Here is a 57,671-nt window from a genome sequence, read left to right as displayed (position 1 = left end):
ACGTGTGCGGCTTCCCGGCGCCAGTTTCATTCCGTTCGTGTTCAGCATTTCCCTGTCGTCATCCGCCAGCACACCATCCTCCGAGAACTTGGCAGGAAGTACTCCTTCATTCAGCCCAATGACAAAGGCAGCTTTAATATCGGTTAGCCTTGATCTTTCCAAATCGGCAGCCATGACCTGATCAATGGCAGGCGGAACAAGCGTAAATCGAAGCGACTCCAGTCCGGCATCAAGAATGGATGCAAAACGCTTAAGGCTTACTTCTTCTTCACCAAGCATTTCCACATATTGATCCAGAAGCTCCATTATGGCATTCCATGCTTGTCCATGTTCCCTTGACTTAACAAGGTTCCCTTTATCCTCCTGAGCAGTTTTCCACTTCTCAATCTTCAGAGGAACATCCAATTCTTCCATGTATAAAAATAAAGCTTCACACAAGCTGCGGCCATCAGCAGCCTTTCTTAAGCGCCTGTGCAGCCTTAATATTGGGCCTGTAATCATTTCGCGCAGATCATTTAACTCATCTTCTACTTTTTTCTCGGCATCAGTCTGGGCAACTGCTTCAAACTCCAGCCCCCTGATTCTTCTGTATGTCCATCTCTTCTTTTTCGTCCATTTGTCTCCTTGAATGCCATAAGCTAGAACATAGTTCTCAAGTCTGTCCATTTGCTCACGAAGCTTTCCGGGGTTTAACCTGGACGGAAAAATCAGCTCTGTTTTTATAGCTCTGAAAATCGGTTCATAGCGCCAATTCCCATTGATTATCTCAAGTGTTGACCGGATTAACTCAACGAGCGGGTGATTCAGCATGGTTCTTTTCTGATCAATAAAAAATGGGATATCATAGTCACGGAACACTGTTTCAATCATGTCATGATAATCCTTGCCGTTTCTTGCCAGTACGGCAATATCACGGTAGCGATAGCCATCTGTGCGAACAAGCTTATTAATTTCCCTGGCAACGCCTTCAATTTCAGCCCTCCTGCTGACAGCCTGTCCAATGTGAATGTCCGCTTCACCTGTAAATGCCTCTGCAGGCCTGCTGTCAAAATGAGCCTCAAGATGCTTAAGTGAAGGCTTGAGCCACCTTTTTTGCTCGGAAAGGAGCATCTCTTCCACATCCAGCCTGTTGCGGGAAGCCATTTCTTTGATTGTCTGATAGCTTTCTCCCGGCATTCTGAATAAATGAAGCTCATCAGAAGCACTGTTCTTTAACGGCTGGTCAAGCGTTAATGTGATTGTGACGTTTTTACACTGCTTCATCAGCTGTTCAACAATTGCATATTCCTGTGGTGTAAAGCTGTAAAAGCCATCTATATAAACCTCAGCATTTTTTAGATACTCTGAATGGGAGGCTTTTTCCGCAAGCAGGCGGAAATAATCCTCTGAATCTGTATATTTGCCAGAAAGGGATTCCTCGAAATTTTTATAGATTATTTCAAGATCATGCAGCTTATCCTGAAGTGCCTTATTTGACTTCCCGCTTGCCGAGAGCTGATTTTGCTTTTCCGCCAGTTCGTCGGGAGCTACACAATATCGTTTGAATTCGGTCATGATTTGTTCTACTTGCTGAATAAAGCCATTTTTGTCTGCAGCCCTTTGAAACAGCTTAAGATCATCCTTTTTATCTTCAATGATTTTGCGGATCAGCATGCTGATGCCTACACTATTAAGATGGTATCTGCTCATGCCTCCCGTTTCCTGAAGAATTCTCCAGGCAAGACGCGTGAAAGAGTATACCTGGCTGCGGATCATTCCGCCAAGGCCAGGTGTTGTTATTAATTTATATTCTGAAAGGAACGTCATTTGTTCCGGCACTAAATAAATGATTGGATCTCCATCCGGATTAAACCGCAGTTCATCACGGATTTGGTTAAGGCAGTATTCCGTTTTACCACTCCCGGAACGGCCTATCAATAAACGTACGGTCATAATTTTCCTCCTTAAAAAAGCTCTCTCTCTCTATCATTATTTTATCATATAAGCTGTTCAATTTTTTGTATGGGGTTCTTCAAAATTGTGGAAATGACAACTTTCCTATTCGGGGTTTCTTGCATAAAGTATATCGGCAGGTGATAAGGATGATTTCAAAACAGGTCTTGATTGCAACTTCAGTCATTTTGACAATTACAGGAATTTTCGTGGCCAGCAACATTTATACACTAATCCCTATTTACGGGGATATTGCTGACTCATTTAAAATAAATGAAAATTATATTGTTGGCGGAGGAAGCCTGTTTGCATTTTTTTATGCAGCCGGCCTGCTGTTCTTTGGTCCTGCCTCTGATACATTTGGCAGGCGCAGAATTATTATTACAGGTTTGTTTGCTTCTGCTTTGTCCACTTGTGCCGTCGGGCTCTCTCCTAATTTAGAGGCTCTCTATATAACTAGGTCGATTCAGGGGCTGACTCTTGGGAGCTTTGCTCCTGTTGCCTTCGCTTATTCCTTTGATCTTTTACAGCCGAGGAGCCGCACCCTGCTGCTTGTTTTTATCAATACAGGATTCCTTGTCGCCGGCATCCTTGGACAGTTGATCAGTTCGACAATTACTTTTTATTTTAAATGGAACTATGCTTTTTATTTCTTTGCGTCTTGTTATTTAATTCTTTTCCTAGCATCGTATAAAATACTTCCAGGCACTTCTCCTCCTTCCAAATCAGAGGTTTCCGTTATTTCTATTATGAAAAAACTATTAATGAACGGAAGCCTGCTCCAAAGCTATGCTATTACCTTTACTTTGCTGTTTACCTTTGTAGCTTTTTACGATGCAATAGGAAGGAATTTCGAGGGAACCATGGAGGAGCTGTTCACATTAAGAGCTGTGGGACTAATCGGGGCGCTGCTGTCGCTCTTTACGGGAAAATTAATTGAGCGGATTGGTGCCCATTTGACTTTAAAGCTTGGTTTACTTTTAGGAATCTTCAGCATCATTAATATGTTTTTCTTCAGCAGCACTATTGCATTAATGGCTATTTCAATAATGTTCGTGGCCTCTATATCTATTCTTGTTCCCACAGTTATCACACTGATTGGCATGATAGCAGGAGCTGATCGGGCAAAAGCGCTTTCTCTCTATTCTTTTTTTCTATTAACCGGGGCAAGCCTTGCGCCGCCGGCGGTTATGATTCTGGAATATCATGATGTACTGTTTCTGCTTCTTGCCTTTTTTCTTACGAATATCGTTCTTAGCTATTTCTTGTCAAAAGAAATTACTTTTGTCAGTCAACCAGAATAAATCTTGTAAAGCGCGGTATCATTCCGCGCTTCTTCACTCTTTCCACTCCTTTCTCAGCAGCCCGTATAAATACATATCATGCCGTTTTCCATCGCGCTCAAGAAACTCTCTATAGCAGCCTTCTTTCTTGAATCCAAGACTTTCATAAAGAGTCTTTGCTCTAGTATTATAGGAAAATACAGTAAGCTGAAGCCTATACAAATTGAGCTCCATAAAAGCATAGCGAATCAGGCATTGCATGGCGTCCTTTCCATACCCTTTTCCCCATTCGGTTTTATCTGCTATGGCAATGGTAATCCAGCCTGTTCTGTGTGGCCATAAAATGCCGTTTAACTCCGCAAAGCCTATCAGTTCATTTGCTTCTTTTAACCTGAGCGAAAATCTGAAGGTGTCTTGCGGACATTCATCAAGCCATTTCTTAATTTCCGTTTCCTGTTTGGGTTTTACCGGCAGAGCATCCAGGTTTCGCATAATTTTCTCGTCTGCACGCCACTGGATTATCTTTTGAATATCATCCTCAAGAAACGCCCCCAGAATGATCTTTCTTCCAGACAATATCGTACTGCTTATCACTTTTCTCCCTCCTGAAAAAATAATTCTGCAAGAGATGGGATTCGCTAATTGGATAAATAAAGAGCTCCCGAAGGAACTCTTTATTCGTACGTTTCCACAAATACTGCGGCTCCCATTCCGCCACCGACACATAAAGAAGCGATTCCTTTATGGTCTCCTCTTCTCTTCAACTCATGAACAAGACTTACGACAAGACGAGCACCTGTACATCCAATTGGGTGTCCCAGGCTGATTCCGCTTCCATTTACATTTACTTTCTCCCGGTTTAAGCCAAGTTCTCTCTCAACCGCCAAATATTGGGCCGCAAAGGCCTCATTAACTTCAATCAAATCAGCTTCTTCAAGCGACCAATTGACACTGGCAAGACCATTATTAACTGCCGGAACAGGTCCTCTTCCCATTACTTTCGGATCTACTCCCGCAACAGAGAAGCCAGCAATCTTTGCCAGCGGCTTCAGTCCTCTTTCGAGAGCCAGCTCTTCCGGCATGAGGACCAGTGCTGCTCCGCCGTCATTCAGGCTGGATGAGTTTCCTGCTGTTACCGTTCCGCCCTTTCTAAAGACCGGCTTCAATCTGCTCAGCTTTTCCGCTGTTAAGTCCGCACGCGGGTTTTCATCTTTTGCAACGGTTACTTCTCCTTTCCGGGTCTTCACAGTAATTGGAACGATCTGCGAATCAAAGTAACCGTTTTCAATTGCGTGCAAGGCTCTCTTATGGCTAAGCAATGCCGCTTCATCTTGCTCTTCCCTTGTGATGGAATGAATTTCTGCCAGGTTTTCTGCTGTTTCCCCCATCATGATATGTTGGATTGGATCTTTGAGAATCTCCCATACTGTGTCGGTTACCTGTCCATGCTGCATGCGGGCGCCCCAGCGATGCTGTTTTAATACATAAGGACTGGAGCTCATGGCTTCTACTCCTCCGGCAATAACGATATCTGACATACCTGATGCAATCTGCAGGGCAGCGGAGATAATGGCCTGCATACCGGATGCACACTGTCTCTGGACTGTGAACCCTGTTGTCGTATCGTCAAAGCCTGCAAGCAATGCTGCTGTCCTCGCTGTGTTCGGTTCATCTGTACGCTGAATGCAGTGTCCCAAAATTACTTCATTCACGTCACTGCTCTGCAAGCCGCTTCTTTCGGCAGCCTCTTTTAATACTGGAACAATCAAATCTGTCGGCAAAAGATCCTTAAAGGCTCCTCCAAAAGTCCCGACCGGTGTTCTTACTGCTGATGTTATTACAACATTTCTCATACTTTTCCACCCCTTTTATTATCAGATTAACGAGCAATCGCTCAGAGTCAGGTTATTACATCATAATACCGCCATCTACATGCAGGACCGTGCCATTCACATAATCAGATTCATCCGAAGCCAGAAACAGATATGCATTCGCAATATCTTCCGGTTTTCCAAGTCTGCCCAGCGGAACCATGCCCTGCATTTGGCCAATCACCTTTTCCGGCACTTTTGCTGTCATGCCTGTAGAGATAAATCCTGGGGCCACGGCATTAACGTTAATTCCTTTTCGGCCGAGTTCTTTTGCCCATGTTTTGGTCATTCCCACCACACCCGCTTTGGCTGCAGCGTAGTTTGTCTGTCCGACATTCCCATAAATTCCGGAAACAGAAGATGTATTGATAATTTTTCCCCTTCCCTGCTCCAGCATGAATGGAAGCACTGCTTGTGTACAATGGAAAACACCTGACAGATTCACATCCATAACCGCCTGAAAATCATCCGGGGATAACTTTGATAGCATCCCGTCCCTGGTTATTCCTGCATTATTGATAAGGATGTCAATTTTCCCAAATGCCGCTTTTACAGCTTCCGCCATACTGTCTATGCTTTGCCTGTCAGCCACATTAACCTGAAAGAACTGTGCATTTATTCCTTTTTCCTTGAGCTCTTGAGCCCTGGTTATTCCCATGTCCGCGTCATAATCTGCCATGGCTACTGCGGCTCCTTCACCTGCAAACCTTTCTGCTGCAGCGAGACCAATCCCATTGGCTGCACCTGTAATAATGGCGACTTTATCCTTAAGCCTCATTAATTGCACCTCCACTATATATACAAATATTCCGACATCAAAAACTAAAACTAATCCGGTAACGTGTACACCAGCTTTTATTCGACAAAGCCCGCAGATTCTCCTGTATCCCATGCAATTATTCTTAAACAACGATCCCAGTCTTTCAAGGAAACTGTTGGGAATTTTTTGAATCGGTTTAACCGCAGCCAAAAAAGGCTAAGAAATATAAAACAATAGACAGCAAATTGGAAAGGGGCATTTATCATGAAAGTTGTTTATGGATTGATGGCACAAAACGGAGACGCCCAGGAGCTGTTATGGGACTTGGGATTTTGGGAAAGTGAAGAATCCGCAAAGGAATACTTAAATGCCGAAATGGCCAATTCACGCGGAATTACCGTAGAGCCTATTAATATTAATGATGCTATTCCCATTCACCCGGAAGAAATAGAGGAAGAAAAAATGGTTGCCTGTTCTCTATGTGGAATTGAATACAATCGTGAAGATGTGAATATGACTGATTATGATGAAAACGTGTGTGTAAACTGCGAACCTGAATATAGGGAAAATCCTAATTTGCATGTTATCTAAGATTAACCTTTTCTGCAAAAATAAGAGACTCGAATATTCGAGTCCCTTTTACTATAAGATCTGTTAGAATGACGCATCCATTTCATCAAGCGGCCAATAGCGCAGGTTTACTTTCCCTACAACCTGGCCGGCTGAAATAAATCCAAAATGCCGGCTGTCCCAGCTCCCGAGACGATTATCTCCCATAACAAAAAGTTTACCCTCCGGGACAGTTTCTGTGCCCGTCATCTCCAGCAGTGTAAAGTCACCTGTCAGTTTGCCTCCTGAGATTTCTTTTCGGTACTTATCCAAATAAGGTTCATCCACTTTCCTGCCATTAATAAATAATTCATCATTACGGTATGCAATTTCATCCCCCGGCATTCCAATTATTCTTTTTACAAAATCCTCTTCATCATTATGATGGAAAACAATTACGTCAAAGCGTTCTAAATCGCTGACCTGATAGCCGATTTTATTGACAATCAGCTTATTTCCATCCTGAAGGGTAGGCATCATGGATTCACCTTCGACAATGTAATTGGAGAAGAAAAAAGTCCGTATAAAAGCAAAGATGATAATGCCTATTGCAAAAGCCTTCAGCCATTCCGCTCCTTCTTTTCTCAATCCTTCCTTCACCATTCATCTCCCCTAGTACTTATGCATTCAATGCTTTTTATTCCCGCGATCTTTTTCTACGCTCATATTCATCTTTATTTCAATAATTTTGCCGACATACCAAAGAATGAAAATGACCAGTGCCACAATAGCAGTCCGAATTGGCTGTGTTATTAATGATCTGATATCATATCCGACAAAGCTTATTGTAAAAATCATCACTATTTTCCCCGTCAGGACTGCCAGCATATATTGAGCAATACTGATATTTGAAAGCCCGGCTACAATATTGACAACCGCTGAAGGAGTAAACGGAAAACAAAGCAGGATGAACAATGGCCCGAATCCATGCTTTTCAACCCATTTCATAAGCTTCTGTACCTGCTTATTTTTTTTCAAAAAACGGAGTATTCGTTTCTGGCCATATTTTCTGACCAGCAGGAAAACAATCAGCGCTCCTGCGACCGCTCCGACCCAGGAGTATAAAAATCCCAGCCAGAGACCAAATGCACTCGCATTTGCCATAACAAACAAAAACAGAGGCAGAAAGGGCAAAAATGCTTCTAGCATTGGAAGCAGAATACCCGGGAGAGGTCCAAATGAACGATACTCCCGGATTAAATCCATAATATTCTCTAATGTAAACCAATCTTTGAGCAGTTCAAAATCCATTAGTATCTCCTTGTCCAATATGCAGCAATACCTTAGTCGAATCGTTTTGATAAAGTGAAACTTCAATCAGTGGGGGGGGCATTTTCCCCCACTGATTGTTAGTCGCGTTCTAGTGTCGCTAAGATCTCCGCTAGCGCTTCGATCAATCGGCACTACGAATCCGATTGGTTCAACTAAGCCTCTGCATGCGCGACGGCAAGTTTCACTGTATCTCACCAATCGGGCCTTTACATTATAAAGCGAGGCGACTTGCCCAGGGGTGACAAGCATAAGACGAGCAGATGGTGGGAAGTGCTTTTCTTCCCATCAGCTGATTGGCTTATGACCTCGAGCCCCTAGGAGCCGCAGCTAGATTGGGCTGTTTGACCCCCACTTACCCTCCTTTGATTCCTCTGAGTCTTGAAGTGGGGGTCTTACTGCCCGTTAGAATGCGATAAAAAATAAGTTTCCCCTAGTTTTACCATTTCCCCTTTTATTGTACACCTAATCAGGCAAAAACAGTGTTTCTGTCTTTTTATTTTGAAAGAAATTCATGGATTGCCGCTTTATTCGCCTCTTTATCTATGCCCAGAACCGCAGCACCATTAATTCTCTCGTTTTCAAATGTTCCATCAACAGGAACGCGAAGAGTCTCAACATTCCTGTTATCCTTAGATACGAAATCTTTTCCGATATACAGAATATCTCCCGTGTTCATATTGGTATTTACAAAAGGAGTTACCACCCCGATGAGTTTTGGAAGCTTCGTAATGGTCTGAAGGCTTGTAAACTGGCTTGCTACTTCTTTCATCACCTTCTGCTGGCGTTCTACTCTTCCGAAATCCCCTACTGCATCCTGCCTGAACCTGACGTACCCAAGGAGATGCTCTCCATCAAGCCGCTGCAGGCCCGGTTCGAGTGTGACACCGATATTGGCAGACATTCTTTTTTCCACATCAATTTCTACCCCTCTGGGAAAAGCTTCATCAATTAAATGTACAAAGCCCTCAAAGTCAACAATAGAGTAATATTTAATATCTAAATCAAAGTTCTCTTTGAGCGTCTGCCTCAATAACTCAGGACCTCCATAAGCAAGAGCAGAATTTATTCTGTTTTGCCCATGACCCGGTATGTCCACATACATGTCTCTCATAAAAGAAATCAGCTTATATGTGCCCTTTTCAGGATGATACTGTGCAACCATTATGGTATCAGCCCTTGATTTCTCCTCTCCCCTTGCATCACTTCCGAGAATCAGGATATTCGTCCCGCCATATTTATCTTTTTCGCCATTGAATTCAAACTCTTCTGTCTGTATATTTGCTTCTCCTTCTGTCTGGGAAACACCTTGCTTAAATTGAAAATACGAATAGCCAAGGGTTCCTGCAATCAAGAGAAGCAGAATTAGGAGGACAGATTTCCACTTTCCTTTCTTTTTCTTCTTTTCATATCTATCTGATCTCATAAGTATAAGTCCTTTCTTTAAAGCGAATTATGGAAGGGTTTGAACACCTTCACCTATATTTGACTGCAGAGTTCAATAAAAAGTTTCGAAAGCTATGCTGGTATATCCTGTATACATATATTTTGCAGATGAATTGGATTCTTTGCAATTTATTTTAAATAGTTTCTTGCATAAAAAAATGACATCATTGATATATCGGCAAGTTTTGTGTCCCTTTACAGATCTATGAAAAAAACCGCAAACCAGATGGCCTGCGGTTATATCTCAAAGATATTCATCAAACCAGCCGGCTATATAGTGCAGGCGGCTAATTCGCAAATTCGGTTTTCCGCTTCTTGAAAGCTCATGATTGGCTTCAGGGAACCGGACAAATTTTGCTGTTTTCTTCCGATGCTTTAAGGAAATGAATAATTGCTCTGCCTGTTCAATTGGACAGCGATAGTCTTTTTCACTGTGCAGAATCAGGAGTGGTGTATTTATATCATTCACATAAGCAAGCGGAGAGTGTTTCCATAGTTTTTCTATATCATTCATATCACTCTTGATTTGCCAATCAGTAAAATAGTAGCCGATATCACTTACTCCATAAAAGCTGATCCAGTTGGAAATGGAGCGCTGGGTGACAGCTGCCTTGAACCGGCTGGTGTGTCCAATAATCCAGTTGGTCATAAAGCCTCCATAGCTTCCTCCCGTTACGCCTAGCCGTTCTTTATCGATGAAATCGAAGTTTTCGAGCGCGTAATCGACTGCATCCATAATATCCTCATAATCCTTGCCTCCGTAATCCCCTCTGACAGCATCTACAAAATGCTGGCCATATCCATGGCTTCCCCGTGGATTGATAAACAAAACCGCATAGCCTTTTGCAGCGAGGCATTGAAATTCATGGAAATAAGAATTGGCATACATAGCATGAGGGCCTCCATGGATCTCAAGCACAAGCGGTGCTTTTAGGCCCTCTTTCAAATGGACTGGTTTCATGATCCAGCCATGGAGGTCCCACTCATCTGAGGATTTAAACTGAATGGGCTCGGCATCTGCCAGCTCCACTCCGCTCAGGAACTCTTCATTGACTTTTGTCAGCTGTTTTAATTCCCCTGTCGGAACATCAAGTAAATATAACTCTCCGGGAGAAGACGGCCTGCTGATGGCTACAACCGCTTTATTGATAGTTCCACCTGTTGTCAGTCCATATACATGCTGCTGATCCAGCAGGGCAGGATATAATTCCCCATCTAAAGAGCCATAGTAAACAACTGTATTGCCATGATCAGTTGCCAGGAAGTAAAAGCTTCTGCTGTCCTCTGCCCAAAGAATTCCCGGTGTTACTGCACCCTGCTGGAAATCTCCGATGGCATAATCACCAGCCAATATGTCCGATTCTGCAGTCAGGCACTGCAGATTCTCAAATTCGAGGTTATACACCCATACTTTGGTATGCGTAGCATTTTCGTATTCCCTTTCATGCCCGAACAATCCTATGTGTTTTCCATCAGGGGACCATGCAGCGCTTCCGAAATAACCATTACCATTTGTAATCTTTTTCATGTCTTTTGTTCCAAGATGGATGATATACACATCGCTTAGAAAAGAAAAATCCTTATCTTCACTCAAATCTGCCGTAACAGCAATCCATTCCCCATCTGGGGACCAGTCCTGCAATTGGAAATCATGTTCTCCGGTTGTCAGCTGCTCCATCTCGCCAGTTTCTATATCTATTAATGCGACCTGGCTGTACCTTCCGTTCCAAAAACCCTGGGCGTCAGATTTGTGCTTCATTTTTTCAATTTCAATCGGTATTGGCTTTTCTTCCTTTTTTTCCTGGTTTTCTAGTGTTTCTGCGTTTTCACCCGGTTTTATTGAAAGATTGAAGGCAAGTTTCTTTCCATCAGGGGACCAGACAGGATTTGAAGCACCATTTGCACAATGTGTCAGCTGTCTGGCTTCTCCGCCTGCTTTGCTCATTACATAAATCTGTGACTTCCCGCCTCTGTCTGATACAAATGCAATTAACTCCCCATCTGGAGACCAGCGGGGTGAATGATTGCGGTGTTTGCCATAAGTCCACTGAACAGGCTTATTGCTTTTTGCAGTATTTATGTAAAAAACATTTGAACTATATGTATTTTCTTCTTCAAGCATTCTGGTCTCGACAAAAGCCAAATCATATCCATTCCTGGAAAGCTGCGGATCAGCTGCAGATTTTAAATGATAAAGGTCTTCTGGTTTAATTGTTCTTTTTTGCGTCATTTATTTCATCCTTCCTAACTGTGTGTTCTACTTATTTCGACATCAGAAATAAAATCCCTTCCCAATTAGCTTCAGGCTGAAACTTTTTTTCATTATTGGAAATGATGAAGTATAACAGTATTTCGACAAATATAGGCTCTTGCAAGATAAAACATTCCTTTGTAAAATTAGATAAGAACATACGTTCTTTAACAAGGCAGGATACTATTATTTAAGGGGAGCAGAACAATATGACCAGAATTCCTGAGGAAGACCGTAATATCATGGAACAGGCTATTTATCTGCCAATGGTGCTGACGGTTTTAAATCGCGACTCTATTGTCATTAATAAAAGCCCGTTTAAACTAAAACAGCCTTATCTTGATTTGGTTGAAGAAACAATGAAGGTCATTCAAAGTGAACTCTCTGAGGTAAAACGCTATATGAATAAAAACCAGCTAAAGGTACAGGAAATAAAGAGGGATGAGGCATTTACTATGTTTATGTTCCTGTACAAAGGATATGAGGAGCATCATAATTATTTTAATCCCCGGATCCGCAATAAAGTTCAGGAGCTAATGACCTATTATCTTATAAAAAAACCTTTGCCTGGACCAGGGAAAAATCGGAAAGCCAATTAATTTTTGCAATAAGAAAGCCTGCAGCTAATAAGGCAATATACTACGGAAAATAGAAGCATGAAACTCCGCATGCTTCTTGGTTATCCTTCAATTCCAGCCCTTCTCTATTGGTAGGCTCCTTTTCTCTCCGAAGCATTCATTATTTTGGAACCATTCGCATAGTAAAGAGACTTTCTCTCTGAATCTTCTATCCTTTTTGTCAATGTCGTTTTCAGCAGTGCTGTTCTGAGCACCTGGTTATTAAGAGTCGTATAAGAGACTGGAATTACAAAGCTTTGCTTGTTCTTAAAAACTACTTGGGTTTGTGCGTTCTCCGCTCGCTTGAAGTAATTGATGTGATCCAATGCAATCCACATACATTCCGGATTGCTTGGAGAAGCTGTCGGGAAAAAATAAATGAAATTTGTGGGGTCAATCGTTATCGGAGCTTTATGGGTGAAGCCGGTTAATTGGCGTGTACCCTCTTTTCTTCCTTCATAGCTTGATCCAAAATATTTGCAGCTGCTTTTAATTATTTCAATCGGCTTAAAGGGAGAAGTTACTTCATCATCAAGCTCCCAGATTTGCGAATAAACTTTTATCCCATAAGAGAGAGGTTTAATAATCATCGTATTGGGATTGATTTCATATTCTTCGATTATTTGAATATTTTGGGTCATACATTTTCATCTCCTTTTCTATTTCGTGCTCACTTTTCCATATTAACACCAATTTATCTAAAAATTACTAATTTATTCAATAGTTCTGAAATTGTTCACATTTTCGACATTCTGAAAATATTTTCTAAAAATTTAAAAAATTAGTTGAATATTCAGAAGCAATTCCATATAATATTAAAAAGCTCAGGGGTGGTTTCCATGAAGGAAAAATCATACACCGACTTAATGAAAACGAGTGGATCTAAGCGAAAAAACCTTAAGGAATCTTTTGTATTGGATCTTTACCTGGATATGCTTATTTCCGAGATACTGCTGAATAATGAAAAAGAAAAGCTGATGAAAAAAGTAGACTCGGCGATTGATGAAGGAAATAAACCGGCATTTATGCATTTTTCGAAGCAATACAAAGAACTTTCCAAGCGTTTTGGCACTTAAAAAGCAGCTTGCCCCCGCCAATCAGCGGGGTATTTTATTTTTAGTCAGGAAGGCGGGGAATAATGAACAGCAGGCATTTATTTTTAATGGGCGGAAGCCCTCCATTCGGGCAAAGGTTAGGTAAAATGTTTACAGAGCTTGCCTGCGGCTCGGATGGCAAAATAGCTATACTCTTTTTGGAAAGGGATGGCTGGGAGATGTATATGAATAAGTATACTTCTGCCTTAGTTCCTAATGGAGCCGGGAATTTCTGCTATCTCCCGCTTTCCTCTGGCCCAGCAGAATCTTATCTTCAAGAATTAATGTCCTGTTCCGGCATCATTATTGGAGGCGGTGACACAGAAAATTACAGAAAATTCATCGTGGATAGTGAAACCGGAGAATGCATTAGAAAGATGTACATGAATGGTATTCCTGTAGCAGGCTTTTCGGCAGGCGCCCTGATCATTCCGGAACATTGCATCATTCCCCCTATTGATAACCTTAAAAGACAGCACCTCTTTTTGAAAGGGCTCGGGTTAATCAGGAATTGCGCCATCAGTGTCCATTTTACCAAGTGGAATGAACGGGAAAATCTCAAGGAAGCGGCAGGAAAAGTCAATGCAGCGATCGGTTATGGAATTGACGATGATGCAGGCGTCTATTTTCACAATGAAATTCAGGCTGACGATGAAGGAAACATACATATTTATAAAAATGAAATTTAAAAAAGCAAGCCGTTTGGCCTGCTTTTTTAGTTATAATGAGCAAATCATTCCTCTGCCTGCTTCCGTTCTTTCTGCCTCTGTTCCATTTCAAATTCTTCCAGCATAGAAATGCGCTCAAGCATCGTTGGATGCCCATATCGGAATACTTTCACAAGAAGCGGCGGATTTACCTGGCTTAAACCGGCACGTGTCAGCTCCTGAAATGTTTCTATTGCGGCTTTTGAATCCTTTGTCATTTCAATGGCATAGCGGTCTGCCCTTGTTTCCTGATACCGTGAAACAAGATTGGATAGAGGGCTTGAAATAAAGAGCAGCATTGAAAGAATCATCAAAAAAAGCGGCAGGGAACGTATATCATTTACTGCAGGGATTTTTAAGGCCCTTCCCCATTTTTCTACTGCTTTTTCCATTAATTTAGCTGTCAAATACAGCCCCAGCAGAGAAAGCAGCAAGTATCCTCCAATTCCGATGTAAATATGCTTCTCCACGTAGTGGGCCATTTCATGTGCCATTATAAACAGAATTTGATCTTCAGTTAATTTATTCAGAGTTGTGTCCCAAAGAACAATTCTTGAATTTGAGCCGATCCCTGTTACATATGCATTCAGCGCATTCGTTTTTTCGGCCATATCGACCTCAAAGACATGTTCAGCCGGTATTTTAGCCTGATTGGCCAAATCAAGAATTTTCGTTTCAAGTTCCTTATCTTTTAAAGGATAAAAATCATTATACAGAGGGTCAATGACAACCGGCTGGAGAAACATCATAAATAAGGTAAATGGAACTGATAATAGCCATGCGTAAAGCCACCATCTTTTCCTGCTCTTATTAATCAGCCAGTAAAGAACAGACACGATAAGAAGCATCATTCCATAATTAACCCAAAAATCAATGAGTTCATCCTTCATCCACCCACTAAAGCTCTGAGTGGAGATATTATACGTTTTTGAAAGCGAAAAGCTGATATAGCTTAATGGCATCGTGGCAATAAAGGCGAAAAAAGAAAGCCAAATCAAATAGATTGCCGTTTGCAGGAATTTATATGGCGCTGTCTGTTCCGCCCACTTTTTAAAAGCATTTGAAAAGCCAAATAAGAGAATAAATAAATAAAATATCCATTCAAAAGGAGTAGAAATAAAAAACAGCAGGTTTCTTATTTTAGAATATTCCTCACTGAGCATCAATTCCCTGCCGTTCAGGAAAGTTGCCGGATCTGCCCGTGACCCTTCATACTCAAAGGGCAGACTGGTGTCAGCAAAATAGAATAGATACCAATAAAAAAATAAACCGTATACGAAAAAGGCCAGAGCCCCATAAAAACCTAATTTCCGCGCCATTCAATTCCCCTCCTATGGTACAACCTTTCTATATTTAGTTTAGTATAAAAATCTGTAAATAGAACTCATTTGATGGGACAATCATTTCTTTCTAATCCATCAGTTCTATTGAAAAAGCCGGTTCAAGAAGGAACCGGCTAAAGAACATCCATCATTATCTTTTCTAAAACAAAAAAGAATATACAGATAACACAGCGATCGATCCCAGCACAACGACAATTACATTTGCGCCTAAAAAGGCTGCCAGAAAAGCAGCAGCTGCACCGAGCAGACCAAACCAAATATCTTCATTAATAAACAGAATACCCGGAAAAATGAGTGCCCCTAATGTCGCATAAGGCACATTCTTTAATATCCCCTGAACAAAGACGGGAAGCTCCTTCCCCTTAAAAAGCACAAAAGGCAGCAGCCTTGGGATATAAGTAACTGCTGCCATCCCAACAATCATCCACACAATATGGCTACTCATGCTCCTGCCCCCTGTTCCCGTTTTTTACACTTTCAATCCATTCAACTATTACAGCCGATAAAAGCGTTGCCGTTACAATTGCCCATCCTGTCGATAGCGTATTAGTCAAAGTGAAAATCGTGTTAAAACACGCTGCAAGTGCGGCAAGAAAAACAACTTTTGCACTCTTTTTCATAGACGGAACGAGAAGGCCGACAAACATGGCATAAAGAGCAACAGACATGCTTTCCTGCAAGGTTTGCGGAAGGCTCGCCCCAATAAGATGCCCAAGTCCCGAACAAATGACCCAGCTTGCATAGGAAACCGATATGAGCCCAAGCATATACCCGCTTGTTACCTTTTCTTCACGCACAGCTGCAACTGAAAAGGTTTCATCCGTAATCCCAAAAGACAAAATCACCTTGTTGGCAGCCTGTTCATCTTCCCACTTTTCATTAAGAGAGGTAGACATCAAAAAGTGCCTGATATTCACGATAAAAGTTGTTAAAACAATTTCAAATATGCCTGTCCCAAGTGTAAGCAGGCTCAGGGATATGTACTGTGCTGCCCCGGCAAATACGAGCAAACTCATTAAAACTGTTTCACCTATTGTAAGACCGGTTGTTTTGGCAAGCAGTCCAAATGTTAAAGCAATGGGTGCATATCCTATCGCGATGCTGATTCCCGCCTGCACCCCCTTTCTAACTTCACCGGAAGGCTTGCCGACTGCAAGTTCTGCCATGATGCTCACCGCCTAAAAATATAATAAAAGGTTCTAAAAATTATACTATACTAGACTTAAAATTAGAAGAAACTGTTATCGGATTGTTTTGGATATAATGCCGCTTGAACAAAAAATCCGAACAAGGTAAAAACCTTGTCCGGTCCACACATCTAAATAAGAATCGCCTTGTCGCTGCTCATTTTCTCTCCACGGATTTTCTGGAATTCCTCCAGCAGTTTTTCTACTGTCAAGTCTTTCTTCTCGTCCTCATTTGTTTCAAAAATGATCTGGCCTTTGTCCATCATGATCAGCCTATTTCCCAGGTCAAGCGCCTGCTGCATATTGTGGGTCACCATTAAGGTTGTAAGTTTATATGTTTCCACAATCTCTTTCGTAAGGCTGGTAATCAATTCAGCACGAGCCGGGTCCAAGGCAGCGGTATGTTCGTCCAAAAGCAATATTTTAGGCTCTGTAAAAGTCGCCATCAACAGGGATAATGCCTGCCTCTCCCCGCCTGACAGCAGTCCGACTTTTGCTGAAAGCCTGTTTTCCAATCCAAGATGCAGCATTTCCAGCTTTTCCTGGAAAAAGTCGCGGCGTTTCTTGGAAACACCTTTGCGAAGGCCGCGCGCCATAGTTCTCGCATAAGCAATGGCCAGATTTTCCTCTATCGTCATGGAAGGTGCTGTTCCGGCCATCGGATCCTGGAAAACGCGTCCAATCAGCCTGGATCTTTTATGTTCCTTCACAAGAGTGACATCAGTGCCATCAACCAGCACTTCTCCTATATCAGGAATCAATTTGCCTGAGATCATATTCATGAGAGTAGATTTTCCCGCTCCATTACTGCCGATAACCGTCATGAAGTCGCCTGGCTTTAAATGAAGATCAATTCTTTGAAGTGCTGTTTTTTCGTCTGGAGTTCCCTCATTAAACACTTTATGAATCTGATTTAATTGCAGCAAGATGTTCACCACTTTTCCCGTAAGCATTCGTTTTTTTCGCTTCCGCTAATCTCCGCCGCTTTCTCTGCTTTTCTTTTTGCTGCTGAATAATCTTTGGCAGAATCAGCGCGCCAATCACGATTACTGCTGTGATTAGCTTCATATCTCCTGTTTCAAGGAATTCAACCCTTAATGCAAGAGTGACTATAATACGATATAAGATGGCTCCTCCGATGACAGCCAGCGTTGCCCGGACAATCGTTTTTGCACCAAAGATTGCTTCCCCGATGATTACGGATGCAAGTCCGATGATTATCATCCCGATTCCCATTCCGACATCACTGAATCCGTTATACTGTGCCACCAAGGCTCCTGAAAATGCCACCAGTGCGTTTGAAATACCCAATCCGGCAATCTTCAGGAGGTCTGTATCAGCAGAAAAGCTGCGGATCATCGTCTCATTGTCTCCTGTCGCCCGTATAGCCAAACCAATATCTGTCTTTAAAAATAGATCAATCAGTGCCTTAACAGCAAATGCCAAAACCAGCATAAGCAATAGAATCCCCCAGGTCTTAGGAACAAAATTCATTCCCAGCGCTCCGAGCAGGCTTCCGATAGTCTGATCAATTCCAAGTCCCTGCCAGAATGCTGTAATCTTTGTGATAGCCGTTTCCTCAGACAGCAGAGGAACATTTGACTTACCCATAATCCTGAGATTTATAGAGTATAATGCTATCATCATTAAAATACCTGACAGCAGGGCATTTATCTTGCCCTTTGTATGAAGCAGCCCAGTGAAACATCCGGCGGCAAAGCCTGCAAGCATAGCTGCCATTGTTGCCAAAAATGGATTGTACCCTCCTGTTATCATGACAGCAGCAACAGATGCACCCGTTACAAAGCTTCCATCCACCGTCAGATCGGGGAAATCCAAAATTCTGAATGAGAGGTAAACGCCCAGCGCCATTAAGGCATAAATAGCACCTGCTTCAATGGAGCCAAAGATGGCAGTTGGCATAGTAATCTTCCTTTCTATTAGAAAAACGCAAGCATTGGTGGTTAAGTGCTGGTGCTGGTTCTATTCCACAAACTCAGCAAGCCCGTTCCATTCATCTTTTAAGTCAATGCCCATTTCTTCTGCAGCCTTTTTATTGATTACCAGCTTTAGGTTCTGCGGATATTGGACAGGCAGTTCGGATGGCTTCTTGCCTTCTTTTAAAATTTTTGCCGCCATTTCCCCGGCTTCATATCCGATATCTTCATAGTCAAATCCGTATGCAGCAAATCCCCCGCGTTTAACAGAATCCAGCTCTCCCACAAAAAGCGGGATATCATTGTCGTTTGAAACCTGAATGACAGATTCCAAAGCGGAAACGACAGTATTATCGGTAATAATATAGATGGCATCTGCTTTTCCGACAAGTGATTCTGCAGCCTGTTTCACTTCAGAAGAATTGGATACGGTAGCTTCGGCCAATTTCATATTTGTACCTGAAAGTGCTTCCTTCACCTTATCAATCTGCACCTCTGAATTTTGTTCTCCTGAATTGTAAATAACACCTACCGTTCCAGCCTCAAATTGTTCATCTATAAATTTAACCATGCTGGGTATCGCATCAGGATGTGTATCTGTTGTACCAGTAATATTTCCTTCAGGTGCATCCAGTGATTTTACTAATTGCGCACCCACTGGATCAGTTACTGAAGTAAATACAATTGGTATATCCTTCGTTGCATTCAGTGCACTTAATGCACTGGGTGTAGAGTTGGCAAAGATCAGGTCCACTCCATCTCCGGCAAAATTATTGGCAATGGATTGATTATTATTCTGGTCCCCCTGGGCAATCTGGACATCGTAGCTTGCTTTAATGCCTGAATCCTCCAATGCCTTTCTAAAGCCCTCCAGCGCCGCATCTAACGAAGGATGTTCGACAATCTGAGTAACTCCTATATTAATTGACTCTCCCTTTTCTTTATCCGAAGAGCCGGCTTCCCCGTTTGCACTATCACTTCCGCAGCCGCTTAGCAGTAAAGTTCCTATAAGGCCTGCCGCTGCTATAGCTTTAAATGTTTTTACTCTCTCTAACATACTGGTTGATCCCCCTTTAATCTCTATCTTTTTACTTCAGCACTTTTATGCTTTTATGCTTTTATTCACTAAATTATATAGTCAATAGCTGTACGATTCAAGTGATTTTTTAATAATTTTCAAAAAATTTATTATATTAATAAAAAAACACCGCAATAAATTCTGCGGTGTCTCATATTACTAATTTATTTTATTTCCCTTTAAACTCAGGTTTTCTTTTTTCGGCAAAAGCTGAAAGAGCTTCAACTCTATCTTCCGTTGGGATAATAACTTCGTATGCCTTCCTTTCAATCTGCAGCCCAGTCTGCAAATCAACACCCATGCCATGCTTTACAGCAAATTTAGCCTGCTGAAGGGCAATTGGCCCGTTGTTAAGCATTTGTCCGGCAAACTCAAAGCATTCATTTAATAAATTATCCTTTTCAGTCACTTTAGTAAGGATGCCGTAATTAAGCGCTTCTTCAGAGGTGAGCCTCTTTGCCGTCAAAATTAACTCAAGGGCTTTAGCCTGGCCAATCAGTCTTGGAAGCCTCTGTGTGCCTCCTGCACCCGGTATGATGGCTAAGCTTGTTTCTGTAAGTCCCATGGATGTGCCGGAAACTGCAATGCGGAAGTCGCAGGATAGTGCCAATTCCATCCCGCCTCCGAACGCAAAACCGTTTATGGCAGCAATAGTAGGCTGTGGAAGCTGATCCACCAGGGAGAATACCTCACCTATTTTATATACATTCCTGCGTACTTCCTCATCAGATAATGTCCTGCGCTCTTTAAGATCCGCTCCGACGCTGAATGCTTTTTCTCCAGCCCCTGTAAAAATAACAACACGAACATCAGGACTGGTGCGCAGTTTTTCAACTGATTCCTGGAGCTCCGACAAAGTTTCATAATTAAAAGCATTCATTGCATCAGGGCGGTTAATTGTTACTACCGCAATATGACCTTTTTTTTCGACTGCAATAGAACTCATATGTATCTCTCCTCTTTCTTTTGCTACCTAATAATTCGATAAATTTCGCGAAAACCCTTTCAAACTTAGCAATTCAAATGAAGAATAGAAAAGGACAGACACATGCCATGCCTGCCCTTAAAGCCTATTTAGCCTGAAGAACCTGATTCTTCAATGCCCTTCGTAAGATTTTGCCAGTTGTATTCTTTGGAAGCTCCTCTAAAAATTCGATCGATGATGGCACTTTATATCTAGCCAGATGCTCTGCACAGTATGCGAGCAGCAATTCTTCTGTCAGCTGGGGGTTATTTGTTACTACATAACACTTTACCGCTTCACCCAGATTCGGGTCAGGCACGCCCAATACAGCAGCTTCTACGACCTCCCGGTGATTATAGAGCACCTCTTCCACTTCCCGCGGATACACATTATAGCCGCCGACTAAAATAAGGTCCTTTTTACGGTCAACGATATAAAAATAGCCTTCCTCATCCCTTCTTGCAAGGTCTCCTGTATAAAGCCAGCCGTCACGGATTGTGGCCGCGGTTTCTTCCGGCAGCTTGTAGTACCCCTTCATTACGTTTGGCCCGCGTACGATCAATTCACCAACTTCGCCAACAGAAACTTCCTCTCCCAATTCATTTACGACTTTATTCTCAACGTTCATAATGGATTGCCCGATCGAGCCTGCTTTACGCGGTTTATCAAGCGGATTGAAGCATGTAACCGGAGAAGCTTCTGAAAGACCGTATCCTTCCGATACAATGACATTGAATTTTTTCTCAAAACCATGGAGAAGCGCAACCGGCATGGCAGCACCGCCTGATATGCACAGCCTTAATGATTTCAGATCTTCCGGACTGCCATCTTCATACTGAAGAAGGAAATTGTACATGGTCGGAACTCCGGCAAAAACTGTAGGTTCATATTTTTTTGCTAGCCTGAAAATCTCTTTCGGGCTGAATTTTGGATCTATTAAAATGGTAGCCCCATTCATCAGAGGTGCATTGAGAGCAACCGTTAAACAGAAAACATGGAACATAGGCAGAGTAGTAATAACCCGGTCATTCTCATTCATGTGTAAATAGTCGCTTACATCCTTTGCATTGCTGTAGAGGTTTTTATGTGTAAGCATGGCACCTTTTGGCTTTCCTGTCGTACCGGATGTATACAGGATAACGGCTGTATCATCTTCTTCGAGTTCAGGGCCCTTAAACCCAATATCTCCTAAAGCAATTAATTGTGTAAACGATTTCATTTTTGAAAAAGCAGATAATGCAGAGAGATCCTGTTCTGAAGCTTGTCCCTGGGGTGTATCACAAATAATATAGTTCTCTACCTTTGGAAGCGCCTGATGCATCTTTTCAATTAAAGGCACTAATAGATCAAGCGTGACAACCGCTTTTACATCACCATTATTTACAATGTAGCCGATTTCATCAGGTGTATAAATTGGGTTGATCGGTATAACAGTTGCTCCAAGCCGCAGTGCTCCATGCAGGCCGATAACAAAATGCGGTGAATTACCCAGTAAAAGAGCAATATGATCCCCTTTTTTCACTCCCAGCTTTGAAAGCCCATCCGCAAATTTGGTTACAGCACCATCAAGCTCAGCGTACGTACTGGACTGATCCATAAAATAATAGGCAGTCTTATCGCCCATCTTAATCGCCGTTTCATGCAGCTGCTCTGTTAAATTCATTTACACTCCCCCTATAATGAATGAATAGTCATTCATTTTTATTAAATAAATTTTCTAAATATATTATATTGAAAGAAATTTTCGTATTCAAGTAGGAAAGCGAATCTTTCACAATTTCTTTTTTTCAGAGTGACTGGCTCGCAAGAACTTATATAACAATAAGAAAAGCCGGCATTATGCCAGCTCTCTCTTTAATACACCAGGTTGACGAATTCTTCTTTAGTCACATTACCGAAGTAATGCTTGATTTCCATTCCTTCAAGAGCTTTTTCAATCTCTGACTTTTCATAGCGAATTCCTGTTAGCTTGTTTTCTATTTCACTTACATCGCCAACCCCAAAGAAGTCCCCATATATTTTGCATCCCTCAATTTTTCCTTTTGTGACATTAAGTCTGATATCAATTTGACCAACTGGGAAGCGATGAGAATGCTGAAGATCAAATTTAGGTGATCTTCCATAATTCCAATCCCAGTTCTGATAGCGCTCCCTGGACAGCTGGTGAATTCTTTCCCAGTCCTCATCCGTAAGCTTGTACTCCGGAATTTCACCTAAATCTCCAAAAATATTCTTTAGAAGCAAAGTGCGAAATTCTTCAATCGTGATTTTTTTGTCCAGGAACTCCGAGATATTAGCAACCCGGCTTCGAATTGATTTAATGCCCTTTGATTCAATTTTATCCTTCTTTACCTTTAGCGCTGAAACGACACTTTCAATTTCGGAGTTAAACAAGAGGGTGCCATGGCTAAACATTCTCCCTTTGGTGGAAAACTGGGCATTCCCGGATATTTTTCTGCCTTCTGCCATCAGATCATTCCGGCCGCTTAATTCAGCATTCACACCAAGCTTCTGCAAAGCTTCTGTAACCGGTTCGGTAAACTTTTGGAAGTTGTGAAAGCTATCACCATCATCTTTTGTAATAAAACTGAAGTTGAGATTGCCTAAATCATGATAAACGGCACCTCCTCCAGATAGCCTTCTGACAACATGGATGCCATTGTCCTCAACGTATTCCGTATTAATCTCTTCTACTGTATTCTGGTTTTTTCCGATAATAATGGAAGGTTCATTAATATAAAACAGCAAATAGGTTTCTTCAATATCAAGATTCTTTAGTGCATATTCCTCAATGGCAAGATTAATTCTGGGATCTGTGATTCCCTGGTTGTCGATAAAAAGCATCAGTTTTCCTCCTTAAAATATATGAGACCATTGGTAATCCGCTATAGAAATAGGACCGGCATATTTAGCCGATGCCTCCTCCTTCAGCTTTCGAAGTTCACCATAATGAGGCAAATGTGTCAGCAGCAGATTATTCACCTTTGCAAGGCTTGCCAATGTTCCAGCATCCAGGCTTGTCATATGCCCCGCATTTCCCCCGTTCTGATGCCCATAAAAATTACACTCGCAAACTAATAGATCAGCATTTTCGCTAAATGCCACCAGCTCTTCTTTATAAGAAGTATCTGCCGTGTAAACAAGTGATTTGCCGCCTGCTTCAATTCTCATTGCATAGCATGGCACAGGATGATTGGTTTTCATAAAGCGAATTTGAAATGGTCCTGCTGTGAGAGTGCCTTCAGGATCATAGGCAACTCCTTTAGTAATATCCTTATATGTAAGTTTGGCAAATTCAGGCTGGTCGAAAGAATGTCCATAAATCGGGAGTGCAGCTGTTTTCTTGCCCAGGAAGCCCTGAATGAGCCTTGCATGCTGCAGCACTCCTATATCCGCAATATGATCTGGATGGTAATGCGAGATAATCAGCCCATCTAAGTCTTCTGGCTGGAAAAAATTCTGCATTTTTGAAAGCACGCCGCTCCCGCAGTCTACCAGCAAATGAAATCCTTCATGCTCCAGCAAATACCCGGAACTGGCCCCATCTGCTTTAGGATAACCGCCCCAGCTGCCGATTACAGTTAACTTCATCACAAATTCCCTCCTACTATAACTGGATAACCTGGCTTTCCTATGTCCAATATACTCGATTATGCCTATTTTTTCACTTTTTTAAAATTGTATTGAAACAGATGTTGACACAAAAACACTGTTATAATACAATGAACTTAAATAATCAAACTATTTAGAACAAAAACACAAATTAGGAGGCTTCAACATGATTCAAAACATTATGGAGTTTTTCAGAAACCTGCCGGCAAAACAATGTTCAGAATGCGGGAAGTCGATCGAAGAACAGCATGAATGCTACGGAAACAAGTGTGAAAAGTGCATGGGAATGACAGATTTATAGAATAATATATTTAAAGCCAGCCCCATACAGGGCTGGCTTTGCTTTTACTTATAATCAATCAGTCTGCTCTGCAGCAGCTGCAAATCTTTTCTTGTGCATGGCAGTAAAGTAAACAAAAGATCCTGCAATGAACAAGGCTCCAAAGCTCAGGAGAATTACCGCATTCTCCCACATAAAATCAAAATTGCCGCTTGAAATGACTGCCTTAAAACCGGAAACAGAATAGGTCATAGGCAAATATGAACTGATTGGCTGAAGTGCATTAGGAATCAGCTCAAGTGGAAAAGTCCCGGCACTTGTTGTCAGCTGGAGTATTAAAATAATGATCGCAACAAACCGGCCTGGATCACCCATGACAGTGACAAAGAATTGAATAAGCGCTATGAAAGTCAGGCTGGTTAGGATTGTAAAAAGAAGAAACAATGGGACACTCTGCACTTCCAGGCCAAGTCCCAGCAATAGAATCATCGCTGCAATAAGACCCTGAATAATGCCTATTCCTGCAAGAATTCCAAACTTGCTTGCAAACCAGCTGAATCCTGAGCGCGGAACGCCAGCCGGTTCCCTGAGCGGGAATACAATGGAAAGCAGCAGAGCTCCAACAAAAAGACCAAGAGACAGAAAATAAGGTGCAAATCCCGTACCATAATTTGGTACTTCTGTAATCTTCTCATTATCTATTTCCACCGGATTTGCCATCATGTTATATGTTTTATCGCTGGCATTTACTGAAGAAGCATTATCAGCGCCATCGGCTAATTTATTTGCTAACTCAGACGATCCTTCATAAATTCGTGAATTACCCTCAGCAACTTTGCCTGCACCAGCTTCAAGCTGCTTCGAGCCGTCTGCAAATGCAGCTGAACCTTGTGTCAGTTTGCCAAGACCTCCTGACAAATCTGCTGCACCGCCTGCCAGCCTGTCTGCTCCGGCCTGTGCTTCACCAAACTTCTGAGCAAATGTTTCCATTCCTGCATCGAAATCTTTATGGCCCTGTACCAGCTTAAGGGAGCCATTTTCCAGCTCGGCTGTTCCCTGGGCAAGCTGATTTATTCCCTGCTGGAGCTGCTGCTGTCCTGCCTTTAACTGCCCCATTCTTTGGGACAATTCAGCTCCTCCACCAGATAGTTTGCCGGCTGATTCGGCAAGCTGGGCTGATCCGGTCTTCAGCTGTGCAAGTGCAGTCTGAAGCTCAGCCTTTTCAGGAGAACCTTCTGGAAGCTGCGATAAGATGCCCTGCAGCCTTTGTTCTAAAAGAGCAGTGCCTCCGCTGAGCTTTTGCGCTTCCGTCTGCCATTGCTCCAGAGATGAAGATAATGTGTTTGCTCCATTTTCAAGCTGTTCGGTTCCATCGATCATAACTGGAAGTTTTTCTTTTACCGTTAAGATTCCTTCTTTTGTTTGTGTAACACCTGCAGAAAGATCTTCACTACCTGACTTTAGCTGATCAGAAGCATTTCTCAATTCCGATTGGCCTCCTGCAAGTTTGCCTAAACCTTCTGAAAGAGATTTAGCTCCTTCTGCCATTTCCTTAGAACCCTTGCTTGCTGTGCTTACACCGTTATTGAACTCAATGGATTTATTGGCCAAAAGCTCAAGCTTCTCATGCAAGGTTCTGGATCCGTCCTTTAGATCAGCTGCTCCTTCACTGATTTGAAGGGCACCATCACTTGCCTGTCCAATGCCATCTGCAAGTTCCCCTACCTTATCAAACATGGTTTCTGCATATGTTTCAGTTACTTTTTCTGACAGTGACGCTTTAATTTTTTCAACAGCTGTCCCGCCGATTTGAGCAGATAAGAAATTGTAGCTCTCATTGGGAACGTAAATCAGATTCATTTTCTGCGGTTTGTCTTCCAGCAGAGTGGTAGCATTCTTGGAAAAATCCTTGGGAATTTCAACCAGCATATAGTATTGCTGATCATTTAGATCCTTGTATGCCTCTTCTTTATCAACAAATTGAAAGTTAAAGTCCTTGCTTTCCTTTAAATTATCAACAAGATCATTGCCCAGGTGCAATTCATTTCCTTCCAATACAGCACCGGCATCTTCATTAACGATGGCAACCGGGAGATCATCTAAATGATCGTATGGATCCCAGAATGCCCACAGGAACATTCCACTGTATAAAACCGGAATAAACATAACTGCTATAATCGGAATCAGCAGCTTCTTGTTTTTTATAATGGCTGAAAACTCCTTAAGGAAAAGTTTGTTTTTCACCTTAAATCCCTCCAAATTACTTTTTGACTATTTTTCTCATCTGGTCATTTTTCTGAAAAAATAGAGGACTATCTAGTTCGATAATCCTTTCATAATATATTGCTCAAAAAGAAGAGCTATTTTTTCTTTTTCCAATGGTTCATGACGCTGCTCCCAATCAAAAATAAGAGCAATATAAAGCTTAAGCATGACAAAGGAAGTCAGTTCCGGATCGCATTCCCGGATTTCTCCTCTTTCAATGGCAAGTGTAACTTTGTCTTTTACATATTTAATTATCGCATCCTCCACTTTCCCAATTACATCTGTAACAGCAGGAGTTCCCATTTCCTTTGCTTCCTGGAAAAGCTTGATTGTAAGCTGATGCTTCATGCGGAATTCAAGTATTTTATACAATCCCCGATGAACATTTTTGTGAAAGGGCAAAGAAGGATCAAGCGCTTCATCGGCTGCATTTTTCATTTCCGTGATGAGCGTATGGATAATTTCATCAAACAGCTCTTCTTTATTTTTAAAGAAATTATAGATAGTGCCTTTTCCAACATTCGCAAGCTTTGCAACCTGGTCCATAGTGGTTGCTTTATAGCCAAAAAGAGAAAATGATTTTGTGGCTGCTTCAAGAATCTGCTGTTTCCGATCTGCTGACATAAACTCACCTCTTTGAAAATGACTAAATGAACGATTTGGTCATTAGTACAAGGAGTAATTTATCATACTCTATTTGAAAAAGCAACCTGAAATGATGCCAATTTAAAAAGCTGTCACACACGGACAGCTTTTGGCTTGTTGCTTTGCAGGTATTCTACTGTATTTCGAACTGCCTCTTCTGCCTGATCTATGCAGTCAGGAACACCAAGACCTTCAAACGAGCTTCCTGCCAGAAAAATGCCCGGCAGCTCATCCTGCGCCTGTTTCTTTGCCAGTCCGACGCGTTCTTTATGTCCAACGGTATACTGAGGCATGGAATCTTTCCATCTGGTTACATAACTAAATTCAGGATTCATATTAATATTCATCGTTTTATTTAAATCATCGAGCACAACTTTAACAATTTGATCATCTGACAGATCCACAACTGCTTCATCCCCGGCTTTGCCAACGTAACAGCGCAGAAGCACTTTTCCTTTTGGGGTAGAATGAGGCCATTTTTTATGTGTCCAGGTACAGGCAGTAATGGTGTAATCACTATGACGTGAAACAACAAAACCCGTTCCGTCTATATCCCTTTCAATCGCATCCTCTGGAAAAGCCAGAGCTACAGTTGCCACTGAAGTGGACGGCATTTCTTTAAACTGCTCAAAAAGTCCCCAGCCGGAGAAGATGCTGCACAATGCATGGTGGGGAACAGCCATAACTATGCAATCTGCATTAAGGCTTTCTCCCCCATTTATTTCAACGGTATAGCTTTCGCCATTCTTAACAACCGATTCAATGCGATGGCCTTTCAGCACAGTCCCGGGTTCAAGCTTGCTTTCGAGGGCATCGACAAGTGATTGAAGCCCTGATTTGAAAGTAAGAAACATTCCTTCTTTGCTTTTGCTGGTTCCGGCTTGTTTCGGCTGAGAGCCTGCAGCCTTCTTCATTCCCATTATTAAGCTTCTATACTTCTGCTCAACCTGATAAAACTGCGGGAAGGTGGCCATAAGGCTCAATTGATCAATATCGCCTGCATATATGCCAGAGAGAAGCGGTTCAATCAAATTATCGACAACTTCGTCACCAAGCCTTCTTCTGAAAAAGGCACCCAGAGACTGATCTGTGGAAGGATTGGAGCGAGGCAGCACAAAATCTGCCGCAGCTCTTGCCTTTCCTGCAGGAGAGAATAAGCCGGTTGTTATAAAGGGAGCAACTTGTGTCGGGATGCCCATGATGGATCCGCCAGGCATTGGATATAGCCGCTGCCTTACAAGGACATAGGACTTGCCAGAAGTATTTCTCACAAGTTCCTTTTCAAGGCCCGCTTCCCTGGCAAGGCGCGCTGCACTTTGCTTACGGGCCAAAAAGGAGTCGGGCCCTCGTTCGATCACAAAACCGTCTCGTATTATTGTTTGAATCTTGCCGCCAAGGCGATGTGAAGCCTCTATGAGCTTAACGTCCAGAGCCAAGCCCTTTTCTTTAGCTTCCTTCTGCAGATAGTAAGCTGCAGCAAGACCCGTAATTCCTCCTCCGGCAACAATAACTTTCTGTCTCTCTCCCTGCACGGTAAATCGCCTTCTTTTCTAATTTTTTGCATTATCGCAGTCTAACAGGCAGTAAGCCCCCACTGAGTGAATTTTCGCTTTATCTATTCAGCAATTTAAAAATGGCATCTGACATTGCATCAATGAACTCAGGCTGAGAATTCGGCATTTCAGGGCGGTAATAGCTTGCTCCCAGCTCATCAGTGACAACTTTGCATTCATAATCATTATCGTACAGCACTTCAAGATGATCAGACACAAAACCTACAGGTGTGTAAACGAATGCTTTGTAGCCTTTATTTTCATAAAGATCTCTTGTCAAATCCTGGACATCAGGCCCAAGCCATGGCTCAGGTGTGTTTCCTGCACTTTGCCAGCCCACAGCATAGTTTTTGACACCAGCCTGTTCGGCTATGAGGTCAGCTGTTTCCTGCAGCTGGTGCGGGTATGGATCCCCGGATTGCAGGATTTTCTCCGGCAAACTATGTGCAGAAACAATTAATACTGCAGAATCTTTTTTGTCAGCAGGCATTTTATCGAAGGTTTCTTTTACCCGATCAGCCCAATATTTAATAAACTTAGGCTCTTTATACCAGCTTTCAACTGACCTTATTTCAAGGCCGCCAAGCTTTTCAGCCTCTTCCTTGGCTCTGCCGTTATATGATTTCACGCTGAAGGTTGAGAAATGCGGCGCAAGAACAATGCTGACAGCTTCCTCAATCCCATCCTCATGCATTTGTTTAACTGCATCTTCTATGAAAGGTTCGATATGCTTCAACCCAATATACATTTTGAATTCATACTCGTCCTGAATATCATTTAAATGCTGCTCAAGTTTTTCAGCCTGATCTTTAGTAATTTCTGCAAGCGGCGATATTCCGCCGATCGCTTCATACCTGCTTCTTAAATCTTCAAGCATTTCCTCAGAAGGCTTTCTTCCTCTGCGGATATGTGTATAGTAACGCTCAATGTCTTCTTCCTTATAGGGAGTTCCATAAGCCATTACAAGTAAACCCATTCTTTTTTTACCCATGTCATCCACCTCAAATTCTGTCTCCAGTTTTTATTGTGCCAAAAAAATAATCGATTACCAAAACTAATGCTCATAGCAATATGCAAGTGCAGCCTGCTATCGCTTTAAGCCAGCCGGAGGCTACTTGCTTAATTTTGAGGCAGAGTATTCGTGAATAAAAGCAGTTAATTTCTTTAATGTGTCAGGATTAACCTCCGGGAATACACCGTGTCCAAGGTTGAAAATATAACCCGGCTGAGCCATTCCCTGATCAAGAATAGCTTTTGCTTTTTCCTCGATAACCTCCCAAGGTGCAAGGAGAATCGCAGGGTCTAAATTACCCTGAACTGTTTTGGTGATGCCTTTTGCCCTTGCTTCCTGAATCGGAAGTCTCCAATCAAGCCCCACTACATCAAGCGGCAGATCATGCCACTCCAGTGCAAGATGGCTTGCGCCTACACCGAACATGATCAGCGGAACATTCTCTTCTTTCAAGGCAGAGAAAATTCGATTCATTACCGGCTTAATAAAATAGCGGTAATCTTCCACATTCAAGGCACCAACCCATGAATCGAAAATCTGGATGGCTTTTGCACCTGCTTTGACTTGGGACTTCACGTAGGTAATAGTCATTTCTCCAAGCTTATCCATTAACGCAAACCATGCTTCAGGCTCTGCATACATGAATGCTTTTGTTTTGTTGTAATTCTTTGATGGACCGCCTTCAATCATATAACTTGCAAGAGTAAACGGAGCACCTGCAAAACCGATAAGAGGAACAGTCAGCTGCTCTTGAGTAAGAAGCTTAATGGTATCCAGGACATATGGAACATCCTCTTCCGGATTGATTTCACCAAGCTTCTCTACATCTGCTTTGGAACGGATTGGATTTGATATAACAGGGCCGATTCCTGATTTAATTTCCACATCCACCCCAATGGCTGGAAGCGGTGACATAATGTCTTTATAAAGAATCGCAGCATCATTGTTATACTGCTCTACGGGCAGCCTTGTTACATAAGCACAAAGTTCAGGCTGGTGTGTAATTTCGAATAGGGAGTATTTTTCTTTAATTGCTCTATACTCCGGCTGTGAGCGGCCAGCCTGGCGCATATACCAAACAGGAACATGCTCTGTCTGTTCTCCTCTTGCTGCCTTCAGAAATGTATCATTAAATGAGTTCGTCATTAAATTTTATCCACCTTTCAAGACTTGTCTGCGTATTATTGTAATATATATGTAACCAAATTAGAAATCTCGAAGATCTATCCTTTATGACTATATCCTTTTTTCTTTGTTTTTTATAGATATGAACGTCAAATGTCAAAAAATTGACGTTTTTAACTGTTTAAATAAGGGAAAATTGAAGATTGTAAGGATATAAGCACAATATAAATATATTTTAAATAATGTAGTGTTTATACTCCAGAGAGAACACTATAAAACTTATCCAAGTGGAGTGAAAAAAAAAATGAAGCTTTATATGGCCAGAGGAACTTACGATTTTTTGAAAAAAATTGAGGAAAAGCACCCCGATGAAAACATGGTTACAATGCAGAATACTGATACTGCCTTATTAATTCATGAAACATCAGGCGCCTCTATCTTTAAAGAGCCCCGTTCCTATGAAGTCATCGATTCTTCCGGAACCTTCTCGGGCGCAGGATTTGCCGTTCTGAATAATGTACCAGTTACAGATGAAGGCAGGCCGCTATTTGAGCACCGGCTGAAAAACAGGGCAGGGCTTATCGAAAATGAACCGGGATTTATGGCTATCCGTGTCCTGCGGCCTCTTGAATCAAACACATATGTCACCCTAACGCTATGGCAGGATGAAAAGTCATTTAAAAACTGGCAGAATTCCAAAGCATATGAAAAAGCACATGAAAAACGCGGTACGGAGAGCGGCATTGATAAGACACCGAATATTTTTTCCAGCTCTCCATACGTGACCCAATATTATATCCCTAAAGAAGAGTAACAAGAAGCATGCTGGACCTGGAAGTGCAATTGTATCTTTCTTATCTTGTAAAAAAAGGATGAGCCATTATGACTCATCCTTTTTTTGCCTGTTTTTTTATAATTCCGTTTCGGTTGGCATAAACGGCTGCCTGTGTACGGTCTGTAACGCCAAGTTTACTGAGGATATTGCTTACGTGTGTTTTGACGGTTTTGATGCCAATGAACAATTCCTCGCTGATTTCCTGGTTTGTCATCCCTTCCCCAATGCAGAGCAGGACATCAAACTCCCTTTCAGTTAAATCATCATGAGGCTTTTTTTCTTTTTCTCTGAAACGGCTTACCATTTTCCCTGCAACCTTTGACTCAATGACAGGTTCACCCTGCACAGCTTTCTTAATGGCAGTTACAACTTCGGCAGCATTTGCCGTTTTCAGCATATAGCTGAAGGCACCCGCTTCAATCGCCGGAAAAACCTGTTCATCATCGTAAAAGCTGGTTATGATGATAACCTTGCATTCAGGATAGCATTTTAGAATCTCCCTAGTCGCTTCTATTCCGTTCCCATTTTCCATCAGGAGGTCCATCAAAACAATTTCCGGCCGCTCTTTCAGCACAAGCTTTACAGCTTCATTCCCACTGCCTGCTTCCCCAATGACCTCTATGCCAGACTCAGTTGCCAAATAAGAAATAATGCCCCTTCTTACCATTTCATGATCATCCACAACTGCTACCCTGATCATTTCAGCCTCTCCCCTTTTGCCGGAATTTTAATATCTATATAAGTTCCTTCGTTTTCTTTGGATCGTATTTTGAATATTCCGCCAACCTCCTCGCAGCGTTCCCTCATAGTTTTCAGCCCGTAAGAAGTGATTCTCTCTTTATGAGGATTAAACCCTTTTCCATTATCAGCAATAAAAAGAAAGATGTAATCATCCTCTTCCGTTAGGGTTACTTTGATCTTTCCTGCATCCGCATGACGGAGCACATTAGATAAAGCCTCCTGGACAATCCGGAATAAATGCTCTTCCGCTGCTTTGGAAAGGTTTACAATCTCATCAATACTTGCATGGAATTCGATGTTTGTCTTTGCCTTTAACTCCTGAATCAGCTTAATAATACCATCACAGAGACTGTCATTACTCAGCTGAACGGGCCTAAGATGGAGGAGAAGCGCCCTCATTTCCCCCTGGGCTTTCGCAGCGATTTCAGAGATTTCATTTAACTGTTCTCTCGCTTTATCACTATCCAAATCAAAAACTCTCAGGGCTGCTGAAGACATCATACTTAATGCGAAAAGCTGCTGGCTCACTACATCATGGAGATCCCTGGCCAGGCGCTGTCTTTCTTCCATTACAGCTGCTGAATGGGCTGTTTGTGCCAATGCAGACTTTTCATCGGCAAGCCGCTGCATAGAATAAACCTGCTCCTGAATATTTTCGGCCAGCTGATTCAGTTCATCTGATATTAATCCTATTTCATCTTTTTCATACGATTCCATCCGATCAGCATACTTGCCGCTTCTTAAGGTCGAAACAAATAACAGGATATCACCGAGCCGCCCTTTTATTAAGTAGCTGCCCTTGAGCCCAAAATAGGCACCCGTAAGGAGTAATACCGTTAAAACATACAAAAACAGCCAAAAGGTGCTCTTTATAGTCAATGGCGATTCAGAATTGTAAAATAGATAGACCTGCAATCCGACAAAAAAGATTAATGAACTTATAATGGCCATCATAATAAAGCTCTGCACAAACCAATACCTGATTCCGCTTTTTTTCATCTTATACCCCTATACTTTATCGATCCTAATGGATCCAATTTTTACTTGTACAGCGATTTTCAGCTTTCTTGAGGCCTCATCATAACCGGGCGACTTGTAGTGAAGACTGCGGTTGATGTCACCTGTCTTTTGATCAAAAATGCGGATGTCTCCTATATTAATATTTGACTGGATCATCACCGGAATGTTTTCGGGGATGATCATTTTCACATCGCCAATCCACCCTCTCACAATGACAGGCGTCTCTTTCTCCGGGATGAAAGCTTTGCTGAAATCGATAAAATAATCACCGATCATTGTATATAAATCCATCGGCTCGAGAGACCAATTCGGCTGTTTAAAATCCACATCGCCAATTGAAAAGCCTCTTATATTTTTAAGCGGCTGAGGACTTTCATATTTTGAGATATTAATAACTTTTTTCTCCGCTGCACCTTTGTCTTTCCCATAGATATCTGCCGGGAAATCCTGTTCAAAATGTATCTTTAAACGATCTTTTTTCAAAAGAATATTAATGCCGATAAAAATAAGAAACAGGGGCCAGAGTTTCCAGATTTCCATAAACCTGAATGCAATGACTCCGAGACGATCAAGGATTAATAGTAATGAAAATACAATTAGAAATAACCCGGGAAACATCCCGCTCCGGCTATTCTTCAGTATGTATGAAAGCAGATAATAACACCCGGCAGCCATTAGGATAAAGGGGTAAATTACGACAAATACCTCTTTTATTTCCAAGGAAATGACACCTATGTTCATAAGAAGAAGCAAAACCCCAATAGCTGATAAACTTATCGCGAAGATTATTTGATTAACGGACCTGTATCTCATAGGCTTTCCCTTCCCTCTTTTCTTCTATTCTTGTATTCGCTAATGCAAAAACATTTTCCTTCTGCATTCATTTTATCAGTCAGCAATTCTATTGAAACATCCCCCGGTGTGTTTCAGCCTCCTCCTCTGGACGGATTTAATTCATATCACCATTTATTTCATTCCATCATATTCTGTACTACATTCCGAATCGGGTGATTCGCCTAAACCGGCGCTTCTCTTATGGAATTTTGAAAGGGGGAAAATCAAGTGGGAGTTGAGCTGACAGCCATTCATTGGATATATGTTCTTTTTATTGTCTTCATCATCGGCTTCATGGTTATGAAGAGAGATACAACGCTGGTCTGTATTGCGGGCATCTTTTTAATTGCCATTACAGCTACCGGCTCCTTAAGCGGTTCAGTCAGCAGTATTTTCACCAGTTTTATATTTGCGATAACAGAACTTCTTTCCACTATACTGGTCATTTCCATTATAGTGGCCATGAGCCGGACACTGACCACAACCGGAATTAATGATGTCATGATCTCTCCTTTTACCAGGTTAATCAGAACACCGGCACTTGCCTATTGGACGATCGGAATTTTGATGATGGTCATCTCCTGGTTTTTTTGGCCATCTCCTGCTGTTGCCTTAATGGGGGCCGTACTTCTTCCCGTAGCCATCCGGGTAGGATTACCTGCTCTGGGTGTGGCAATGGCCATGAACCTGTTCGGTCATGGCATCGCACTATCCGGAGATTTTATAATCCAGGCTGCCCCGAAGTTAACTGCCGACGCGGCAGGTCTTCCTGTAGGCGAGGTCATATCAGCCAGTGTTCCGCTTGTTATTATTATGGGTGCAGTCACGACTATAACTGCTTTTTATCTTATCAAGAGAGATATGAAAAGCGGCAAGCTGACTGCAGATACTGGGCTTACTGGGGATACACCAGCTGAACTGCAGGCTGATTCCAGTCAAAAACATCTGCTTTCACTTAAACAAAAACGTTTTTTTGCGTTATTAATTCCAATCTTATTTGCTGCTGATGTAGCAGCCATGTTTGCGTTAGATCTTCAGGGCGGTGACGCAACCGCCTTGGTAGGCGGGACATCAATATTTATCCTCCTGATGATTACGCTCGCTGCCCATCGTAATAAAGGTCTTGAAAAAACAACAGCCTATTTAGTTGAAGGCTTCCAGTTTGGATTTAGAGTATTTGGCCCTGTCATTCCAATTGCAGCTTTCTTTTATCTGGGGGACGCTGGATTTTCTCAGATGATAGGAGACTTTTTGCCAAAGGGCTCTCATGGAATTGTTAATGATCTTGGAGTGGGGCTGGCATCTGTTGTCCCTTTAAGCAAAGAGGTAGGCGCCATTACACTGACTGTCGTTGGAGCCATAACAGGGCTTGATGGATCCGGCTTTTCCGGCATCTCACTTGCCGGCTCCATTGCAAATCTATTTGCGACAGCTATCGGCACAGGTGCTGCAACCTTAACGGCTCTCGGGCAGGTAGCTGCCATCTGGGTGGGCGGTGGCACTTTGGTTCCCTGGGCCCTTATACCTGCAGCCGCAATCTGCAATGTAGATGCTTTTGAACTGGCCCGACGGAACCTGCTTCCTGTCACAATTGGCTTAATCGTGACAACTATTGCAGCCATGTTCCTCATTTAAAACAACAAAGAGACTATCGGCGATAGTCTCTTTGGCTGTTAAGCTGATTCTCTCTCATATGATTTCCTTCTGAACATTGACTTTAAGGCCGCATAAAGGGAAATTGATATGAATACCCAAATATAGCCTGCTGCAAATCCTGCTGTGATATCCGACGGATAATGTACCCCCATCACTATCCGGCTGATCCCCATTAGAAAAATCCAAATGCCTGCAATAATTGCCGTGATCCATTTCGCTGACGCTTTCTTCAGCTCGGTAATGATAAAATAGCCTATCCACGTATATAGAATCATCCCAATCATCGCGTGTCCGCTCGGAAAGCTGAGACTCGCCACATCAACAAGATGCTCCTGATCAGGGCGCGGCCTTCCAACAGCCTCTTTAAGCCACTTATTTACTTCATTTCCCGCTGCAACAGCAAAAACAACAGCTGCCATCGCCTCATAATTCCTATACTTGAGCCAAAGCAACAATAAGAAAGCCAATGTAATAATCCCTACACCGATTTTACTCCCCATATTGTCCATGGCTTCAAAAAAAGGATGGGTGCTTTCTGAAAATAATTCTGTAAAGAACTTTGACAAGTAACGGTCAAAATCAAGAGGTTGTCCGTTAGTAACGGCAACAAGAAAATATAGAAAAATGGATGCGGATACAGCCAGAAAAAAATAGGTCCATTTAGATTTAAGCATTTCCAATCTTACTAATACCTCCCATATTGGTCTTCATTTATAGTATCATTTCTTCTTCAATTTTATTATGTTATGTTTGCAGAAAAAACATTTTTCTCTTTATCCTATTAAAGAATGTTATAATAATGGAAAAATTACGTCGATAGGAGAGGGAATCATGTCTGAAACACTATTTAAAAAATTGGAAAGCTATTATGATGAAATGGTCTCCATCCGGCGCTATCTTCATCAGAACCCTGAAGTATCTTTTAAGGAAGAGAAAACGGCTCACTATATCAAAACCTTTTATGAAAATCTGGGGATCGAAGTCCGGAGCCATGTAGGGGGAAATGGAGTGGTTGCCAGGATTCATGGCAGCAAACCAGGAAAGACCATCGCTTTAAGAGCCGATTTTGATGCACTTCCTATCCAGGATGAAAAGGATGTCCCATATAAATCATTGGTTCCTGGGGTAATGCATGCTTGCGGACATGATGGACATACGGCAACTTTACTTGTACTGGCGAAGGCACTAAATGAACTTCGCGATGAATTAGAAGGTACATATGTAATGATTCACCAGCACGCCGAGGAATATGCTCCGGGCGGAGCTATTTCGATGATCAAAGATGGCTGCCTTGAGGGTGTCGATGCCATTTTTGGAACACACCTGTGGGCATCAGAACCAACAGGGAAGATCCAATATCGGGTTGGCCCATTTATGGCGGCAGCAGACAGGTTTGAAGTTACCATCCAAGGAAAAGGCGGGCACGGAGCACAGCCTCACAAAACGAAAGATGCGATTGTAACTGCCTCCCAGCTGGTTGTCAATCTTCAGCAAATCGTCAGCAGAAAAGTAAATCCAATTGACTCTGCTGTTGTAACAGTTGGTTCTTTCGTAGCTGATAACGCATTTAATGTAATTGCAGATAGAGCAAAATTGATTGGTACTGTCCGCACATTTAACGAGGACGTCCGCACTAATATCGAAGAGGAAATCGAGCGCATTGTCAAAGGAACATGCTACACAGCAGACAGTGGCTATGAGTATCGGTTCCACAGAGGCTACCCTGCAGTTGTAAATCATAAAAGGGAGACTGAATACCTGGCTGAACTGGCAGGGAAAATTGATGAAGTCAAATGGGCAGAAGAGACAGACCCTGAAATGGGCGGTGAAGATTTCGCATACTATCTTCAGCATGTGAAAGGGACCTTCTTCTTTACCGGGGCAAGACCTGAAAATACATCAGAAAATTACCCGCACCATCACCCCAAATTTGATATTGATGAAAAAGCCATGCTAATTGCAGCAAAAACACTGGGAGCAGCAGCTTTAAACTATCATAGCTATCAGGAAAGCAAGGACTCTGTTGAAGTAGGACAATAAGAAGAAATTCGAGTGTAAGTAAAAAACAGCCCCAAGCCTAATCAGGCCTTGGGGCTGTTTTCAATACCCGCAGACGGTAAGCATTTTTAGCGGTTTCACCTAAGTGATCAAGCAAATTATAGTTCGCATACGCCCCGACAGCAGCACCTATACCCGGCACCAGCTGGAGCATTTTAACAAAGTCAATATAATCCCGGTATTCCTGCTGAAATACCTTCCAGTCCATATCAGCCAATGTTTCCTTCCGGTCATCCCATTCTTCAATCAGCTTCAGTGTTTCTTTCCTTTTATCATCACTGGAAAATGCGAGCTGAAAAACGTGGAGGAGAAACAGGCGTTCTTCATAATCATTTGTATCAAATCCATATATGGAGGCAGATTCAAAAAGAAATTTCATCTTAATGCTCAGCAGTAAGGGAAAATCAGCTATGCCAAGGAGTATTCCCCCTGCCCCGGTTCCGGCACCCTCGACAGCAGCTGTTTTGCGGTATGTCGAAATCTTCTCTTCCAGCATGTGATCCATCATTTCCAGGCTGCAGCCGGCAGATTTTTTTCTGGTGAGTGCATTCGAACCAACCAAAGTGGCCTTTACCATATTCTTTATGCTGTCTGTGATAATTTGATGAGCTTTTTCAGGTATTATACTATTTACCTTTGTCTGAGCTTTTTTGGATAGACGATTCAGCAGACCGGAGCGCTTGTTGATCCGTCTCTTCCACTCTTCAATTTCATAATATGCCTTTAATTCATACTCCTTCATTTTCCTACCTGCCTTTTTTTCAGGATGACTCTATATACGCACAAAAGACAGAAATGGTTTCATTTTAAGCCCGGCTGCCTGCCAGCCGTTTCTGAATATAGATATGAGTATATATATATGCAAATAAAACTCCCACGGCTAAAGCCAAAAGCGAAGCCAGCCAGCCGCCATTTGCCAGTACAGCCATCGATAATAAGAGTGCCTGAACATACAGTATTCCTGTCAGCAGCTGTTTAAAGGACTTCTCCTTTATACCCCCTTTAACCGGATATAAATTCACCCACAGCTTATCCTGATGGTGATTCCATAAGGGCAGCAGCTGAAATCCGGTTAGGTACATGAATAGCGGCACAAGCAGGATTTGTCCCATTCCATACGAAATCAAATAAATTGCTCCAGCCCCAATAAGAGTTAAACGAATGAATAAACCGAAGTAATCACCCGAACGGAGAAATGTACGGACATATAGATTTTTAAAAGTTGCATCCTGTTTGAATGGAATACCTGAAAGCAGCCAATCAAGCCACTTCCTTCTCTTCACTCGGTCTTTCAGCTTTGGAACATCTGTAAACATATTGGCCAGCCTGTAGAAGGAGGTCATTCTTCTCTCTTCCTGATCAATCAAATATTCCCATTTCAGCCCTTTATCCCTGGATTTCATGGTAAAGAACAAATACAGCAGGATCAGCAGCACACCTGCTGCCAGCATGAAAATAGGGGAAGCGCCGCTAAAAAGAAAATATAGAAACACAGCGTTAACAGCATAACGGACACATGCATCCAATAGGTGTACGCTTGTTTCGATATAATATTGTATCTTCCAGCGTATCAGCAAATTGATCATTTTTAGCGTCAGCAGGATCAGCAGAAAGGGTAAAAACACTTTAAAATTGCCATCATTCACCGCTGCATACATCGGCATTAAAACTCCCAGACCCATTACAAGAAGATATGCATGCACAAAAAAACTGACTGCCATCGAACGTCTGAAATAACCTGAAAGCCTGTCTTCAAGCGGAAGCAGGAAAATTTTGTCTGCTTCAGAAAAGAATGTATAAATGGGGCTGTATGTAACCAGGAGAGCTAAGATGATTCCGATAATCACTGCAGCAGGAAAATCACCGGGCAGGGTTTTTATCCACTCCTGATAATAAAAAGCTGCAGTTCCCAGAAGAAACACCATGACAATGACAATATGGCCATTAAAAATATAACGGAGATAGCGGGAAAGCTCTTTGACCGTCCTCCCGAATCTCTCCTTCCATAATTGTTTTTCATTAAACATAATCTTCTTCCTTTGTTAGCTGGATATATAAATCATCGAGGGTTGCTCCCGGCATTGCAAATTGCTGCTGCAGCTCCGCTAATGTCCCCTTCGCTCTTACTTTTCCTTCATGTAAAATCACAAAACGATCACAATATCTTTCAGCGGTAGCAAGAATATGGGTGGACATAAGGATGCCGGCACCGCTCTCTTTCATTTTCTTCATCAAATCAAGAAGTGACTGAATGCCAAGCGGGTCCAGGCCTACAAATGGTTCATCAACAATGTATAATGACGGCTGCACCAAAAAAGCGCACATGATCATTACTTTCTGCTTCATCCCTTTAGAAAAATGAGCCGGAAACCATTTCAGTCTTTTTTCCATTCTGAATTCCTTCAGCAATGTTTCCACTCTTTGTTTATACTCTGTTTCAGGCAGACCGTATGCCATGGCTGTAATACGCAAATGCTCTTCTAATGTCAGTTCATCATACAAAATCGGGGTTTCCGGAACAAAAGTGAATTGCTTGCGATATCCTTCCTTATCCTTAAGGAATTGCATGCCATTGATCGATATTTCGCCCTCCTTCGGTTCCATTAAGCCAATTACATGTTTGATGGTCGTACTTTTTCCGGCTCCATTAAGGCCAATCAGGCCGACGATTTCATTTTCACCCACTTCAAAGGAGACATCCTTTAAGACCGGGTTTCTCGTATAGCCGCCGGTAACGTTTTTAATTTCAAGCAGCGCCATTCTCAACGTCCTTCCTACTATGTATAAGTCCATTGTAAAAAAAGCCAAAGTAAATTGTCCAGTTTGGGCAAAATTCCTGTATATAAATTACGGGGCGGGACATTCTAATCTATGAAGGGGAAACAAATCATTTGAACATCATTCAGATGATCAAAACTTGAAATGAGGTGTCTGTCGCAGACAGTTTCCTTTCAGTATAAGCTTCAAACGTTCCTAATAAGGGGATGGTTGCATTGCACATGAAACCTGATGATCTTAAACACTTGATCGCTTTACCCGAAAGTGGTCACTAAGTCATTTTTCAAATGAGGTGTTTGTTAAAGACTATCATCCATGCTTTATACGCCTGTAAAAGCTTATAAAGAAAATAAGGGGATGGTCCGATTGAACAAAGATCGATTTTCTCTAGATATGAACACAATTCATTCATAAATGAGGTGTTTGTTAAAGAGAATTTACCTGAAATAGAAACGTACCAATAGAAGCTTCCCCTTCACGAAGGCAGGATTCCAAGCGGATCCTGCCTTTTATTTTATGAATTATACTATCCATCCCCTTCTGCTTTTTTGTTTCTTGGAGGATATGGTAGAATTGTGAAAAAGATATTTGGTTAGGAGCTGACATAATGAACGATTGTATTTTCTGTAAAATAATCAATGGCGAGATTCCTTCAGCCAAAGTATTTGAAAATGACCATGTTATGGCATTTCTGGATATAAGCCAGGTCACAAAAGGGCATACACTTGTCATTCCGAAAGTACATAAAGAAAACTTGTATGAAATGGATGCTGAAACAGCCCGGAACTATTTCGAATCTATTCCGGAGATTGCCAGAGCCATCAAGGCCGAATTCGATCCAATTGGCCTGAATTTAATTAATAACAACGGTGAACACGCCGGGCAGACCGTTTTCCATTTCCACTCCCATCTTATTCCCCGTTATGGTAATGGAGATGGCTTAGGGGTTGTGTGGAAATCACATCAATCTGATTACTCAGCTTCAGATCTCAAGGAAATCTCTGATGCTATAAACAAGCATCTGTAACCCTCTGATCCTCCTGTTTCTGCAGGGGGAATTTTTTTTCCTCCAATTTTTCAAAATGTTCATTTTTTTCTCTGTACAAATCAATATAATTTGTTAACATATTAACTATCTTTATTTCTTCACAGCGTTATAGTGAATTGATTTTATATTTGGAGGGAGAAAAATGTACCGTGCTCTAAATTTTAATGCAGGTCCCGCAGCCCTGCCGGAAGAGGTATTAAAAGAAGCGGAAAAGAGTTTGCTGAACTTTGGCAATACAGGAATGGGCATAATGGAGCTGAGCCATAGAAGCAAGGAATATCAGGCAGTACATGATCAGGCAATTACACGCTTAAGAAGACTGCTGGCCATCCCGGATGACTTTGAAGTGCTTTTTATTCAGGGCGGGGCAAGTCTCCAGTTTTCCATGGTGCCGATGAACATGCTGGGAAAAGACCAGACAGCCCATTATGTTCTTAGTGGTTCCTGGTCAGAGAAAGCTTTAAAAGAAGCAGATAAAATTGGCGAAACCGTCATTTCTGCCTCCAGCAAGGATCAAAAATACAGCTTTATCCCCGAATTTAGTCAAGATGATATGCCGGACAATGCTGCCTATCTTCATATTACCAGCAACAATACAATTTACGGCACACAATGGCAAAGCTTTCCTTCAAATAAAAAAACACCTGTAGCAGCAGATATGTCAAGCGATATTTTAAGCCGTCCTTTGAAAGTAGACCAATTTGATTTGATCTATGCCGGTGCCCAGAAAAATCTCGGCCCTTCCGGTGTAACAGTAGTGATAATCCGAAAAGAACTATTAAAAAGATCTTCTGAAACGCTCCCTGTAATGCTGAATTACAATACATTTGCCAATAACAACTCTTTATATAACACACCTCCTACTCTTTCAATCTATTTACTGTCACTTGTGCTTCAGTGGGCAGAGCAGATAGGCGGCCTTGCGCAGATTGAAAAGGCCAATGAGAAGAAGGCAAAAATGCTCTATGATGTTATTGATGAAAGTGAAGGCTTTTACATAGGGCATGCCCATAAAAACAGCAGGTCCCGTATGAATGTTACTTTTAATCTTCACAGCGAAGATCTCTCCAGGGAATTTCAGATACAGGCAAAAGAAGCAGGGTTCATCGGGCTTGGCGGACACCGTTCTATCGGGGGGTGCCGCGCATCCATTTACAACGCTGTGCCAGAGGACCATGTTGAAAAGCTGGCCGCATTTATGAAAGCTTTTAAAAATAATAATTAGTAAATAAAACACCTTTGAATTACAGTAAAATATGTTATAATAAGTTAAAGTTTTTCGCTGCAGGCAAAGAGTGCACTGCAGGAGAGACGACAGAGCCTAGTCAGAGAATAGCAGAGGAGAGATGAGAATTGAATACAAAAAATTTAGTAGCCTTATCCCTATTGGTCGGGATGGGCGCAGTGCTTCATGCCGTTGTTCCAGGGTTCTTTCTCGGAATGAAACCGGACATGATGCTTACCATGATGTTTTTAGGCATAATCCTTTTTCCAGACACCAGAAGCGTTTTGCTTTTAGGTTTAGTTACAGGCCTGATTTCCGGATTTACCACAACCTTTCCTGGAGGATTAATCCCGAATATCATTGATAAGCCGGTTACTGCATTTACCTTTTTCGCCTTGTTCCTGATCGTAAAGAAATTCAGGAAGAATATCGTCAGTGCAGCTGTCTTAACAGCAGCAGGAACCATCGTATCCGGAATTGTGTTTTTAACTTCGGCATACCAGATTGTCGGACTGCCGGGACCTTTCACAGCATTATTTGCAGCAGTTGTACTTCCTGCAGCTGCAGTTAACACCGCTGCAATGGTAATCCTTTTTCCTGTAGCACAATCAATTGCAAACAGAACGAAGCTGACTAAAGTGACGATTAGCCAATAATTATACAGAAAGCCCGCAAAAAAGCGGGCTTTTTTATTTGGAAACTATTAGAAACTGCCGACAATCAGGCCCAGCAGGAACAAAAACGCCCCGCCTGCCGCTAAAGCAGCCGCCCTTTTTTTAAAAACATACTTCGGAGGATAGACTCCGGGTTTCTTTATTGAAAGGAAAAAATGAATACCTCCTAAAAACAGCACCACACTTAACGCAAAAATTCCCGCCGCTGCTCCGGACAACCTGCCTCCCCCTTTCTCAAAACATTCTTCTATTGAATTGTATGCCTATTTGCCGGGAGCTATGAGGATATGGTTTACTCTTATATGTTTTGTGATATAGATATAGAAAGAACACTTTTATTTTCAGCTGTAGAAAAATGAAGATTGCAGTAAAATAGACTTATAAATAAGATTCTGAGGTGATGGTTATGAAAGCCAAATCGTTATTGCTTGGACTATTAGCTGGCGGTGCTGCAGCCGGCATATCCACCTTATTAACTGCACCTGCTTCAGGAAGGGATACCCGTCAGCAGTTAAAAGAAAACACAAACCTTCTGAAAGAGCAGCTTTTAGAATTAAAAACCGAATTGATGGCCATAAAGGATTCAGCTTCATTTGCTTCTAAGGAAGGTAAAACAGCCTTTAAGGAATTCTCAAGTGACATCAAATATTCAATCAGCAATTGGAAAAACGAGATCCTTCCCCATCAGCACAGGCTGCAGCGTGATTTGCAGGAAATTGAAGCAGCCATACACGAACTTGAAACAAATATAAAGTAAATAAAAAAACCCTTCTTTTTTCTTTAGTTAAAAAGAAGGATTTTTTTATTTTTGAACGAAAACTAATATATTATTAAAATGCTTCAAATTTTTTTAAAACTTTAATTGGGCTCTCATCCCTTGACCTTAAGCCTTTTATAGAAATATTTAATTATATTTCTAAAAATTTTGTAAATTTATATCTTTATTAATTTTTGTTTTATTGGCATAATGATACTATAAAAGAAAAATGAACTTCCGGCCGAATAGCCAGAATAATTAATTTTACAAAGTAGGTGAACTTTTGAATGTCGGACAAAGCAATTTCTATAAAGGAAGCAATGATTTTCAGCCAGAGAGTGGCACAGCTGAGTAAAGCCCTGTGGAAGTCTATAGAAAAGGATTGGCAGCAATGGATAAAACCCTACGATTTAAACATTAATGAACATCATATTTTATGGATTGCCTACCATTTAAACGGAGCATCGATTTCCGATGTTGCCAAGTTTGGTGTAATGCATGTTTCTACTGCATTCAACTTTTCCAAAAAGCTCGAAGAACGGGGTTTTCTTCAATTTTCTAAGAAAGAAAGCGATAAAAGAAATACCTACATTAAATTGACTGAGGATGGCGAAAAGGTATTATTAAGTCTTATGGAAACCTATTCACCTGAAAAAAACGCCGTGTTCTCTGGTGCAATGCCACTAAGAGAGCTTTATGGAAAATTTCCTGACATCATCGAAATCATGGCGATAGTCCGTAATATATATGGTGACGATTTCATGGAGATTTTTGAAAAATCCTTTGCAAACCTAGAAAATCAATTTGATGAAGATGATGGCAAATTAAAGAAAAAACAAGCAGAAAAGGAACTTGTTTAATTAAAAAAGTTCCTCCAGCAATATGTAAACCCTTACAAAGCGAATCACATGCATTCGCTTTGTATTTATGAAAACGGTTGCTCACTGCTTCACATTAGTTTCATTTTATTAAAGTTTTTTTTCGACAAAATCTGTTTGTTTTCCCTATTGATTTTTTTATTTATTCATCGTAAAGTATCATAAGTGAGTTTGAAAGATTACTATTTTACTCCTTGTGGAGGTATTTTTATGATGAATTGCTGGAAGACGATTAACTTCACGAAGCAATATGGATCGCAGAGACTTTTTATTTTGTCTTCCTTAACTATGCTGGCTACTTTCATATTTACATATGTTCCTGCAACGTATGTATTTATGCCAGGTTCCTTTTACGATAATTACTTCATTTTCTTTGCAGCGGGATTATGGCTGATGTATCCAGTCCATAAGCTGCTTCACTACCTTCCGATTGCACACCTTGGAATTATCGTAAAAAAACAGCTGATAATTAAATATGGATTTATGCCAATTATATATATCCGAATAACGGAGCCTATTTCAAAACGGCTTTTCCTGACTGCCACTCTGGCCCCTATGTTCATTATAAACAGTCTGATTCTGGCTGCTTGCTTTGTTTTTCCTCATTATGTACATTATTTAGTCATTCTGTTTGCTTTCCATGCAGGCCTTTCTTTTTCTGACATTGTCTGCGCCAAAAACGTCCTTAATGCTCCAAATCAATCTTATGTAGAAGAAAATGAAGATGGATTTGAGATTTTACTTCGTTCGAACTATTAGCAAAAATCCCGGGTATCCTGACAAAGGATACCTTTTACTTACCTGACAGGCAATCTTAAATACTATCTTTTTTTTGTAAACTTTGTTATTGTAATTAACAGACAAAACATGTTACAGCAATCATATGACTGCCCAAGGAGGGAATCTTGGATGATCTCCATCTTTATTATTTTTGCCGTTTTTATTTTATTTTATATCAACAAGATGACAAATTCGCTTTGTCTCCAAAAAGAGATTCCTGAGGAACGGCAGCCCAAAGTATTCAGAACCATTAACATTCTTATCACCATATTGCTAATCTCTTCATTTGTAGAAATCTTGTATGCTTAGGATATCCTGAGCGCTCTTACCATGAGCAAAAGCGGCGGAAAATTTCCGCCGCTTTTTATATTGTGAAGGTTTTTATCTTAGTAAAGCCAAGATGCTCCTATGATGATCAGCAAAATGAATAACACGACAATTAGCGCAAAACCTCCGCCGTATCCGCATCCTCCGGACATTTGGAATCCTCCTTTCGATTTGCGGCACAGAGCCCAGCAGATGGACTCTATACCCAAACTAGGCTTACAGCCAAGCTGCGCCTACAATTATCAATAAGATAAACAATACAACGATTAACGCGAAACCTCCGCCGTATCCTGCACCCATGGATAACACCTCCCCTTTAGGCTGCTACCATATCCTATTCATTTGCCTCTGTGGTCGGATAGGCTACTATCCCGGCTATCCAAACTTTTTTAGGCTGCTTGAATTTGAAACCTCCCATCAGAGGATTCCATGTATCATATGTACAATTGTCCTGAATGGGATGGGCGAACACCCAAATTTTTTTAAAAAACAATGGTTTATGGACCAAGCATTACTTTCTTCTTTTGTTATTTTTTTCATTTATGGTATAGTAGAGAATGTGATAATTGAAGGCACTGTGAAGGCAATTGCTGGTTTTTAGAAGTCTAAAAGTTCAGCAGAAGACAGCAGTCAAGCTCTCCAGAGCCAAATTTGAAAATTAATTTAGGAGTGTTCAACATGAAAAAATGGATGCTATCGCTCTCCATTGCAGCTGGAGTAATTGGATTAAGCGCATGCAGCAGCACCGGCGGCGACTCAGGAGATGTTGTTGTTGAAACAAAGAGCGGAAACATTACGAAGGACGAGCTTTATGAAGCAATGAAGGAAAAATACGGCGAACAGGCGCTCCAGGAGCTCATTTATGAAAAAGTTCTTTCTGATAAATACAAAGTAACAGACAAGGAACTTAACGCGAAAATTGATGAACTAAAACAGCAGCTTGGCGCTAACTTCGAGATGGCACTTATGCAATATGGCTATAAGGATGAAGAAGATTTAAGGGAAACCTTTAAAACAGGCTTACTTCAGGAAAAAGCCGCTATTAAAGATATTGAAGCAACAGAAAAAGAAGTTAAAGAATACTACGATAACTACAAGCCGGAAATTAAAGCACGCCATATCCTGGTAGAGGATGAAAAAACGGCGAACGAAGTAAAGAAAAAGCTTGATGAAGGCGGAAAATTTGAAGATCTGGCCAAAGAATACTCTAAAGATCCTGGATCTGCTGCAAATGGCGGAGATTTAGGCTGGTTCGGCCCAGGTAAAATGGTTCCTGAATTCGAAGAGGCAGCTTATGCCCTTGATGTGAATGAAATCAGCGCTCCTGTTCAATCAGAACATGGTTTCCATATTATTCAGGTAACTGAGAAAAAAGAGAAGAAGTCCTTTGATGAAATGAAGAAGGAAATGGAATATCAAGTAAAAGTCTCCAAGCTTGATGGCGAGAAAATACAGCAGGCAATGGATCGTGAACTAAAGGCTGCTGATGTTGATATTAAAGATAAGGAACTAAAAGGAGTTCTTGATAAACCTAAAGCTGAAGGTGAAGCTGGAACTGAAGCAAAATAAAAAAACGGGGCTCCATGCTGCATGCTGGAGTCCCGTTTTTTATGTGTTATTAAAGTCAGCCTGCTGATGCTTTAGCGGATTTCCGCTCTTCTTTTTCCCGTTCAAGACGCTTCATATAAATTTCACCCTCGCGTTCTATGCTGTCATGCTCCACTTTTTTCTCTTCCCTGCCTGTTCTTACCGCCATATATGCACTTATAACGATTCCGGCTGCAACAAAATATACCCAAATTGGAATCATCTGTTTCCCCTCTTTCTTTTCATATGGTTGTCCATTTACTATAAAATGTATGCTAATCCCGGTAAAATATGATAGACAAGCAATAAAGTGAAACTTCAATCAGTGGGGTTTTTTATCCCCCACTGATTGTTAGTTGAACCAATCGGGCATATACGGGCAGTTTGCCCCCCACTTATCCTCCTCTGATTTCTCTGAGTTTTGAAGTGGGGTCCTTACTTCCCTTTAGACTGCAATAAAAATGCCATCCTTTCCCATTAGGAAGGATGGCATTTTTTATTTATGAAAACTAGGTTTATAGAATGAACGGTTATCCAGAGCAAATACCCGCTCCGAGAATTCTCCAGGTTTTACCCTTTCAAGAGCTCTATCAAGCATATTCATTTTTGCATCAATATTATCAATATAATGAAGTATTTCTGCTTCCTTGATTAGCGGCGGCTTCGGACTGCCCCATTCTGCTTTACCGTGATGGGACAAGACCAGGTGCTGAAGGACCATAATCTCTTCACCGCTGATTCCCAGTTCCTCAGCAGCTTTTCCTATTTCATTGATCATAATGGTTATATGCCCTAGCAGGTTTCCTTCTATTGTGTAGGATGTTGATATCGGTCCGGACAGCTCAGTAATTTTCCCTAAATCGTGCAGGATGACTCCAGCGTACAATAAGTCCTTATCCAGGCTTGGGTACAAACCGGAAATTACTTTAGCCAAATCCAGCATAGAAACAACATGATAGGCAAGACCGGAAACGAATTCATGATGATTCTTGGTAGCGGCCGGATATTCAAGAAAGTCTTTCTGATGCTTCTTCAGTAAATGACGGGTGATCCGCTGGATGTTTGGATTTTTCATTTCAAATATATATTGAGTGATTTTACTCATCATTTCATCAGTACTTAGGGGTGCTGTTTCGAGAAAGTCTGCCAGCTTCACCGGATCAGTTGGAGAGGCCGGCCGTATTTGGCGGATTCTTAACTGATTGCGTCCACGGTAATTTAAAATATCCCCCGCCACTTTTACAATAGTTTCAGGACTGTAATTTTTGGCATCTTCATCAGACACATCCCAAAGCTTTGCTTCAATTTCCCCGCTTTGGTCCTGGAAGATAAGGGTCAAGAACGGCTTTCCATTACTCGCAATTCCCTTAGTTGCATTTTTGATGAGCAGAAAAAGCTCGATTTGTTCTCCTACTTCGTAATAAACAATTCCTTTTGACATACGCGCGCCGACGCTCCCTTCACGAGGTTGTTTAAAAAGGGCATTCAGAAACAGATAAATCTTTTGCAGCCTCTTTAAACATGCAATTCTATTAACCTAGTATACCATACTGATACGGCACTCTCCTAAATAATCATGTCATTTGCCCGCCATTAAAACCCATTCACTTTTACATGAATGGGTTCTATTAATACAATGCAGTAAATCCTCTCGATGTCTTTAAGGAATGGTACCTCTGTCATCATTAGACAGACAGCTTTTCCTTTATAACGGACTGTATCTGCTCTTCCTGAAAATACGGCAGAAGATGTTTATGACAAGTGAAAAATAAAACTTGCCGATTTGTAAGGCTTTTTAACAGATTAATCATTCTTTCTGTTCGGACATGATCAAAATTTACAAAGCTATCATCAATAATAATGGGAAATGGGTATTTTCCATAAATCGTCATGGCGAGTGCAAGTCTAAAGGATACGTATATCTGTTCCGCAGTCGCCTGGCTCAGCTCTTTGGCTTCAAAAATTGCTCCTGTCCTGCTTTCTATGAGAAAACCGCTCCCTTCCTCTTTAGGAAAAATCCGTACATAGCGGCCATTGGTTAAATAAGAAAGATAGTGCTCTGCTTTATCCAGCATTTTTGGCAAGCGCTCATTTTTAAAGCTTCTTATCGTTCGATCTAATATATCCTTGGCAGCAGCATATTTTGCCCACTCCCTTGCTTCTGCTTCAAACTCAGATTTCAGCAAAGCGAATTTATGCAGAAGTTCCGCATATGTTCCGCCCTCTTCTAGAATTCCAATTTCATGTTTTACTTCTGCAAGCTTGCTCTGCAGACCAGGAATTCTTTCCTTGAGCTGAGCAGCTTTTTCGCTAACGGCTTGGATCTCCGCTTCCGGTTTTGTCACATTGGAATATTTTCCGATTTCCTCCTGTGAAAAAGAGTTATGGTTCATTTGCTTGCGGACCTGTTTTATCTGTTCTTCAAGTTCTGCTAATTTCTGTGCTTCAGCTGCTTTTTCCCGGTATTCATCCGAATTATCAGTGCCTGCGCTTGAGAACAGGTTCTTGCATTCATTTTGAAAGTGGCTAAGTTCGGCAAGCACTGTGCTGAGTTCCAGCTTTAACTCTTGAAGCTTGGCTTCTCTTTCACCCTGCTTGATCTGTTTTTCCGTTTCTTCCTTCAGTCTTTTTTTCAGCTGATAGCCGATTTCCTGAATACTTCCCGGCTCGCTGTTTAATAGAGTCTTTAGCTTTTGAAAAGTTTGGAGCTTCTCATTGATTCCCTTTTCTGCTGATGCCTTTCTTTCAAGGGTGTATTTTTTTTCCCTGGTAAGGACTTTCAGCTTTTCAATCAGACTAAAAGCCTCGCTTAAATAGTTTTTGGCAATTTCAGAAGGAAGCAGCAGCTGTTTCCCCAGCTGCAGGAGTTCACATTCAAGTTCGGCAGATTCCTTTTCCCATTTTTCAAAGGAGTTAATGACCTTTTCATATTTTTCATTTGTTTGTTCAAGCTGAAATTGTAATTGGATAAGCTGATTTTGCCTTTCGCTGTCTTTCTTCAGCTGCGCCTCCAGGCTCGCAGCATGCTGAATGTCAGGATGCTTCAATTTCTCCAGCAGTGATTGTTCTTTTTCACTCAGGGCTTTTATCTCCTCTTTAATAAAGCTGACCTCTCCCTTAGGCTCCTTTTTGTTTGCACTGGCAATACAAAAGGCTGCGCCTATCAAACCTGCACCGGCAATCACCCATAATTGACTAAAGATTCCCCAGCCTGCAAAAGCAGCAAACAGAACTCCTAAAAACAAAAGCTGCCTCTTTTCCCGGTATGCTTTTTGCTGTCTTTTTTCCTGTTCCTTTTTTTCTGTTTTATGAAGGAACTGAAGCCTTTCCTGAGTATCCTGCAGCTCTTTTTCGATATTATTCTTATTCGCGGTGAAGCTCAGTGTTTCTTCAATGGCCGCACGTTCGTCCTCCGTAAGAAGCAGCCCAGTCAATTCGCCAATTTTCTGTTCCGTATTCTCCAGCGCCGACCTTTCATCGTTAAACCGCCCGTCCAGCTCCAGTTTCATTGCTTGCTGATGATTTCGCCGGGAATTAACCGCATTAATCTTTTCCTTCATAAAAACACTCGTATCAGCCTGTTCAAGCTGCTGTTCTTCAATTTGAAGATGAAGTCTTTCCTGAAGATTTATAATTTCCTCTGAGATATTACCCAGCTTTATTGATAATTCTTTTTCCTCTTGAATTAATCTATCCAGCAGCGGCAGCCCCTCAACTGCTGCATTGATTTGCGGCTCATGCTTTAGGAGCAAATGATCAGCCTGACTGCTTTCCAGCTCTTGTTCCAAAATGCTTATTCTGGATTCCAGACTGGCTCTTCGCCCTTCCAGCGGCTTTATCAGGCTTTCAAGCTTCTCCAATAGAGAAAGCCCATTTGCCGGAAAATGCAAGTCTTTAAATCTTCCCCTTTCTTTGATCAGCTCCTGCTCCATAGCTAATAAAGGATAGAATTCGTTCCACTCTTTTAGACGGGATAGCTTCTGCTGGTATTGCTCCAACTCATGCTGTATTCTCTGTAAATCGTTTGCGATACTTTCTTTTTCCTGCAGCAATATCCAATAATGCTCATTATTCTGCTCCGCTTTTTTCAAATCCCGATGCAGCTGCTTCATCTCTTTCAGCTTTACATTAAGAGTTGGCTTTTTTCCGTTTGGCTTAAAGCGGCTTTCCAATTCCTTTTGAAGTATATTTTCAGCAGAAACGAGATGATCCGTACCAAGTGAACCTGCTGAAAACAAATACCTGCCCAAATCCTCACCCTTCATTTGGTTCACATTTTGCAGTCCATGAATATTAAAAGAGAAAACAGATTGGTATAAGTTTTTGTCAATATGGTGAAGGAGTTCGCTTAAAAGGTCTTCTCCTCCCCTGGTACCATCCTCAAGAAGGACGCTGACATCACCTGACGCTTTGCCTTTAACCCGCTCTATGACCGCCTTCCCTCTATCAGGAAAAACAGCGGTAATCCTGCCGCCATATTTTGCACCTTCCTTAGGCTCATACCTTAATTCCGATTGGGTCTTTGCCGGAAAGCCAAAAAGAACGCTATGAATAAAAGACATGATGGTAGATTTGCCTGCCTCATTTTCTCCGTAAATAACCTGCAGGGATTGAATATCGTCAAGTATAAAGTCAGTAAGCTTTCCATAACCGTAAATTTGTATGTCTGTAATTATCAAGGGTCCACCTCCATTCATTGTCCTCAATCTTTGTATAATAGGCCCACCAGCAGTGCTTCGGCTTCCTCTGCGATTCTCTGTTTTTCATCCTTCGTGAGTTCATTCATAAATCTTCTTGCCAAGGGATGTGAATACAAGGGCAAGGCACTTTGAGTGCGCTCTGCAAACTGATCCGCAGTTTTAAAAAGCTCACTGAAAAAATCTGATTCATGTGCCAGCTTTTCTTTATTCCACATTCTTTTTTCGTTTACTGTAATACCTGAAATCCATACAAATGATTCCTCATCTGCCTCTTCCTCCTGCAGCGTTTCGAGGAGCTCGCCATTGGTTATGCTTCTTAATTCGTGATCAGGCATGCCTGTTTCTGTAAGTGTCAGATTCAGGACTGTTCCCCGCCTGTTTTGGCGCTTTTCTTCCATCAAATTTAAGCAAATATCATATACTTCCTGATAGTTCTCCAGTCCTGAAGCATCTATTTCTGCATTTTCCCAGATTACAGGAGCAGCTTCCAGAAACTCCGTCTTTGCACCAGAAGTATTAAGCTCAACTAAATAGCATCCTTTGGGACCGGTTTCTTTCCGGTTTCTCCCCTGTATATTACCGGGGTATATGACGGGCGGCTCGGAAATGATGACTTCCCGTTTATGTATATGTCCAAGAGCCCAATAATCAAAGCCTTTTCCCAGCAAATCATTTATTCGGAACGGCGCATATGGATCATGATCACTGCTGCCTTCAAAAGAGCCATGAAGTATTCCAATATGCAGATCAGCTCCATCTTCCCTGCTGTATTGATCGATCATCCTTTCCAGCACATGTCTCTTAGGATAGCTGAAACCGTAGAGATGAACAGATGTACCATTTTCAGCAGTATGCTTCACCACTTCAACCTCATGGGAAAAAATATGGACATTTTCCGGCATTGGCAAATGGGCCCATCGGCCATCCATATGATCATGGTTACCATGTACTGCATAAACAGCAATCCCGCATTCAGCAAGCCGCTCCATCTCCTTCCGAAAACGGGTTTGTGCTTTTATGCTCCTGTCTTCACCGTCAAATAAATCTCCGGCTAAAATGACAAAGTCCACAGAATGGAAAATGGCTAAATCAATTATTTTGGTAAAAGCATCGAAGGTACTTTCCTGAAGCTTTTTAAATATGGCTCCGGGCAAATGCTTCAAACCGGACATTGGACTATCCAGGTGCAAGTCAGCAGCGTGAATAAACGTAACCCTTTTCATGTAAACTTCCTCTCATTCCTTTTCTTTCATTTTACCTCATTCAAAAAGCGAATGCACGTTCCTATTCGAATTGATTTTAGATATCTCTTTCCTGAGTTTTCTTAAATGGTTTTAGCCAGGGAAGCTTGTGCATAAAAATGTACAAGACTCCTTCTTGAGGACTGGAATAAAACTTCAAGGAGAACTTTAAGGGCGGAGTGGTATATTGGGAATTGGAATTTATTTAAGTTATGTGTTTCTCGGACTGTCTCTGGCAGCTCCAATTGGGCCGGTTAATGCCGTCAGGCTTGAAAAAGGGATAAAAAATGGATTTTGGCATGCGTGGATTGTTGGAGTGGGCTCGATGTTTGCTGATGGGTTTTATATGCTGGCTGTATACCTTGGACTCGTCCATTTTTTGGACACCCCAGTTGTACAGATCTTCCTGTGGCTTTTTGGAGGATTTATTCTTTTATATACGGGGATCGAAAGTATTGTAAATGCCAATAAAATTTCCATAAGCTATGTGCGCAGCCAGGATTCATTGTTTAAATGCTTTTTCTCCGGATTTATTATGTCCATATCCAGCCCTCTTTCGATTTTGTTTTGGCTCGGCATTTATGGATCTGTACTTGCAAAAACAGCCGCGGCTTATGGAAACACAGAGCTCTTTTTATACAGTACCATGATTTTTCTGGGACTGATGCTTTGGGATCTATTTGTCGCAGGATTGACCACAGGTTTTCGCAGATTCCTGACCTCCAAAGGAATCATCATCATATCGATTCTTTCAGGATTATCACTTATTGGATTCGGGGCTTATTTTGCATTAGAAGGATTAAAGGCATTATTTGCATAACGAATTACATTGAAAAGCTCCGTTTCTTAAAGACGGAGCTTTTCTCATAGGGCCTATTATTAAAGATAATTAATTTTCTTAAAAATTCTGTCCGTTGATTTCCACTTCGGGCACTTGCTTTCCGTGGGGCGTGCGGTGAGCCTCCTCGACGCTATGCGTCTGCGGGGTCTCACCTGTCACGCTGCTCCCACTGGAGTCAAGCGCCCTCCGCTCCAATCAACTCAGCGGTTAAGCTAAATTATCTGTCTAAAAGCAAAATACTTTTATAACCATCCTGATTATTCGTTTTTAGTAAGCTGTAATGCTTTTTTAATATCTTTAAATGAATTGGATTTACCATACATTAATACTCCGCCCCTGTATACTCTCGCTCCAAAGACAGCGAGAAGTATAATGGAAACAAGAAGGATCGTAATTCCGAGAATCGGCTCCCATACCGGCAGTGACAGCATCCCCACTCTCATGAACATGAGCATCGGAGTAAAGAATGGAATATAAGACGTGATCGTTACAAAGGAAGCTTCCGGCTGGCTTAAGCCAAACATAGCAATCATAAAGCCTGCCACAACCATCATGGTCATTGGCGTAATCATCTGCTGGATATCTTCAATCCTGCTTACAAGGGAACCAAGAAAAGCCGCCAGTGTGGCGTACAGGAAATATCCAAGAATGAAAAAGATGAGTGCATAAGCGATAGTCGAGGCCGGAATGTTTCCAAATCCAAAGAATTCAAAAAAGCCGCCTTCCATCGTATCAAGATTTTGTTTGACTGAAAAATAACCAACTAATAGTATGAGTGCCATTTGTGTCAGGCTAAGCAGCCCGATTCCCAATATTTTTGCGAACATCTGCTTGATTGGTGAGACACTGGATATCAGAATTTCCATGACACGGGAAGACTTTTCTGTCGCTACCTCCATGGCAATCATATTAGCGTATAAGATGACTGCAAAATAAATGATGAATAACAGAACATAAACGAGTCCTCTTGCCTGATTCAGTTCTTCTTCTGTTTTAGCGTTATCTTCAAGAGCTGTCTTATCAAAAGGCACCGGCTCATACAGTTTGCTTAATTGTTCCGGGCTAAGGTTTATTTGATTGGCGGCCATTTGCGTTTTAAGCTGCTGCAGCCCGCCCTGCAATTCGGATGGGATTGCTGAATCGGCTATACTTCTTGCTTTATAGGCTGCTTCAGGCAGCTCTTCTTCTGTAAATGATAACAGTAAAAGTCCTTTATACTTTTCATCCTTAACAGCATTTTCTCCTTCTGCCTCTGACCCTTTGTAAGCAATTAAAGATATATTGTTATTCAGGGCATCCATTTGTTCCTGAAGAGGAGCTAACAGCACCCCTGTCTCATCGATTACTGCAATTCGTTCTTCATCGTCCTTATTAAAATAATCAATAATACCGGATAAGTTGGCAAGCCCTGCAACTATCGCCACAGTAATGAGGGTCGTAACAATAAATGACTTGGTCTTCAGCTTGCTTAAATAAGTATGAAGAAGAATCGTCATAAAGTTATTCATAGGAAGCACCAGCCTTTTCTATAAAAATATCATTCAGAGACGGCTCTTCCAAAACAAATTTACGGACAAACCCCTTCTCAGCAACTTCTCTGAAAATGGCTTCAGCGGCATCTTCACCGGAAATCTGCAGCTGAATGCCCTCGGCTGTCTGTCTGGCTTTCACCACTCCCCTGCTATCCTTTAAAAAGCTCAAATCATAATCGGCATGGATAACCAGATTCTTTCTGCCGAAGGAACGTTTAATTTCTTTTAAAGACCCGTGCACTACCGGCCGTCCTTTTTGCATGATGCATAAATGCTCACAAAGCTCTTCTACATGCTCCATCCTATGTGAGGAAAAAACAATCGTTGTACCGTTATCCCTTAACTCCAGTACAGCATCCTTCAGCAGTTCTACATTAACCGGATCCAATCCGCTGAATGGTTCATCCAGAATTAAAAGCTTTGGCTTATGTATAACTGCAGTAATAAACTGGATTTTCTGCTGGTTTCCTTTTGAAAGCTCTTCAATTTTTTTATTGGCATATTCAGGAACTTTGAATCTCTCGAGCCAATAAGTTAATTCCTTTAAGCAGTCCTGCTTTGCCATCCCTCTCAGCTTAGCTAAATAGATAACCTGATCCTTGACCTTCAGCTTTGGATATAAGCCTCTTTCTTCAGGAAGGTAGCCTATCAGCGGGCTGGTTGAATAATCGATGGGATTTCCATTCCACGTGATCTTTCCTCCGCTGGGATCCAATAGTCCCAGTATCATTCGGAAAGTAGTCGTTTTACCGGCTCCATTCGCCCCCAGGAATCCAAACATCTCACTTTCGGGAATAGAAAGCGACAAATCGTCCACTGCCGTAAACTTTCCAAAGCGCTTTGTTACATGCTCAAGCTCTAAAGCCATTTCGAATTCCTCCTTTTCCTATTTAGCAATACGTATAGAAAAGGAAAAAAGTTCCCTGATTTAAACATTTTTTCCGAATAAATTTTGCACATTCTAAGAAATTATGCAAGAATAATAGTAACTATCTGAATTTTATAATAAGAGGGGAGTCTCAGTATGAAGACTTACAAGCTTACTGCATTTGAACAGAATGGAGAAAAGATACTGGATGAAGCATTCCAGGCAGCTTCTGATGACGAAGCTAAGAGTGTTGGAGAAAATCTCCTTAAGGAAAAAGGGCTGGATGAGAAAACTCACCGCTGCACTTCTCCTGCGGGCAAGCTGATACTGTTTCATAGATAGAAAGAAAAGCAAAGGGCTCTGCTTAAACTGGCACCTATTTCAAGGACAATATAAAAAAAGAGGTTAAGCAGCTAGAAGATGATTCCTATATTGAATGGGGGTCATCTTC

59 protein-coding genes (1 of these 59 running past the window's edge) are annotated in these 57,671 nt (G+C 41.7%); 19 read left to right on the top strand and 40 right to left on the bottom strand.

What is annotated here, in order from left to right:
- Positions 1–1,932 carry the 5' portion of a helicase-exonuclease AddAB subunit AddB gene (gene addB, locus BK139_RS17220; protein WP_076261211.1) on the bottom strand. It extends 1,575 nt beyond the left edge of the window, so 1,932 of the gene's 3,507 nt are visible here — the first part of the coding sequence; the start codon lies at positions 1,930–1,932; its stop codon lies off the left edge, out of view.
- A gap of 149 nt (positions 1,933–2,081) precedes the next feature.
- On the opposite strand from addB, the gene BK139_RS17215 reads away from it, so the two are divergent.
- Entirely contained in the window at positions 2,082–3,236 is a 1,155-nt protein-coding gene (locus BK139_RS17215) for an MFS transporter (protein ID WP_076261208.1), read from the top strand.
- Between the two features lie 33 nt (positions 3,237–3,269).
- On the opposite strand, the gene BK139_RS17210 is transcribed toward BK139_RS17215, so the two are convergent.
- The 3 genes from BK139_RS17210 to fabG all read right to left on the bottom strand — a co-directional run bounded on the left by BK139_RS17210 (position 3,270) and on the right by fabG (position 5,864).
- Positions 3,270–3,809, bottom strand: a complete 540-nt coding sequence (locus tag BK139_RS17210; protein ID WP_076261205.1) for a GNAT family N-acetyltransferase — start codon at positions 3,807–3,809, stop codon at positions 3,270–3,272.
- An 80-nt stretch (positions 3,810–3,889) separates the two neighbouring features.
- On the bottom strand, positions 3,890–5,068 hold the full coding sequence (locus BK139_RS17205; protein ID WP_076261202.1) for a thiolase family protein: 1,179 nt from the start codon (positions 5,066–5,068) through the stop codon (positions 3,890–3,892).
- 55 nt (positions 5,069–5,123) lie between these two features.
- Positions 5,124–5,864, bottom strand: a complete 741-nt coding sequence (gene fabG / locus BK139_RS17200; RefSeq protein ID WP_076261200.1) for a 3-oxoacyl-ACP reductase FabG — start codon at positions 5,862–5,864, stop codon at positions 5,124–5,126.
- Between the two features lie 246 nt (positions 5,865–6,110).
- Here fabG and BK139_RS17195 point away from each other — a divergent pair, with 246 nt between their 5' ends.
- Positions 6,111–6,437 carry a hypothetical protein gene (locus tag BK139_RS17195; protein ID WP_076261197.1) on the top strand — a complete coding sequence of 109 codons (327 nt, stop codon included), beginning with the start codon at positions 6,111–6,113 and terminating at the stop codon, positions 6,435–6,437.
- A 63-nt stretch (positions 6,438–6,500) separates the two neighbouring features.
- Here the strand turns inward: BK139_RS17195 and lepB are convergent, their stop codons facing one another.
- From lepB to BK139_RS17175, 4 genes are all read right to left on the bottom strand, one after another.
- Positions 6,501–7,055 (bottom strand): signal peptidase I, encoded by a 555-nt coding sequence (lepB, locus tag BK139_RS17190; RefSeq protein WP_076261283.1) that lies wholly within the window; start codon positions 7,053–7,055, stop codon positions 6,501–6,503.
- A 27-nt stretch (positions 7,056–7,082) separates the two neighbouring features.
- Positions 7,083–7,706 carry a TVP38/TMEM64 family protein gene (locus BK139_RS17185; protein ID WP_076261195.1) on the bottom strand — a complete coding sequence of 208 codons (624 nt, stop codon included), beginning with the start codon at positions 7,704–7,706 and terminating at the stop codon, positions 7,083–7,085.
- Positions 7,707–8,220: 514 nt separating this feature from the next.
- Complete coding sequence (locus BK139_RS17180; protein WP_175609148.1) at positions 8,221–9,150, bottom strand: LCP family protein; 930 nt, start codon at positions 9,148–9,150, stop codon at positions 8,221–8,223.
- A gap of 264 nt (positions 9,151–9,414) precedes the next feature.
- Positions 9,415–11,400, bottom strand: coding sequence for a S9 family peptidase (locus BK139_RS17175; protein WP_076261190.1), 1,986 nt, complete (start codon positions 11,398–11,400; stop codon positions 9,415–9,417).
- Between the two features lie 230 nt (positions 11,401–11,630).
- Here BK139_RS17175 and BK139_RS17170 point away from each other — a divergent pair, with 230 nt between their 5' ends.
- Positions 11,631–12,020, top strand: coding sequence for a YhjD family protein (locus BK139_RS17170; protein WP_076261187.1), 390 nt, complete (start codon positions 11,631–11,633; stop codon positions 12,018–12,020).
- A 104-nt stretch (positions 12,021–12,124) separates the two neighbouring features.
- Here BK139_RS17170 and BK139_RS17165 read toward each other — a convergent pair whose 3' ends face one another.
- Positions 12,125–12,679: a competence protein ComK gene (locus BK139_RS17165; protein ID WP_076261184.1), complete on the bottom strand. Its 555-nt coding sequence runs from the start codon at positions 12,677–12,679 to the stop codon at positions 12,125–12,127.
- Positions 12,680–12,877: 198 nt separating this feature from the next.
- Here BK139_RS17165 and BK139_RS17160 point away from each other — a divergent pair, with 198 nt between their 5' ends.
- Together BK139_RS17160 and BK139_RS17155 are read left to right on the top strand one after the other, a co-directional pair.
- Positions 12,878–13,114, top strand: a complete 237-nt coding sequence (locus BK139_RS17160; RefSeq protein ID WP_076261182.1) for an IDEAL domain-containing protein — start codon at positions 12,878–12,880, stop codon at positions 13,112–13,114.
- Between the two features lie 62 nt (positions 13,115–13,176).
- Entirely contained in the window at positions 13,177–13,821 is a 645-nt protein-coding gene (locus BK139_RS17155; protein WP_076261179.1) for a Type 1 glutamine amidotransferase-like domain-containing protein, read from the top strand.
- A gap of 44 nt (positions 13,822–13,865) precedes the next feature.
- On the opposite strand, the gene BK139_RS17150 is transcribed toward BK139_RS17155, so the two are convergent.
- From BK139_RS17150 to BK139_RS17105, 10 genes are all read right to left on the bottom strand, one after another.
- Positions 13,866–15,158: a M48 family metallopeptidase gene (locus BK139_RS17150; protein WP_076261178.1), complete on the bottom strand. Its 1,293-nt coding sequence runs from the start codon at positions 15,156–15,158 to the stop codon at positions 13,866–13,868.
- 163 nt (positions 15,159–15,321) lie between these two features.
- A complete protein-coding gene (locus BK139_RS17145) occupies positions 15,322–15,627 on the bottom strand; it encodes an AzlD domain-containing protein (protein WP_076261176.1) in 306 nt (101 codons plus the stop codon).
- A complete protein-coding gene (locus BK139_RS17140) occupies positions 15,620–16,348 on the bottom strand; it encodes an AzlC family ABC transporter permease (RefSeq protein ID WP_076261173.1) in 729 nt (242 codons plus the stop codon). Before BK139_RS17140 ends, BK139_RS17145 begins: the two co-directional genes overlap by 8 nt.
- Positions 16,349–16,500: 152 nt before the next feature.
- Entirely contained in the window at positions 16,501–17,295 is a 795-nt protein-coding gene (locus BK139_RS17135) for an ABC transporter ATP-binding protein (protein WP_076261171.1), read from the bottom strand.
- A complete protein-coding gene (locus BK139_RS17130) occupies positions 17,270–18,292 on the bottom strand; it encodes an ABC transporter permease (RefSeq protein WP_076261169.1) in 1,023 nt (340 codons plus the stop codon). Before BK139_RS17130 ends, BK139_RS17135 begins: the two co-directional genes overlap by 26 nt.
- Before the next feature lie 60 nt (positions 18,293–18,352).
- Positions 18,353–19,363: an ABC transporter substrate-binding protein gene (locus BK139_RS17125; protein ID WP_076261166.1), complete on the bottom strand. Its 1,011-nt coding sequence runs from the start codon at positions 19,361–19,363 to the stop codon at positions 18,353–18,355.
- A 190-nt stretch (positions 19,364–19,553) separates the two neighbouring features.
- Positions 19,554–20,330, bottom strand: coding sequence for an enoyl-CoA hydratase-related protein (locus BK139_RS17120; protein WP_076261164.1), 777 nt, complete (start codon positions 20,328–20,330; stop codon positions 19,554–19,556).
- Positions 20,331–20,454: 124 nt separating this feature from the next.
- Positions 20,455–22,011 (bottom strand): fatty acid--CoA ligase family protein, encoded by a 1,557-nt coding sequence (locus tag BK139_RS17115; protein ID WP_076261162.1) that lies wholly within the window; start codon positions 22,009–22,011, stop codon positions 20,455–20,457.
- A 191-nt stretch (positions 22,012–22,202) separates the two neighbouring features.
- The gene (gene lplA / locus BK139_RS17110; protein WP_076261159.1) at positions 22,203–23,192 is read right to left on the bottom strand and encodes a lipoate--protein ligase; all 990 of its coding nucleotides are present in this window, start codon (positions 23,190–23,192) and stop codon (positions 22,203–22,205) included.
- 12 nt (positions 23,193–23,204) lie between these two features.
- A complete protein-coding gene (locus BK139_RS17105; RefSeq protein WP_076261156.1) occupies positions 23,205–23,939 on the bottom strand; it encodes an MBL fold metallo-hydrolase in 735 nt (244 codons plus the stop codon).
- Between the two features lie 187 nt (positions 23,940–24,126).
- Here BK139_RS17105 and yhfH point away from each other — a divergent pair, with 187 nt between their 5' ends.
- Positions 24,127–24,261 carry a protein YhfH gene (gene yhfH / locus BK139_RS17100; protein ID WP_076261153.1) on the top strand — a complete coding sequence of 45 codons (135 nt, stop codon included), beginning with the start codon at positions 24,127–24,129 and terminating at the stop codon, positions 24,259–24,261.
- 54 nt (positions 24,262–24,315) lie between these two features.
- Here yhfH and BK139_RS17095 read toward each other — a convergent pair whose 3' ends face one another.
- The 5 genes from BK139_RS17095 to hemE form a co-directional block, all read right to left on the bottom strand.
- Positions 24,316–26,484 (bottom strand): YhgE/Pip family protein, encoded by a 2,169-nt coding sequence (locus tag BK139_RS17095; RefSeq protein WP_076261151.1) that lies wholly within the window; start codon positions 26,482–26,484, stop codon positions 24,316–24,318.
- 72 nt (positions 26,485–26,556) lie between these two features.
- Positions 26,557–27,129: a TetR/AcrR family transcriptional regulator gene (locus BK139_RS17090; protein ID WP_035327005.1), complete on the bottom strand. Its 573-nt coding sequence runs from the start codon at positions 27,127–27,129 to the stop codon at positions 26,557–26,559.
- A gap of 113 nt (positions 27,130–27,242) precedes the next feature.
- On the bottom strand, positions 27,243–28,682 hold the full coding sequence (gene hemY / locus BK139_RS17085) for a protoporphyrinogen oxidase (protein ID WP_076261149.1): 1,440 nt from the start codon (positions 28,680–28,682) through the stop codon (positions 27,243–27,245).
- A 79-nt stretch (positions 28,683–28,761) separates the two neighbouring features.
- Positions 28,762–29,694 (bottom strand): ferrochelatase, encoded by a 933-nt coding sequence (hemH, locus tag BK139_RS17080; protein ID WP_076261147.1) that lies wholly within the window; start codon positions 29,692–29,694, stop codon positions 28,762–28,764.
- Positions 29,695–29,814: 120 nt separating this feature from the next.
- Complete coding sequence (gene hemE, locus BK139_RS17075; protein ID WP_048010698.1) at positions 29,815–30,861, bottom strand: uroporphyrinogen decarboxylase; 1,047 nt, start codon at positions 30,859–30,861, stop codon at positions 29,815–29,817.
- 283 nt (positions 30,862–31,144) lie between these two features.
- Here hemE and BK139_RS17070 point away from each other — a divergent pair, with 283 nt between their 5' ends.
- The gene (locus tag BK139_RS17070) at positions 31,145–31,654 is read left to right on the top strand and encodes an antibiotic biosynthesis monooxygenase family protein (protein ID WP_076261144.1); all 510 of its coding nucleotides are present in this window, start codon (positions 31,145–31,147) and stop codon (positions 31,652–31,654) included.
- 73 nt (positions 31,655–31,727) lie between these two features.
- Here BK139_RS17070 and BK139_RS17065 read toward each other — a convergent pair whose 3' ends face one another.
- The 3 genes from BK139_RS17065 to liaF are packed head-to-tail and all read right to left on the bottom strand — an operon-like array spanning position 31,728 to position 34,249.
- The gene (locus tag BK139_RS17065; protein WP_076261142.1) at positions 31,728–32,375 is read right to left on the bottom strand and encodes a response regulator transcription factor; all 648 of its coding nucleotides are present in this window, start codon (positions 32,373–32,375) and stop codon (positions 31,728–31,730) included.
- On the bottom strand, positions 32,372–33,415 hold the full coding sequence (locus BK139_RS17060) for a sensor histidine kinase (RefSeq protein ID WP_076261140.1): 1,044 nt from the start codon (positions 33,413–33,415) through the stop codon (positions 32,372–32,374). Before BK139_RS17060 ends, BK139_RS17065 begins: the two co-directional genes overlap by 4 nt.
- A gap of 9 nt (positions 33,416–33,424) precedes the next feature.
- On the bottom strand, positions 33,425–34,249 hold the full coding sequence (gene liaF / locus BK139_RS17055) for a cell wall-active antibiotics response protein LiaF (protein ID WP_076261138.1): 825 nt from the start codon (positions 34,247–34,249) through the stop codon (positions 33,425–33,427).
- Positions 34,250–34,498: 249 nt separating this feature from the next.
- Here liaF and BK139_RS17050 point away from each other — a divergent pair, with 249 nt between their 5' ends.
- Positions 34,499–35,905: a hypothetical protein gene (locus BK139_RS17050; protein ID WP_076261136.1), complete on the top strand. Its 1,407-nt coding sequence runs from the start codon at positions 34,499–34,501 to the stop codon at positions 35,903–35,905.
- 38 nt (positions 35,906–35,943) lie between these two features.
- Here BK139_RS17050 and BK139_RS17045 read toward each other — a convergent pair whose 3' ends face one another.
- Positions 35,944–36,600 (bottom strand): phosphatase PAP2 family protein, encoded by a 657-nt coding sequence (locus tag BK139_RS17045; RefSeq protein WP_286149048.1) that lies wholly within the window; start codon positions 36,598–36,600, stop codon positions 35,944–35,946.
- Between the two features lie 157 nt (positions 36,601–36,757).
- Here BK139_RS17045 and BK139_RS17040 point away from each other — a divergent pair, with 157 nt between their 5' ends.
- Positions 36,758–37,966, top strand: a complete 1,209-nt coding sequence (locus BK139_RS17040; RefSeq protein WP_076261131.1) for a M20 family metallopeptidase — start codon at positions 36,758–36,760, stop codon at positions 37,964–37,966.
- A gap of 37 nt (positions 37,967–38,003) precedes the next feature.
- Here BK139_RS17040 and BK139_RS17035 read toward each other — a convergent pair whose 3' ends face one another.
- The 3 genes from BK139_RS17035 to BK139_RS17025 form a co-directional block, all read right to left on the bottom strand.
- A complete protein-coding gene (locus tag BK139_RS17035) occupies positions 38,004–38,726 on the bottom strand; it encodes an EcsC family protein (protein WP_076261128.1) in 723 nt (240 codons plus the stop codon).
- 64 nt (positions 38,727–38,790) lie between these two features.
- Positions 38,791–40,011, bottom strand: coding sequence for an ABC transporter permease (locus tag BK139_RS17030; RefSeq protein WP_076261125.1), 1,221 nt, complete (start codon positions 40,009–40,011; stop codon positions 38,791–38,793).
- A complete protein-coding gene (locus BK139_RS17025; protein WP_076261122.1) occupies positions 40,004–40,744 on the bottom strand; it encodes an ABC transporter ATP-binding protein in 741 nt (246 codons plus the stop codon). The genes BK139_RS17030 and BK139_RS17025 overlap by 8 nt, the downstream gene beginning before the upstream one ends.
- A 625-nt stretch (positions 40,745–41,369) precedes the next feature.
- Here BK139_RS17025 and BK139_RS17020 point away from each other — a divergent pair.
- The 3 genes from BK139_RS17020 (at position 41,370) to BK139_RS17010 (ending at position 43,691) form a co-directional block, all read left to right on the top strand.
- Positions 41,370–41,789, top strand: coding sequence for an HIT family protein (locus tag BK139_RS17020; RefSeq protein ID WP_076261119.1), 420 nt, complete (start codon positions 41,370–41,372; stop codon positions 41,787–41,789).
- Between the two features lie 163 nt (positions 41,790–41,952).
- Positions 41,953–43,035, top strand: coding sequence for a 3-phosphoserine/phosphohydroxythreonine transaminase (serC, locus tag BK139_RS17015; RefSeq protein ID WP_076261117.1), 1,083 nt, complete (start codon positions 41,953–41,955; stop codon positions 43,033–43,035).
- A 128-nt stretch (positions 43,036–43,163) separates the two neighbouring features.
- Complete coding sequence (locus BK139_RS17010) at positions 43,164–43,691, top strand: tryptophan transporter (RefSeq protein WP_076261114.1); 528 nt, start codon at positions 43,164–43,166, stop codon at positions 43,689–43,691.
- A 47-nt stretch (positions 43,692–43,738) separates the two neighbouring features.
- Here the strand turns inward: BK139_RS17010 and yhzF are convergent, their stop codons facing one another.
- Positions 43,739–43,927, bottom strand: coding sequence for a membrane protein YhzF (yhzF, locus tag BK139_RS17005; protein ID WP_076261112.1), 189 nt, complete (start codon positions 43,925–43,927; stop codon positions 43,739–43,741).
- 188 nt (positions 43,928–44,115) lie between these two features.
- Here yhzF and BK139_RS17000 point away from each other — a divergent pair, with 188 nt between their 5' ends.
- The 4 genes from BK139_RS17000 (at position 44,116) to BK139_RS16985 (ending at position 46,433) form a co-directional block, all read left to right on the top strand.
- Positions 44,116–44,466, top strand: a complete 351-nt coding sequence (locus BK139_RS17000; RefSeq protein WP_076261109.1) for a YtxH domain-containing protein — start codon at positions 44,116–44,118, stop codon at positions 44,464–44,466.
- A gap of 287 nt (positions 44,467–44,753) precedes the next feature.
- A complete protein-coding gene (locus BK139_RS16995; RefSeq protein WP_076261107.1) occupies positions 44,754–45,326 on the top strand; it encodes an HTH-type transcriptional regulator Hpr in 573 nt (190 codons plus the stop codon).
- Between the two features lie 228 nt (positions 45,327–45,554).
- Entirely contained in the window at positions 45,555–46,103 is a 549-nt protein-coding gene (locus BK139_RS16990) for a DUF3267 domain-containing protein (RefSeq protein WP_076261104.1), read from the top strand.
- A 150-nt stretch (positions 46,104–46,253) separates the two neighbouring features.
- Positions 46,254–46,433 carry a hypothetical protein gene (locus BK139_RS16985; protein ID WP_009331432.1) on the top strand — a complete coding sequence of 60 codons (180 nt, stop codon included), beginning with the start codon at positions 46,254–46,256 and terminating at the stop codon, positions 46,431–46,433.
- A gap of 77 nt (positions 46,434–46,510) precedes the next feature.
- Here BK139_RS16985 and BK139_RS16980 read toward each other — a convergent pair whose 3' ends face one another.
- Together BK139_RS16980 and BK139_RS16975 are read right to left on the bottom strand one after the other, a co-directional pair.
- Positions 46,511–46,603 (bottom strand): YjcZ family sporulation protein, encoded by a 93-nt coding sequence (locus BK139_RS16980; protein WP_076261102.1) that lies wholly within the window; start codon positions 46,601–46,603, stop codon positions 46,511–46,513.
- A 64-nt stretch (positions 46,604–46,667) separates the two neighbouring features.
- Positions 46,668–46,751 carry a YjcZ family sporulation protein gene (locus tag BK139_RS16975; protein WP_064503397.1) on the bottom strand — a complete coding sequence of 28 codons (84 nt, stop codon included), beginning with the start codon at positions 46,749–46,751 and terminating at the stop codon, positions 46,668–46,670.
- 378 nt (positions 46,752–47,129) lie between these two features.
- Between BK139_RS16975 and BK139_RS16970 the strand changes: the two genes are divergently transcribed.
- A complete protein-coding gene (locus tag BK139_RS16970) occupies positions 47,130–48,020 on the top strand; it encodes a peptidylprolyl isomerase (protein ID WP_076261099.1) in 891 nt (296 codons plus the stop codon).
- Positions 48,021–48,075: 55 nt separating this feature from the next.
- Here BK139_RS16970 and BK139_RS16965 read toward each other — a convergent pair whose 3' ends face one another.
- The 4 genes from BK139_RS16965 to BK139_RS16950 all read right to left on the bottom strand — a co-directional run bounded on the left by BK139_RS16965 (position 48,076) and on the right by BK139_RS16950 (position 53,961).
- Positions 48,076–48,261 carry a sporulation YhaL family protein gene (locus BK139_RS16965; RefSeq protein ID WP_061794339.1) on the bottom strand — a complete coding sequence of 62 codons (186 nt, stop codon included), beginning with the start codon at positions 48,259–48,261 and terminating at the stop codon, positions 48,076–48,078.
- 273 nt (positions 48,262–48,534) lie between these two features.
- Entirely contained in the window at positions 48,535–49,479 is a 945-nt protein-coding gene (gene yhaM, locus BK139_RS16960) for a 3'-5' exoribonuclease YhaM (protein WP_048010717.1), read from the bottom strand.
- A 244-nt stretch (positions 49,480–49,723) separates the two neighbouring features.
- The gene (locus BK139_RS16955) at positions 49,724–52,717 is read right to left on the bottom strand and encodes an ATP-binding protein (protein ID WP_076261096.1); all 2,994 of its coding nucleotides are present in this window, start codon (positions 52,715–52,717) and stop codon (positions 49,724–49,726) included.
- A gap of 23 nt (positions 52,718–52,740) precedes the next feature.
- Positions 52,741–53,961: a metallophosphoesterase family protein gene (locus BK139_RS16950; RefSeq protein WP_076261093.1), complete on the bottom strand. Its 1,221-nt coding sequence runs from the start codon at positions 53,959–53,961 to the stop codon at positions 52,741–52,743.
- A gap of 205 nt (positions 53,962–54,166) precedes the next feature.
- Between BK139_RS16950 and BK139_RS16945 the strand changes: the two genes are divergently transcribed.
- Positions 54,167–54,799, top strand: a complete 633-nt coding sequence (locus tag BK139_RS16945) for a LysE family transporter (RefSeq protein WP_076261090.1) — start codon at positions 54,167–54,169, stop codon at positions 54,797–54,799.
- 278 nt (positions 54,800–55,077) lie between these two features.
- Here the strand turns inward: BK139_RS16945 and BK139_RS16940 are convergent, their stop codons facing one another.
- Positions 55,078–56,328 carry an ABC transporter permease gene (locus BK139_RS16940; protein ID WP_076261088.1) on the bottom strand — a complete coding sequence of 417 codons (1,251 nt, stop codon included), beginning with the start codon at positions 56,326–56,328 and terminating at the stop codon, positions 55,078–55,080.
- On the bottom strand, positions 56,321–57,220 hold the full coding sequence (locus tag BK139_RS16935) for an ABC transporter ATP-binding protein (protein WP_076261086.1): 900 nt from the start codon (positions 57,218–57,220) through the stop codon (positions 56,321–56,323). Before BK139_RS16935 ends, BK139_RS16940 begins: the two co-directional genes overlap by 8 nt.
- A 156-nt stretch (positions 57,221–57,376) precedes the next feature.
- Here BK139_RS16935 and BK139_RS16930 point away from each other — a divergent pair, with 156 nt between their 5' ends.
- Positions 57,377–57,562, top strand: coding sequence for a YhzD family protein (locus BK139_RS16930; RefSeq protein ID WP_076261084.1), 186 nt, complete (start codon positions 57,377–57,379; stop codon positions 57,560–57,562).
- Positions 57,563–57,671: the final 109 nt, after the last annotated feature.

Source organism: Paenibacillus sp. FSL R5-0490, assembly GCF_001956215.1.
Classification (GTDB): domain Bacteria; phylum Bacillota; class Bacilli; order Bacillales; family Cytobacillaceae; genus Cytobacillus.
The sequence above is the reverse complement of the archived record's forward strand: the minus strand, read 5'-3'. Positions and strand labels throughout refer to the sequence as shown.

Bases quoted from the DNA above. Each gene is read 5' to 3' on its own strand.
- BK139_RS17215 (WP_076261208.1), top strand. From the start codon at position 2,082: ATGATTTCAAAACAGGTCTTGATTGCAACTTCAGTCATTTTGACAATT.
- BK139_RS17205 (WP_076261202.1), bottom strand. From the start codon at position 5,068: ATGAGAAATGTTGTAATAACATCAGCAGTAAGAACACCGGTCGGGACT.
- fabG (WP_076261200.1), bottom strand. From the start codon at position 5,864: ATGAGGCTTAAGGATAAAGTCGCCATTATTACAGGTGCAGCCAATGGG.
- BK139_RS17195 (WP_076261197.1), top strand. From the start codon at position 6,111: ATGAAAGTTGTTTATGGATTGATGGCACAAAACGGAGACGCCCAGGAG.
- BK139_RS17185 (WP_076261195.1), bottom strand. From the start codon at position 7,706: ATGGATTTTGAACTGCTCAAAGATTGGTTTACATTAGAGAATATTATG.
- BK139_RS17180 (WP_175609148.1), bottom strand. From the start codon at position 9,150: ATGAGATCAGATAGATATGAAAAGAAGAAAAAGAAAGGAAAGTGGAAA.
- BK139_RS17175 (WP_076261190.1), bottom strand. From the start codon at position 11,400: ATGACGCAAAAAAGAACAATTAAACCAGAAGACCTTTATCATTTAAAA.
- BK139_RS17170 (WP_076261187.1), top strand. From the start codon at position 11,631: ATGACCAGAATTCCTGAGGAAGACCGTAATATCATGGAACAGGCTATT.
- BK139_RS17165 (WP_076261184.1), bottom strand. From the start codon at position 12,679: ATGACCCAAAATATTCAAATAATCGAAGAATATGAAATCAATCCCAAT.
- BK139_RS17160 (WP_076261182.1), top strand. From the start codon at position 12,878: ATGAAGGAAAAATCATACACCGACTTAATGAAAACGAGTGGATCTAAG.
- BK139_RS17155 (WP_076261179.1), top strand. From the start codon at position 13,177: ATGAACAGCAGGCATTTATTTTTAATGGGCGGAAGCCCTCCATTCGGG.
- BK139_RS17150 (WP_076261178.1), bottom strand. From the start codon at position 15,158: ATGGCGCGGAAATTAGGTTTTTATGGGGCTCTGGCCTTTTTCGTATAC.
- BK139_RS17145 (WP_076261176.1), bottom strand. From the start codon at position 15,627: ATGAGTAGCCATATTGTGTGGATGATTGTTGGGATGGCAGCAGTTACT.
- BK139_RS17140 (WP_076261173.1), bottom strand. From the start codon at position 16,348: ATGGCAGAACTTGCAGTCGGCAAGCCTTCCGGTGAAGTTAGAAAGGGG.
- BK139_RS17130 (WP_076261169.1), bottom strand. From the start codon at position 18,292: ATGCCAACTGCCATCTTTGGCTCCATTGAAGCAGGTGCTATTTATGCC.
- BK139_RS17125 (WP_076261166.1), bottom strand. From the start codon at position 19,363: ATGTTAGAGAGAGTAAAAACATTTAAAGCTATAGCAGCGGCAGGCCTT.
- BK139_RS17120 (WP_076261164.1), bottom strand. From the start codon at position 20,330: ATGAGTTCTATTGCAGTCGAAAAAAAAGGTCATATTGCGGTAGTAACA.
- BK139_RS17115 (WP_076261162.1), bottom strand. From the start codon at position 22,011: ATGAATTTAACAGAGCAGCTGCATGAAACGGCGATTAAGATGGGCGAT.
- lplA (WP_076261159.1), bottom strand. From the start codon at position 23,192: ATGCTTTTTATCGACAACCAGGGAATCACAGATCCCAGAATTAATCTT.
- BK139_RS17105 (WP_076261156.1), bottom strand. From the start codon at position 23,939: ATGAAGTTAACTGTAATCGGCAGCTGGGGCGGTTATCCTAAAGCAGAT.
- yhfH (WP_076261153.1), top strand. From the start codon at position 24,127: ATGATTCAAAACATTATGGAGTTTTTCAGAAACCTGCCGGCAAAACAA.
- BK139_RS17090 (WP_035327005.1), bottom strand. From the start codon at position 27,129: ATGTCAGCAGATCGGAAACAGCAGATTCTTGAAGCAGCCACAAAATCA.
- hemH (WP_076261147.1), bottom strand. From the start codon at position 29,694: ATGGGTAAAAAAAGAATGGGTTTACTTGTAATGGCTTATGGAACTCCC.
- hemE (WP_048010698.1), bottom strand. From the start codon at position 30,861: ATGACGAACTCATTTAATGATACATTTCTGAAGGCAGCAAGAGGAGAA.
- BK139_RS17070 (WP_076261144.1), top strand. From the start codon at position 31,145: ATGAAGCTTTATATGGCCAGAGGAACTTACGATTTTTTGAAAAAAATT.
- BK139_RS17065 (WP_076261142.1), bottom strand. From the start codon at position 32,375: ATGATCAGGGTAGCAGTTGTGGATGATCATGAAATGGTAAGAAGGGGC.
- BK139_RS17060 (WP_076261140.1), bottom strand. From the start codon at position 33,415: ATGAAAAAAAGCGGAATCAGGTATTGGTTTGTGCAGAGCTTTATTATG.
- liaF (WP_076261138.1), bottom strand. From the start codon at position 34,249: ATGAGATACAGGTCCGTTAATCAAATAATCTTCGCGATAAGTTTATCA.
- BK139_RS17045 (WP_286149048.1), bottom strand. From the start codon at position 36,600: ATGCTTAAATCTAAATGGACCTATTTTTTTCTGGCTGTATCCGCATCC.
- BK139_RS17040 (WP_076261131.1), top strand. From the start codon at position 36,758: ATGTCTGAAACACTATTTAAAAAATTGGAAAGCTATTATGATGAAATG.
- BK139_RS17035 (WP_076261128.1), bottom strand. From the start codon at position 38,726: ATGAAGGAGTATGAATTAAAGGCATATTATGAAATTGAAGAGTGGAAG.
- BK139_RS17030 (WP_076261125.1), bottom strand. From the start codon at position 40,011: ATGTTTAATGAAAAACAATTATGGAAGGAGAGATTCGGGAGGACGGTC.
- BK139_RS17025 (WP_076261122.1), bottom strand. From the start codon at position 40,744: ATGGCGCTGCTTGAAATTAAAAACGTTACCGGCGGCTATACGAGAAAC.
- BK139_RS17020 (WP_076261119.1), top strand. From the start codon at position 41,370: ATGAACGATTGTATTTTCTGTAAAATAATCAATGGCGAGATTCCTTCA.
- serC (WP_076261117.1), top strand. From the start codon at position 41,953: ATGTACCGTGCTCTAAATTTTAATGCAGGTCCCGCAGCCCTGCCGGAA.
- BK139_RS17000 (WP_076261109.1), top strand. From the start codon at position 44,116: ATGAAAGCCAAATCGTTATTGCTTGGACTATTAGCTGGCGGTGCTGCA.
- BK139_RS16995 (WP_076261107.1), top strand. From the start codon at position 44,754: ATGTCGGACAAAGCAATTTCTATAAAGGAAGCAATGATTTTCAGCCAG.
- BK139_RS16990 (WP_076261104.1), top strand. From the start codon at position 45,555: ATGATGAATTGCTGGAAGACGATTAACTTCACGAAGCAATATGGATCG.
- BK139_RS16985 (WP_009331432.1), top strand. From the start codon at position 46,254: ATGATCTCCATCTTTATTATTTTTGCCGTTTTTATTTTATTTTATATC.
- BK139_RS16980 (WP_076261102.1), bottom strand. From the start codon at position 46,603: ATGTCCGGAGGATGCGGATACGGCGGAGGTTTTGCGCTAATTGTCGTG.
- BK139_RS16975 (WP_064503397.1), bottom strand. From the start codon at position 46,751: ATGGGTGCAGGATACGGCGGAGGTTTCGCGTTAATCGTTGTATTGTTT.
- BK139_RS16970 (WP_076261099.1), top strand. From the start codon at position 47,130: ATGAAAAAATGGATGCTATCGCTCTCCATTGCAGCTGGAGTAATTGGA.
- BK139_RS16965 (WP_061794339.1), bottom strand. From the start codon at position 48,261: ATGATTCCAATTTGGGTATATTTTGTTGCAGCCGGAATCGTTATAAGT.
- yhaM (WP_048010717.1), bottom strand. From the start codon at position 49,479: ATGTCAAAAGGAATTGTTTATTACGAAGTAGGAGAACAAATCGAGCTT.
- BK139_RS16950 (WP_076261093.1), bottom strand. From the start codon at position 53,961: ATGAAAAGGGTTACGTTTATTCACGCTGCTGACTTGCACCTGGATAGT.
- BK139_RS16940 (WP_076261088.1), bottom strand. From the start codon at position 56,328: ATGAATAACTTTATGACGATTCTTCTTCATACTTATTTAAGCAAGCTG.
- BK139_RS16935 (WP_076261086.1), bottom strand. From the start codon at position 57,220: ATGGCTTTAGAGCTTGAGCATGTAACAAAGCGCTTTGGAAAGTTTACG.
- BK139_RS16930 (WP_076261084.1), top strand. From the start codon at position 57,377: ATGAAGACTTACAAGCTTACTGCATTTGAACAGAATGGAGAAAAGATA.